The sequence below is a fragment of the Neobacillus sp. MER 74 genome, assembly GCF_023714155.1.
The window spans coordinates 1-46,359 of the sequence record NZ_JAMAUV010000030.1; the positions used below are offsets into that span (position 1 = coordinate 1).

A 46,359-nucleotide genomic window follows, 5' to 3' on the forward strand; every position below is an offset into this window, starting at 1 on the left:
AACAAAATAGTCTGGCAGCAATGGCGAGAAGGTCACACCCGTTCCCATACCGAACACGGAAGTTAAGCTTCTCAGCGCCGATGGTAGTTGGGACACGCGTCCCTGTGAGAGTAGGACGTTGCCAGGCGGTTTTAAAAAACCATGTATAATTATTTGATTTAGTAATATAATATTATGGTGCACTAATTTAATCGTCGCGGGGTGGAGCAGTCTGGTAGCTCGTCGGGCTCATAACCCGAAGGTCGCAGGTTCAAATCCTGTCCCCGCAATTAAGTTATTTTCAAGCATTGCTTGAAAGTACTCTGGTCCGGTAGTTCAGTTGGTTAGAATGCCTGCCTGTCACGCAGGAGGTCGCGGGTTCGAGTCCCGTCCGGACCGCCATTTATATTGTAAAATGAGTACGAAACAAAGTTTCGTCTTTTTTTATGCCTTTTTTTGCTCAATTGTAAAAAATCAGGTAAACTACATATGAAATAGGCACCTTAGGAGAAATCCTAAGGTTTTTTTGCAGATAAATAAGGTAAAATGAAGATATGTGCTACGATGTTAAAATAAAAAGGTGATCGAATGAAACAATATGAACGTATGACAACGGATTCTGAGGAGACTTCTCAGTTTGCCGAAAGATTGGCTGGACTCTTAAAACCGGGAGATGTCATTGCACTGGAAGGTGATTTAGGTGCAGGAAAAACAACTTTCACAAAGGGGTTGGCTAAAGGCTTAGAAATTAAGAAAACCGTTAATAGCCCGACATTTACCATTATTAAAGAATATAAAGGAAACCTGCCATTATATCATATGGATGTCTACCGGGTGGCAGATGCATTTGAAGACCTGGGGTTTGATGAGTACTTTGAAGGAGATGGAGTAACGGTAGTAGAATGGGCACATTTAATTGGGGAGCAGCTTCCCGAGGAAAGACTGACCATCTACTTGTATCGTGAAGAAGGGGATCAAAGAAGAATGGTTTTCGCCCCGAGAGGAAAAAGATATGAGCAATTATGTAAGGAGATTTTTTCATGACGATATTAGCGATTGATACTTCTAACTATGCCTTAGGAGTAGCGCTTATTGAAGAGAATCAAGTACTTGGAGAATATATAACCAATTTAAAAAAGAACCATTCTGTTCGGATTATGCCTGCTATTCAAACACTGATGAAGGATTGTGAGCGGGTGCCTGCAGATTTAACGAAGATTGTCGTAGCCAAGGGGCCAGGCTCTTATACAGGAGTTAGAATTGGGGTAACTATTGCTAAAACGTTAGCATGGACCCTAAACATTCCACTTGTCGGTATTTCCAGCCTTGAAATTCTAGCATCAGGTGTCAGCCGTTATTTTGATGGCTATGTTTCGCCTCTCTTTGATGCTAGAAGGGGACAAGTATATACGGGATTATACCAAAATCATGGCAGTGAATTCCTAACAGTTAAAGAGGATCGCTTGGTCATGTTAGCCGATTGGGCAGAGTCTCTAAAAGGAGCCGGTAAATCTATATTATTTATCGGAAATGATTTATTACTCCATCAAGCAACAATCGCTGACCATTTGGAATCACAGGCTGTTTTTGCAGCGATCACAGAACATAATCCTCGTCCATCAGAGCTTGCCCTTCTTGGCAAGGATAAACCTGGAGAGGACATACATTCTTTTGTCCCAAATTATATTCGTTTAGCTGAGGCTGAAGCGAAATGGTTAGAAGCGAAAGGAAAAATATGAAATGGATAGGAATAGAGAGTTATGGTAGATTCATTTGTTTTTCGTAATATGAGGGAAGAGGATATTGATCAGATCTTAGAAGTAGAGCATGCATCTTTTACGACCCCATGGAGTCGTGAAGCTTTCTATAATGAATTACACAATAATCGATTTGCTGTTTATATCGTTTTAGAAGAAAATAATAAAATTCTTGGATACTGCGGAGCGTGGATTGTCATTGACGAGGCCCATGTGACGAATGTAGCAATCTTGCCTGAATATAGGGGCCGGAAGCTGGGGGAAGCTATATTGCAAAAAATGATGTCAGTAGCCCGGGAGATGGGAGCAAAGACCATGACACTTGAAGTACGTGTGACCAATCATGTGGCACAGTCTCTTTATCGAAAGCTAGGCTTTCAAAATGGAGGAATCCGTAAAAATTATTATTCAGATAATCAGGAAGATGGTTTAGTGATGTGGGTAAATTTATGATAAAAGATCAATGGATTATGGGAATTGAAACAAGTTGTGATGAAACGGCTGTCGCAATCATTAAAAACGGCCGTGAGATTGTGGCAAATGTTGTGGCATCTCAAATTGAAAGTCATAAACGTTTTGGTGGTGTTGTGCCAGAGATTGCTTCCCGCCACCATGTTGAACAAATCACCATTGTTACCGAGGAAGCCTTAAAGCAAGCTAATATTTCGTTTGCTGAGATTGATGCGATTGCTGTCACAGAGGGCCCTGGGCTGGTCGGTGCCCTTTTAATTGGGGTAAATGCCGCGAAAGCATTAGCTTTTGCTGAGAACAAACCACTCGTTCCTGTTCACCATATTGCCGGCCATATTTATGCAAATCGGCTGGTAACCGAAATGAAATTCCCGCTCCTCGCTCTTGTCGTTTCTGGCGGGCATACAGAACTGGTGTATATGAAGGAACATGGCCATTTTGAAGTGATTGGGGAAACTAGAGATGATGCTGCAGGGGAAGCCTACGATAAGGTAGCCCGCACATTAAATATGCCGTACCCTGGAGGCCCTCATATTGACCGCCTGGCTCAGTCTGGAAATCCGACGATTAACTTACCTCGGGCATGGCTGGAGGAAGGCTCCTATGATTTTAGTTTTAGTGGTTTAAAATCCGCTGTTATTAATACGGTCCATAATGCGGAGCAACGAGGTGAGGTGATCGCCCCTGAAGACCTAGCTGCAAGTTTTCAAGAAAGCGTCATTGAAGTTTTAGTCACAAAAACAGAAAGAGCGGTCACAGAATACGGCGTAGAGCAAGTATTGGTAGCGGGCGGGGTTGCAGCGAATAAAGGACTTAGACAGGCGTTAGAGAAGGTTTTTTCCAAGAAACCTGGGATTGAATTAGTCATCCCGCCATTATCACTATGTACAGATAATGCAGCAATGATCGCTGCTGCTGGAAGTGTGATGTTTGAAAAGGGAATTCGAGCAAATTTGACGTTAAACGCCAATCCTGGATTAGATATTGAATTATATAATTAGAAACTCTTCTGGATAAGAAGAGTTTTTTTGTTGATAAGAATTTTTGAACTTCCATCAAAATAATCTTAAATGTGGATAAGTGGATTGTTTTCTGTGTATAATGTGGATAAGTGGGATAGTTATTGTGGATATTGTGGAAAACTAAAAATATCATTGGGAATACTCTGTTCACAATGTGAATAAGCTTGTGGAAAAGTGAATAATTTTTTTAAAAGGTGTTTATATCGAATGTTGTCGATATATGTCTTATTATAAAGAAGGCTGTGTTAAACTTGTCTGTTGATTTCTGTTCCAGGCACAAGCGGTTCGCGGGCGTGCCCGGGAGCCTCCTCGTCGCTTTGCTCCTGCGGGGTATCCCCTGCCCCGTACTCCCACAGGAGTCTTCGTGCCTGGAACGAAGAGCAACAGAGTGCCAAAATCAACATTAACCTTTAACACAGCCAAAAAGAAAAAACCAAGCACTGCTCGGTTTTTACTCTGCCAATTCCGCCCATGCTTCCATTAGTTGCTCGAGTTCAGCCTTGGCTTTTTCATTTTTTATGTTGATTTCTAATACTCTTTCATGATTTTGAAAGATATCTGGATCACATAACTGCTGTTCGAATTCCTGAATTTGCTCTTCCAGTTCTTCAATTCTTTGTTCCACTTCTTCTAATTTCCGTTTTCGCTGACGTTCTTGTTTCTTGCTTTCCTTATCCTGTTGATAAGTATTTTTCTCAAATGCTTCCATTTGTGCAGACCCTTTTTGAATATCCGCCAGCGCCAGGGCAGCAAGCTCCTCCTGCTCCAATTTCTTCTCTACATAATAATCATAATCCCCTAAATACTCTGTACTGCCATGGCGGCTCAGTTCCAAGACCTTTGTGGCAATTCGGTTAATAAAGTACCTGTCATGGGAGACAAAAAGAATTGTGCCAGGGTAATCGATTAATGCATTCTCAAGAACTTCCTTGCTATCTAAATCCAAATGGTTGGTGGGCTCATCTAAAATTAGAACATTGGCTTTTTCCAACATAAGCTTAGCTAAAGCAAGTCGAGCTTTCTCCCCGCCGCTTAAAGTGGAGACAATTTTTAAGACATCATCACCGGAAAATAAGAAATTACCAAGAACCGTTCGAATCTCTTTTTCGTTTTTTAACGGGTAATCATCCCAGAGTTCATTCAAAACACGCTTATTGGAAGTTAATTCAGCCTGTTCCTGATCGTAATATCCGATGGAAAGGTTTGTTCCATAGAGAATGGTTCCGTCTAGGGCAGGAAGCTTTTTAATAATTGTTTTTAATAAGGTTGATTTACCAATTCCATTTGGGCCAACTAAGGCAATGCTTTCTCCTTTATAGGCACGAAATGAAATGGCTTCTGAGACCTTTTCGCCCTGATAACCGACAGCAAGGGAATCGACCGTTAACACGTCATTGCCGCTTTGTTTTTCAATTTCAAACGAGAAGTTTGCCGATTTTTCATCTCCTAAGGGGCGGTCCATCAGTTCCATCTTCTCTAACTTTTTGCGGCGGCTTTGGGCTCGTTTGGTCGTTGATGCACGTGCCAAATTCCGGTTGATAAAATCCTGAAGATCTGCCACCTCTTGCTGTTGCTTTTCAAAAAGCTTTAAATCACGCTCATAATTGGCCGCTTTTTGATCTAGGTAGGCACTATAGTTGCCTGTGAATCGTTGAATTTGCTTGCGGGACACTTCATATACCTGCGTAACCACCTTATCTAAAAAATAGCGGTCATGGGAAACAATCAAAATGGCCCCGTGATAACTTTGTAAATATTGCTCCAGCCAGGACAGGGTATCAATATCAAGATGGTTGGTCGGCTCGTCCAATATTAAGATATCAGGCTTAGTTAATAGCAGTTTACCAAGGGCAAGACGCGTTTTCTGTCCGCCGCTTAAACTTGATATCATCAAGGATTTATCAGGGAAATTTAACCCATGGAGTACAGAACGGAGCTCTGCCTCGTATTGATATCCACCCTGCTCCTTAAATTTCACTTGAAGATGGTCGTACTCTTTTAGGATTCTCTCGTATCTTCCAGTATCATCAAATACATTAGGATCGGCCATTTGCTCTTCAAGGGCCCGAAGTGACTTTTCCATTAAACGCAGCGGTTCAAATACAGTCAACATCTCGTCCCATATCGACAAAGTGGACTCTAAACCAGTATTTTGGGCTAAATAGCCAATCATTACTTCTTTTGGTTTGATGATTTCACCGCCATCATGTGACAAGTGGCCAGCAATAATCTTCAATAATGTTGATTTTCCTGCCCCGTTGCGACCAACTAGAGCCACACGGTCTCGAGTTTGTAATTCTAATTTAATATTCGATAAAATTAGGTCAGCACCATAATATTTTTGTAGTTGATTAACCTGTAACAAAATCATTCTTTTTCACCTCTATTACATAGGTTTAGTGTACCTTATTCCCCGTATATCGGCAATAAACTGAGGCGCAGATTAGGTGGATGAAGGTGTTAAATCGGCAAAAACCTTGAATTTCGTTCAAAGTTTCACAGACAGATAAGGAAAAATAGTGTATGATTTGAAGGGAGGATTATTTATATGGCAGAATTAACGCATTTTAATGAAGAAGGCCGAGCAAAAATGGTCGATGTCAGTGATAAGCCAGAAACAGCACGGACGGCACTTGCTCATTCCAGTATTACAGTTAGGAAAGAAATTTACGATAGAATTACGAATCACGCGATAAAAAAAGGTGATGTCTTAGCAGTGGCACAGGTAGCTGCGGTCATGGCAGCAAAGAAGACGTGGGATTTGATTCCGATGTGTCATCCGATCCCCTTAACGGGGGTTAATATATCTTTTTCCTGGGAGCAGGACACAGAAGAGAATTATCGCTTAAATATATCGGCAGCCGTTAAAACCAAGGGGAATACAGGTGTAGAAATGGAAGCGTTAACAGCTGCGTCAGCATGCGCTTTAACGGTTTATGATATGTGTAAAGCTGTTGATAAAGGTATGGTGATTGGCCCTACATATCTTGTCGAAAAAACAGGCGGTAAAAATGGTGATTTTAAGAGAAACGAAAAAGTTAAATGATTTTTAACTAAATTATCCATGGGGTGTGGGAGATTATGAGTAATGAAACAATGAAAATACCACAGGCGACAGCCAAACGGCTGCCCCTTTATTACCGATTTCTTAAAAACCTGCATTCTTCCGGTAAGCAAAGGGTTTCATCAGCCGAACTAAGTGAAGCCGTAAAGGTCGACTCAGCCACGATTCGCCGCGATTTTTCTTATTTCGGAGCTTTAGGAAAAAAAGGTTATGGGTATAATGTCAATTATTTGATTTCCTTCTTTCGTAAAACCTTGGACCAGGATGAATTAACAAAGGTTGCTTTAATAGGGGTAGGGAATCTGGGCACAGCATTTTTAAACTATAATTTTTTAAAGAATAATAACACGAAAATAGAATGTGCCTTTGATGTGGATCCAGAAAAAATGGGAACGAAAATTCGCGAGGTCCCGGTTTATCAAATGGATGAATTGGAGAAGGTTTTATCTGAGGGAGGTATATCCGTTGCGATATTAACGGTTCCAGCCCCAGTTGCACAGATGATTACTGATCGACTTGTGAGTGCAAATATAAAGGGAATATTAAACTTTACGCCAGCACGCTTAAATGTTCCCCCGCAAATTAGAGTCCATCATATTGACTTAGCAGTGGAACTGCAATCGCTTGTTTATTTTTTAAAGCATTATCCGACGGTGGAATTAGAGGAAGAAGAATAGTAATTTAGTTAAGAGCTTTTCACAACATTTGTGGAGAGCTCTTTTGTATGCTTCATACCCTGCTTTTTTTAATTACATAATCTATCAAAATACTGAGGGCTGGACTAAGATGTAGGTAGTTTATTTGCAAGCGATTACTATCGGGATTATAGATCACACATTCCCTAGAGTGACATCTAGGGTTTTTGCAATTGGAGGGGATGAAGTTGGCGGTCGTGCTGACTATGTTTGTACTTGGGGTATTATTAGGATTTGTCGGAGCAGGAGGTTCTGGCTTTATTATTGCCATTTTAACAGTGGTTTTTGGAGTTCCCATCCATGTCGCTTTAGGGACATCTTTAGCTGCCATGGTGTTTACTACCTTGTCAGGTGCGTACAGTCATTTTCGACAAGGAAATATTTCGATTAAAACGGGTCTAATTGTCGGAGGCTTTGGGTCGATTGCTTCCTATTTTGGTTCAAAGCTAGCTGGTTTGATTCCCATCCATTCCTTGCATTGGTTAACCGCAGGGATGTTGTTTCTATCCGCTTTGATCTTGGTCGTACGATTGTTTATCGTTCAAAAAATTAAGGCAAACTATAAAAAAGACGAACCGAGCAACCTTCTTCTCATTAAGAAAGCAGCGCTAGTCGGTTTGGTTACCGGGTTGTTGTCTGGGACATTTGGGATTGGTGCTGCACCGTTCATTCAAATCGGACTGCTTTTAATCTTGGGACTTACGCTTAAACAATCTGTGGGTACAACCATGCTTGTTATTCTGCCCATCGCTTTAGCAGGGGGAGCTGGCTATTATTTTCAAGGATACTTGAACTTCCCATTGTTATTTGAAGTGGTGGCAGGAACCATGATTGGTTCTTATGTCGGGGCCAAGTTTACGGACTTTGCACCTCAGCCCGTGTTAAAAAGTGCGATGGTCCTGACCCCTATTTTAGCAGGAGCCATATTACTGATAAGTTAAAGAAAGCTTCCAATGCTGCAAAGTTCTGTCATAGCAAGCTTTGCAGCTTTTTTGCGTTTACTTACCTGAATGATTACATTGTCATCAAGGGATGATCAAGATGGTGCCTGACACCCGGCACAGCTGGAGGGAAATATGAGAAGGGGCAGATGGAGTTTAAAATCAGTAATTATTGTATTCGTTTGTGTAGTGGTTACTTTTTCGCTGTTGATAACGGATTTACTTATAAGTTCCAGAATTGCTTCAGAGACGGAAAAGAATCAGGCGGAGCAAGCAAGAAGTGTAGCTCGCATGGTTGCACATAGTCCGCTTGTGATTGAGGCGATGAGTGGGAAACGCGATGAAAAGGACATTCAAAGCTATGCAAATGAAATGAGGAAAGTTACAAATGTTTACTTTATTGTCGTGATGGATATGAATGCCATTCGAAAATCCCACCCCGACAGTAATAAAATAGGGTTGCCATTCAGGGGTGGAGATGAAGGACCTGTTTTAAAAGGAAGAGAGCATGCGTCAATATCAAAGGGATCGCTGGGACCTTCATTACGCTCTTTTACACCCATTAAGGACGAAAAAGGGAAACAAATCGGGGCAGTGGCCGTTGGGATTTCGCTGGATAATGTGGAAAAGGCCGTCAAAAAGAGCCGAACTGGGATCTATATTGGAACCCTGATCGGTCTATTAATCGGTGTTCTTGGGGCTGTTATTTTAGCTAGATATATCAAAAAAATCTTACTTGGGCTTGAGCCGTTTGCGATCGCAAAATTATTAGAAGAAAGAAGCGCTATGCTTCAATCCGTCAGAGAAGGAATTGTCGCGGTTGATCAAGAGTCAAAGATAACACTTGTCAACCGAGCTGCTTTAAAGATGTTTCACAAGGCAGGACTGCCGGATAATCCGATGGGGGTAAATATAGAAAGGTATTTGTCTACCACGCGCTTAAAAGATCTCTTACAAACGGGTAAAGCTGAATTGGATGAAGAACAGAATTTAAATGGAATGACCATTTTAACTAATCGAGTCCCTGTTATTGTTGGGAATAAGGTCGTAGGGGCCATTGCAACTTTTCGCGATAAAACAGAAATACAAGTACTCGCCGAAGAACTGACTGGAGTGAGAACTTACGCCGATGCACTTCGAGCCCAGGCACACGAATATATGAATAAGCTTCATGTTATTTTAGGGATGGTCCATACAGGGTATTATGAAAAAGTTGTTGAATACATCAATGAAACGGTTAATCATCGCAATAACGAAATTGGCTTTGTGACCAAAAAAATAAAGGACCCTGTATTAGCAGGCTTTTTAATTGGAAAGTTAAGTTATGCAAGGGAATCGGGGACAGAGTTATCAGTTTTGTGTGAACAACCAATTCCTCAACCCGAGGATTCTGATATAACACATGAACTGATTACGATTTTAGGTAATTTAATTGATAATGCGATTATGGCTGTGAGCGGTTGTCCACTCAAAAAAGTAACAGTTTCCCTTGATTATGCAGATGATATTTTAACAATTGAAGTAAAAGATACCGGAAAAGGGATGAGTGAAGAAATACAAAACCAAATTTTCAACAAAGGATTCTCCACAAAAGGCGAAAATAGAGGATTAGGATTGTATCTCGTTTCGCAGGCGGTTAAAAAGTTGGACGGGGATTTAATTCTATCATCAAAGCCTGAAAAAGGGACCGTTTTCGCCGTGTATATACCATATGATGGGGAGGGGGACAGAAATGATCCGAGTGATGATCGTTGATGACGATCCAATGGTGGCTGAATTCAATAAACGCTATCTTGAGCAGGTCCCTGGATTTAAATTGATGGCAATGGCTGCATCTGTAGATGAGGCGATTATGAAATTGGAAAAGCTAGAAATAGATCTTATCTTGCTTGATATATTTATGCCGGGGAAACTAGGTTTAGAGCTGTTAACCTACCTCCGCGAAAATGAGAAAGAGACCGATGTAATTATTATTTCAGCAGCGTCAGACATGGAGCGGATTAAAAAAGCCTTGAGGTACGGAGCTGTAGATTATTTAATTAAACCTTTTGAATTTGACCGATTTAGCAGAGCGTTAGTTGACTATAAGAACCAAACAGAGATTATTCAGACACAACATGTAATTAATCAAGACGTACTGGACCAGCAGATCCTGCACCGAGAGGAAAAGTCTCTTATCGAAGACCTCCCGAAAGGATTGACAAAAGACACCTTAAAACAAATTTGGGAAGCCATTCAGGAATTAAAAAATGCTCCGTTTTCAACAGAGGACGTTGTAAAGGTGGTCGGCATTTCTCGGGTATCGGTTCGTAAGTATTTAAACTTTTTAAAGGAAATCGGAATTCTTGATGTGAAGGTAATTTACGGTACCGTCGGCAGACCTGTATACCAGCATGAATATAATCAAATGAAAGAACATCTAATCAAAGCCTTTTTGTAAGCAGCCGAAAACTGCTTACTTTTTTTATTTACAAAAATCTTATTAAATTTACATAAACTATGAAAGCGTTTCAATCGGGAATATGATAGAGACATAAATTTAATAGGGGGATGGAATTTATGGAACCAGTTAGAAAATTGCAACCGCTTACGGTTGTTTCAGGGGAAAAGGAAGAAAAGAAAGGTTTTTTAGGTAAAATTGGCAGTATGAAGATAGGGGTTATTCCACTGCCGCTTTATATCGTTATCGCAGCTGTTGTCTACTTTTCAGCTGTCTATAAATTGCTTCCAGCTGACATGATTGGCGGCTTTGCCATCATTATTGTTATGGGGATTTTACTTGGTGACCTTGGTATGAAGATTCCGGTCTTGAAGGATATTGGCGGTCCGGCAATTCTAGCACTGTTGGTCCCATCTATATTAGTCTATTTTAGTGTGATTAACACAACTGGAATGAATGCGGTTACGCAATTAATGAAAACATCAAATTTCCTTTATCTATATATCTCTGTTTTAGTAGTCGGAAGTATTCTTGGGATGAATCGGAGAGTCTTAATTCAAGGTTTCACACGAATGTTTATCCCGCTTATTTTTGGAACCATTGCTTCTGTTATCGTAGGGGTTCTTGTTGGATTGCTTTTTGGTTATGACATGAAACACACCTTATTCTATATTGTGGTTCCCATTATTGGTGGAGGAATCGGAGAAGGGATTTTACCCCTTTCATTAGGCTACGCGGAGGTTCTCGGAAAATCCTCAGAAACATTTGTAGGGCAATTAATCCCAGCTGCGGTTATTGGAAATATTGTTGCGATCGTTTGTGCAGGTATTTTATCGCGGTTAGGTGAGAAAAAGAAGCATCTTACGGGTAATGGCGTAATAGTGAAAACAAAAGGCGGCGACGGAATCACAGAAGCCGCAACGATTGATAAGCCGGTTGATTTCCCACTTATGGGTGCAGGATTGTTAATAGCATGTAGTTTCTTTATCTTAGGTGGACTTGGAAATAAATTTCTTGGAATTCCTGGACCAGTGTTAATGATTATTGCAGCAGCAGTAGTAAAAAGTATTAAGGTAATGCCAGCTAAAATGGAACAAGGTGCGTATCACTTATATAAATTTGTATCATCAAGTTTAACATGGCCATTAATGGTTGGTTTAGGGATGCTTTATATTCCGCTTAAGGATGTAGTTAAGATCGTAACACCTGGATATGCGGTTGTTTGTGCTTCTGTTGTAGTCGCAATGATTACTACGGGTTACTTTGTAGGAAAATTGATGAAGATGTATCCTGTTGACTCAGCAATTGTTACAGGCTGTCATAGTGGTTTAGGAGGTACGGGGGATGTCGCGATTCTTTCGGCATCTAATCGGATGTCATTAATGCCATTTGCCCAAGTTTCCACAAGAATTGGCGGCGCATCCACCGTTATATTGGCAATTCTTTTACTGAAATTATTAAGTTAGTAATTCCTCAAAAGGGCTGTGACTATCTGTCACGGCTCGACTTTTTAAATAATAGATTTGATTTTCGTCACCCAGATTAACATCTTGACTTAGGTTAGAGCAAAAGGAGAAGGTTGGAATGAATGAAAGAATGATCAAAGAAGAGGCCGTGCTGCTTCACAAAAAACTTGCCGGGAAAATTAGTATCGTCAGTAAGGTAGAAGTTAACAATGCAGATGATTTAAGTTTAGCCTATACACCAGGTGTAGCGGAACCATGTAAGATTATTGCCAAAAATAGTGAGGCTTCTTTTGAGCATACAGGTCGTGGCAATTTAGTAGCTGTTGTCACAGATGGAACAGCGGTCTTAGGGTTAGGAGATATTGGTCCCGAAGCAGCAATGCCGGTAATGGAGGGGAAGGCAGTTTTATTTAAACAATTCGCAGGGATTGATGCTTATCCGCTCTGCTTGGGAACAAAAAATGTCGATGAAATAGTCAATATCATCAAAGCATTAGAGCCAACGTTCGGCGGAATCAATTTGGAGGATATTGCTGCTCCAAGATGTTTTGAAATTGAAGAACGCTTAAAAAAGGAATTAAACATTCCTGTGTTTCATGATGACCAGCATGGGACAGCGATTGTCGTACTGGCGGGCCTTTTAAATGCACTTAGAATTGTTAAGAAAAGTATCTATAGGGTAAAGGTAGTTATCAATGGCGCAGGTTCTGCTGGGATTGCGATTGCCAAGCTTTTATTAACTGCCGGCTTTAAGGATATTACGTTAGTAAGCTTGGAAGGCATTGTTTGCCCAGGTGAAATGTGGATGAACGATCGGCAGGCAGAAATAGCAGAGAAAACAAACCTGCGCAGGATACAGGGCACCTTACAAGATGCTATTAAAGATACGGATGTTTTTATCGGAGTCTCAGGGCCAAAGGCTTTAACTGGGGAAATGGTCGGAACAATGAATAAAGATTCAATCGTTTTTGCAATGGCAAACCCGGTACCAGAAATCTATCCTGAGGAGGCTATAGCAGCCGGTGCAGCAGTAGTTGGAACAGGCCGTTCTGATTATCCTAATCAGGTAAATAATGTACTCGCTTTTCCAGGGATCTTCCGCGGAGCTCTTGATGTAAGGGCGACCGATATCACAGAGGAGATGAAGCTTGCCGCCGCCTACGCCATTTCAAGACTTGTATCGGATGAAGAACTTTCACCGCAGTATATTATTCCAAACGCCTTGGATTCACGTGTAGGGGAAAGAGTTGCCGCCGCCGTTTCGAACGCAGCCATTGAAGAGGGAGTAGCTAGAAAAGGAACAAGTAGCAAAAAACTAGTAGAAATCATTTAGAAATCCAATTCAACCCATTGGCGGTGTTAGAAGAGAATAAGTTTCATAAGGTCTTTCACGGTAATCAACGTGAAGGGCTTTTTTTTGGTGAAAATAATTAGGACAGCCTAATATTTACATTTGCACTTTACAAGCGTAACAGTGTTATGTTACATTGTTTGTGGAAAGGGGTTTTTAGTATGAGTGAGGAGTTAATCTCAAAGAAAGACCTATTAGAATTAGCAGGAATATCCTATGGACAGCTATATAGATGGAAACGAAAGGACTTAATCCCGGAAGAATGGTTTGTGCGCAAGTCTACGTTTACAGGTCAAGAAACATTTTTTCCTAAGGAGAAGATCCTTGAAAGAATCGAAAAAATCCAAACAATGAAGGAAAACTTATCCTTAGATGAACTAGCAGATATGTTCTCACCTAATGTAGCAAACTTAAATTATAACAAGGATGAATTAATAAAACGTAACATTGTTTCGACAGCGGTTGTCGATTTTTACTTAGAACAGGAAAACGGTAGTTTGGAATTTAATTTTACAAGGATGCTGGAAGTGTTTGTTTTAGACAAATTGCTTCAATCGGGAGAAATAAACCTAGAGGAAGGGAAAATGGTCTTGCAGGTGTTAAAGGACCATACAGCATTAATGAAGCAAAAAAGCTGTGAGTTAGTGATTACCCGAAAGTTGGGAATGTCATCATGTCTATTACTCGTAAATGCAGAAGAATTTCACTTTGAACGTGGTACGAAGGTAGTCACTGTCCTTTCACTGATGAAGTGCATGGAAGAGATTAAAGCGAAATTATTATAAAGGAGACTGACGATGGATACGAAAAGCAGAGGAGACTTGGTGATTAATGGCTTCGGTGCGTCCAACGGGGGGCAGTTCCGCATAGTTACATTAAATGGCAGAGGGACGATTAACAGCGATTTAGAATGTCTGGAACTTGATTGCAATGGTTCAGGTATCCTGAATGGAAATGTCATTTCTGAGAAAGTAAAGGTGAACGGGAATGGGAGGTTCAAAGGGAATCTTGAGGCACAGAACCTATCGATTGATGGATCAGCACGAATCGACAAAAACCTATCGGTGGAAAAATTAAAAGTGAATGGTAAAAGCACCGTTGGCGGCAGGGTTAAATGTGAGGAAATCAAAATCCATGGCACCTTTACGGCCGGGGAGGACTGTGAAGCGGAAATTTTTAAAGCAGAATCGCAGTTTACGATTGGCGGGCTTCTAAATGCTGACCATATCGACATAAAGATGTTTGGAGAATGTAAAGCAAATGAAATTGGCGGGCAAACGATCACAGTAAAGCAGAAAGGATCATCCTTAGTCGGTCATTTACTTAAGACCTTTTATAAACCACAGCTGGAAGTGGAATTAATCGAAGGGGACAAAATTGAACTCGAAAATACTACTGCCAAAGTCGTCCGTGGAAACCAGGTATCGATTGGTCCCAATTGTCAGATTGGTCTCGTTGAATATACAGAGGAATTTTCGATGGATAAAAAGGCCGTGGTTACTGAAAACAGACGGGTTTAATAGGAGGGAAAAGAGTGATGATGGAAAAGAACGGAAATCTTATTATTAATGGATCGGGAAGCTACCCTGGCGGCCGTTACGATAAAATCAGTATCCGCGGCGAAGGGACCATTATGACTGATGTGGAATGTTCGGCTTTCAATGTATATGGCACAAGTGAAGCTGCTGAAAATGTCAAAACAGGCTCGGTAAAAGTTTTTGGCGAAGCAGAGGTCAAAAGGAATATGAAAGCCGAGGATACACTAGTGATGGGGACGATGCTGGTCGGCGGCAATGCTCACATGAAAAAAATCAAGATTTTAGGATTGCTGGAAGTCGGCGAAGGTCTTACGGGAGATGAGGCAAACATTAAAGGTAGTATTGCGGTGAATGGTGATGTGGAGTATGAGACGTTTGACTCGAGCGGCGGTTTTGAGATTAAAGGCTTACTAACGGCGGATACCATTAAGGTGGGTCTTCGTTTCGGGCAAAGCAGTGCCGAGGAAATCGGCGGAGGGAAAATCACGGTGAAAAAAAGGAGTAACACACTGCTGCCCTTTGGTAAGGAGATCGGGTCCCTTAGTGCGAAAGTTATTGAAGGGGATGACATTTATCTTGAAAATACAAAAGCCGATATTGTCCGCGGGAACAAAGTGAAAATTGGCCCTGGCTGCCAAATCGGAGTGGTGGAATACAGGGACGATTTCACACATGATTCAAAGGCAACGGTAAAAATGACGACAAAGATATAAGGGAGAAATGTGAATGGTGACGAAGGAAAGTAAGTTAGGACTAGTGGTTGCGGGGCTATTGCTAGGTATTTTGATGGCCTCGATGGATAATACGATTGTCGTTACAGCGATGGGAACAATTGTAGGCGATCTAGGCGGACTAGAAAGCTTTGTCTGGGTTGTTTCCGCCTATATGGTCGCTGAGATGGCGGGGATGCCGATTTTCGGTAAATTATCGGATATGTATGGGCGAAAAAGATTCTTTATTTTTGGATTGATCTTGTTTATGGCAGGTTCTGCATTGTGTGGAACAGCTGAAACGATCACGCAATTAAGCATTTATCGGGCGATCCAGGGAATTGGCGGCGGAGCGTTGGTACCGATTGCCTTTACGATTATGTTTGACCTGTTTCCTCCTGAAAAGCGTGGAAAAATGGGTGGACTGTTCGGAGCGGTTTTTGGCTTATCGAGTATTTTTGGGCCATTGCTTGGGGCGTATATCACAGACTATATCAGCTGGCATTGGATTTTTTATATTAACATGCCTCTAGGGATTCTTTCGCTGATTTTTATTACCATTGCCTATAAGGAATCCCCCATTCACAAAAAGCAAATTATTGATTGGTCGGGAGCCGTTACCTTGGTTGGAGCAGTTGTTTGTTTAATGTTTGCGCTTGAACTTGGGGGACAAAAATATGAATGGGATTCTACGGTGATCATGAGTTTGTTTGGTGGATTCGGGCTTCTGTTTTTGATCTTTTTATATGTGGAGACGAAAGCGAAGGATCCGATTATATCCTTTTCGATGTTTAGGAACCGCTTGTTTGCAGGCAGTACGATTGTTGGCTTATTTTATGGTGCGGCATTCATGGCTGCTACGGTGTACATCCCGATCTTTGTGCAAGGGGTGTATGGCGGAACAGCCACTAATTCAGGGTTAATTTTATTGCCAATGATGCTTGGTTCGGTCGTTACTGCACAAGCAGGCGGCTTCTTAACGACAAAGATGAGTTACAGAAACATTATGTTTATATCCGGAGTAATATTGATTGGCGGCTTATTGTTGTTGAGCACAATTTCACCGGATACAAAGAGAGCCGTGTTGACGCTGTACATGATAATTATTGGTTTGGGGGTCGGCTTCTCTTTTTCGGTGTTGAGTATGGCTGCGATTCATCCGTTTGGAATGGAACAAAGGGGCTCTGCCACCTCGACAAGTAACTTTATCCGTTCCTTAGGAATGACGATTGGGATCACCGTTTTTGGTACGATTCAACGAAGTGACCTTAAAGAAGGGTTGGAAAATGCTTTTGCGGGAATGGGGCAGATGCCTAAGGGGCAAAGTTTCGGGGATTCACGTGCCTTATTATCGGAGGAAGCAAGAAAATTAATTCCCGCACCAATTCTCGATAAAATCACGGAGGCGCTCTCAAGTTCGATCGTCCACACATTCACATGGGCACTCGTCCCAGCCGGCCTTGCTTTCCTATTTATCTTTATCCTTGGGAAAGAGCGGATGGTCATCAATAAGGAACAAGTGTCGAAATAATTGTTTGAAAAAGTAACTGATTCAAAATTAGGTGAAAAAAGCCTATTTGAGTCAGTTTTTTCGTAATAAACATACTATTTGGGGTTTGAGACTAAGTTATGAGCATTGGTCCTGGATAGTAGTAAAGTTTTTGCCTGTTCTTTTATGGGGTTTTCATGTTGTCATTGGTTCTATCGGCGAATTTACTTGTCTAATCAGCGAATATGAGGGTTTAATCGGCGAATTTGGACTTCCAATCAGCGAATTTCAGTTTCCAATCAGCGAATTGTAAAAAGGTGTTAGGCACCATGTGAAAAAAGAATTCACATGGTGCCTGACACCTTAGTTTTTTCTCTGCTTCTTTTTCTTTAACTGATCTTTGTATTTGATGTGAAAGATGACCATTTTTAGGCCTGAGCCAAAGTCAAAGGTGGCTAATAAAATGAGGATGTAGCTGAAAAACCCCCAGCCGTTACTTTGTACATCATCAATGGCGAAGTAAGTAAATAAGCCGCCAAGGAGAAAGTAAATCAATCCTGAAAACAAGGGTGAACGTCTCATAGAAATCCTCCGATAAAGTTTTGAACGGCCTCCGCTTGTCTTTGCAGTCGTTCAATATCGTCTTTAAATATAGATTGAACCAAGACAACCATGGTATTCATCGCAACATGGGCAAATATTGGCACGAAAATGGATTTAGTAATAACATAAAGAAATGCAAACGTAAAGCCCATGGCCGAATAAAGCAAAATGTGCTGAAATTCCATATGTGCTGCAGCAAAAATGACCGAACTAATGAGTGCAGAGATAAAAAAGTTATATCGATTGTGAAGCGATCCGAAAATGATTTTACGAAAAACAATTTCTTCTAAGATGGGGCCAATGATACTGGTAACAATGATCGCCAATGGAAAGGCCTCGATAATCTTTAGAATATCTTTTGTATTTTCAGAGCCCATTTCCACCCCTAATAGGTTCTCAATGAATGCCGCAACGTATTGGGAAAATAGGGCAAGGAAAATGCCGGCAATGGCCCATACCACCGAAATACCGAATGAACCACCATTCTTTCTATAGTTGCGATCGTTCATTTCCTTTCGAAGCATAAAAACAATAATTAATAAGGCAATCGTAAAACTTGCGAGGAGCCATGACGGAACCGCAAGGCTTTGGTTAATCCCCAAGTATTTAAAGCCATACAAAAAGAGTGGTACACCGATTAAACTTGAAAATTGCATTGCGATGTAAACAACTAAGATTATCCAATATTCTCGTTTCAAATATCTAGTCCCCTTTAGATTCCATTTTAATAATTTTGCCGATTAGGTTATTTATAATCCTTCATTTTCAAAGATGCCAAATCGCTCATACCTTAATCTATACTATTCTTAATTTTACTCTTAAAACCAGGATTGTTTCAATTTAGAAATACTTTTAAAAAATAGGTATAGAATATCGTGTTTTTCCCATACTTTATAAGGTTGTCTGAAGGAATCATTAAACGCTTCCGCTTTTCTATTTTTTTTGTAAAATTTTATGCTTCACACTTGCAAAAGATTTTGAGATTCATTATTATAATAATTGTGTTAGCACTCATTAAACGAGAGTGCTAATAAGTCAGAATTACATATATCTTTGAGGAGGTTGTTTGATTTGTTAAGACCATTAGGTGATCGTATTATCATTGAGCTTGTTGAATCAGAAGAAAAAACTGCAAGCGGGATCGTATTACCGGATTCAGCGAAAGAAAAGCCTCAAGAAGGAAAAGTTGTTGCCGTTGGTACTGGCCGCGTACTTGAAAGCGGAGAGCGTGTAGCACTTGAAGTTTCTGTAGGTGATCGTATCATCTTCTCAAAATACGGCGGTACAGAAGTTAAATATCAAGGTACTGAATACTTAATCCTGCGCGAATCTGATATTCTTGCAGTCGTTGGCGCTTAATTAGAAAAAGTGCAGCGTCCTTAAATTACTAGTACGAGGGCGCTCGAGCCTGACAAATAGATAAGTTTACCATAAACAGTTAAACAATATGAGGAGGTTTTTAAACAATGGCTAAAGAGATTATGTTTAGTGAAGATGCACGCCGCAAAATGCTAAGTGGTGTTGATGCCCTTGCAAATGCAGTAAAAGTTACTCTTGGACCTAAAGGACGCAACGTGGTTCTTGAGAAAAAATTTGGTTCACCATTAATCACAAATGACGGTGTAACGATTGCAAAAGAAATCGAATTAGAAGATGCATTCGAAAACATGGGTGCAAAACTTGTTGCTGAAGTAGCAAGCAAAACTAACGATGTTGCTGGTGACGGTACAACAACTGCAACTGTTCTAGCTCAAGCGATGATTCGTGAAGGCTTAAAGAACGTAACGGCTGGTGCGAACCCAATGGGTATCCGTAAAGGGATCGAAAAAGCTGTTGCAACTGCTGTACAAGAATTAAAAGCAATTTCTAAACCAATCGAAAACAAAGAGTCAATCGCACAAGTTGCTGCTATCTCTGCTGCTGACGAAGAAGTTGGCCAATTAATTGCTGAAGCAATGGAGCGCGTTGGCAACGATGGCGTTATCACAATTGAAGAATCTAAAGGTTTCACAACTGAATTAGATGTAGTAGAAGGTATGCAATTTGACCGTGGTTACACTTCTGCTTACATGGTAACTAATACAGACAAAATGGAAGCTGTTTTAGAAAATCCATATATTTTAATCACTGATAAGAAGATTTCTAGCATTCAAGAAATCCTTCCAGTTCTTGAGCAAGTTGTTCAACAAGGCAAGCCATTATTGTTAGTTGCTGAAGATGTTGAAGGTGAAGCACTTTCTACTTTAGTAGTGAACAAACTTCGCGGAACATTCAATGCGGTTGCTGTTAAAGCTCCTGGCTTTGGTGATCGTCGTAAAGCAATGCTTGAAGATATCGCTGCATTAACTGGCGGGGAAGTTATTACTGAAGAATTAGGCCGTGAACTTAAAACTACTCAAATCAGCTCTTTAGGCCGTGCAGCTAAAGTTGTTGTTACAAAAGAAAATACAACAATCGTTGAAGGCGCAGGAGATTCTGCTGAAATCGCAGCTCGTGTGAACCAAATCCGTGTTCAATTAGAAGAAACTACTTCTGAATTTGACCGTGAAAAATTACAAGAGCGTTTAGCTAAATTAGCTGGCGGTGTAGCAGTAATCAAAGTTGGTGCTGCAACTGAAACTGAATTAAAAGAGCGCAAACTTCGTATCGAAGATGCTTTAAACTCAACTCGTGCTGCAGTTGAAGAAGGTATCGTATCCGGTGGTGGTGTAGCCCTTCTTAACGTATACAGCAAAGTAGCTGAAATCCAAGCTGAAGGCGACGTAGCAACTGGTATCAACATCGTATTACGTGCGATGGAAGAGCCTGTCCGCACAATCGCTCACAACGCTGGCCTTGAAGGATCTGTTATCGTTGACCGCTTAAAGCGCGAAGAAATCGGCACTGGTTTCAACGCTGCAAACGGCGAATGGGTAAACATGATTCAAGCTGGTATCGTTGACCCAACTAAAGTAACTCGTTCTGCATTACAAAATGCTGCATCTGTAGCAGCTATGTTCTTAACAACTGAAGCAGTTGTTGCTGACAAACCAGAACCAGCTGGCCAAGGCATGGGTATGCCTGACATGGGCGGCATGGGCGGAATGGGCGGCATGATGTAATAAACGCCCTCAAACCCTTGATATATAAGGGCTTTATGTAAGATGAGAGTGGAATGTTAACAAATTATAGAGGCTTCTCATAAGTTGAGCCAACTTATGGGAAGCTTCTTTTTTATATATGAAAGTTTAGTTGGAGGAATAAGAAAGTTCCTTTTAGAGTAGTCGGCCCGTTTAAAGTGTTCATATTAAGCACATGCGTGATAAAATGAAAAAATAAATATGCGATGAAAAAGATGGCTAGTAAGGAGTTGCCGTGGCTTTTGATATTGTCAGAGGTGGACGCAATGTGAAAGGGGTAAAGTATGGAGGTAAATAAAAACAAGAATCAAAAGAATAAAATAATAGGAATAGCTTCATTAAAGGAAGCGCTATCCGCATTAAAAGTCGCAGATCTTCAAGACATCCGGAAAAAGCTGCAAATTAAAAATATAAGCTCGATGAAAAAGGCGGAGTTAATTCAATCTTTGGCAGAGGCAATCCCTGTTCTTTTCAGAAATATTATCAGTCAGTTCGATGAGCGACGATTATTTTTAATAAAAAATATCATTGCCAATAATGGAGTTATGAGCGCAAACAATCTAGAAATCGAGGAGATGGAGTATCTCCATAAAACTGGTTTTATGTTTACTAGTTTTCAAAATGGTAATCCAATCGTCATGATCCCTTTGGAATTATTGCCTTCTCTAGTGAAAATTATTCAAGACGAAACGATACTTACAGATGTTAAGCGGAATACGGAATGGATAAAGATTACCCGCGGATTACTCTATTATTTTGGAACGGTGCCGCATGACGAGTTAGTGCATTTAGTTGAGAACTACACGCCTATTCACCCAGATTACCTTGCCTTCAATCAGGTTATATTTCATGCGATGGAATACTATCAAGAAATATACATTAACAGGTATGGCTATTCTTACTGGGAAGTGCTAGACCCTTTAGTTATTTTAGAGGAGCAGGCATCTAGAAAGAATATTGATTACTATCCATTCTCGAAGAAACAGCTCCTTGAAGCAGGTGAAACGGACTATGTGGAGTGTCCAAAGGGTTATTCTCAACTTTTATCTCTATTTACGAAAGAGTATCGGATGTCAAAACAAGAGGCGAAGGAGTTTGTTGAGGACTGTATTATGCATGCAAAATTAGGCAATCAACCTAGTCAGCTTCTTCAATATTTACAGACTCAACTGACATTCGAAAGCTTAGAAGGAGTGCAAAGACTGATGGATGCCGTTGTTCTTCTTATGAATAATACGAGGGAATGGTATTTAAAGGGATATACATCGGAAGAGCTATTCGCGCAGGAAAAGAAGGCATTACCGCCTTTGCCCAATAAAAAAGGAGAGGTCATTAGTCTCCAAACCCGTCAAAAGGTGGGGAGAAACGATCTTTGCCCATGTGGGAGCGGGAGGAAATTTAAGAAATGTTGTGGGAGTTGAAAATCTGAACAGTGATAAAAAATGTTAAAAGTTTAGTGGGTGGACAAAAGGATAATGAGTTATATTGCAGAATATCTTTCACAATTTATTGTCTAAAAAGAAGGATTTGGTGTTGGTGGCAAAAAGGAATTCACAAGCTTGGGCAGAGGCCAAAAAACGATGCAAATTGAATGAGACTGATCTACAAATGGCTAAGGAGTTGGGGATGACAGCTAAGAGCTTAATTAAAAATATCCCCACGCCTAATCAGCTATGGAAAGCACCTGTAAAAGTATGGATTCGTGATCTATATGAGGAGAAGTTCAATAGGGTCATTACATTTAAGCCTGCCCTCAGTGAAGAATTAAAAAGAAAGCCCAAAAAACAACAAAAACTGATTGTTTCTGATCACTGGGTTGATGAGGAGGACTTACCATTTTGATGAAATCTAAGGCTGATCGATTATCTGATGAAGAAATAAAAGTCATATTGAGAGCAGCTGATGAAATTATTTGTAAAGGTGGAAGAACACTTCTTGCCAAAATCTTAAAGGGCTCACGGGAGAAGAAAGTATTACAGCTGGAGCTGGATAAGTGTCCTGTCTATGGTTATTATAAATCAGAAAATCTAGATGAAATTATGCAAAAAATTGACTGGATGATCGATTATGATTTTCTAGATATTGAGTATTATGGAAGACTACCAATGATTGTTTTTACAGAGCGGGGGTGGTACATAGAGTCCGATCAATGTGCGGATGAACTTTTAAATGAATGGAAGGAATGGGTCAAGCAGGGAAAGCAAAATCCCGATATGAGCTATCTAAAGGATCGGAATAGGAAAATGATTCTATTGCTGCTTGAGAAGATTAAAGAATTCGGAGATCAAGGACTTATCCCTTATCTAGAATTATGGGAGAAAGTTGATTATAAAAAGGTAAGAGATGAGATTCGAACAACTATAAATGTATTAAATAGAAAAGAGCCGTTTGATCATTCAGTTGTAAAGGAAAAAACAGAATCTATCAAAGAAGCATTAGAGGGTATTGAACCGCATGACCTACTTTTAAAATGCTGGGTATGTGGAGAACGATTTACCTTTACAACGGGAGAGCCGCAATTTTATAAGAAAAAAGGTCTTTCATACCCGAAAAGATGTAAAAAGTGTCATAACGAAAAGGATAACGAATTCTCCTATTAATTAAGAAAATCTACTTTAAGAGCAGACTAATAGATTAGGGGTTGTGGGGTATGACTAAACCAAAAGAAAAGGTAGAGGAAAAGAAGGCAGAATTACTGAAATTAACAATTGAGTTTAGTAAGCAATTTTTAAATGAAGAATATGAGGGAGTAATTGAAAAATTAATAAACAAAATGGCTAGAAAAAGAGACATTCCATTCCTGTCAGGCCGTATTGAAATATGGGCTGCGGCAGTAATCCATGCTTTGGGAACGATTAATTTTTTATTTGATAAATCTAGTCAACCATATGTGTCTGCTACAGAAATTTTTGAGTATTTTGGCACCAAGCAAAGTACGACTTCGCAAAAGTCGAAGAAAATTAGAGATATGTTTAATATGACCTATTTTGATAGTAATTTCTCGATAGAGTCAGTTGTTCAAGGTAGTCCTTTTAATAATCTTTCAATAGTAAATGGATTAATCGTTCCTCAAGATATGTTGAATGATCAGCAGATTGAAATCGAAGAATGGGAAATTCAAGCTGCCCAAATATTAGGAATAAGCGGTTTAGAGAGAGGTAATAAATATAAAGCAAGTTATATGGACAAATTACTCAATGTAAAAGAGACAAGTTTAATGAGTTTTTATGAATATCTATTACAACATATGATATTTCCTTTTACTGCGTTATATGAAGAGGAAGTTGGCTCTTTAGAAATCGCAGAATTTGAAGTCAGCTGTATTCATTTAGACCAAGAGATGAAAGTAGACGAAAATTATGGAATTCTTGTTGAAGGCAGGTTGGGTAGGAAAAAAGTAATACTGCCATTAGCTAGCATCAAATTGGATGAAGGACATAAGAATTTTAAATGGATAGATTTATATCAAGAATGGTTCTGGTCATACAGATAATGTTCAATAGTGGATCGTTCTTTGAATGCATTTTTTAATAGACTGAAAATAGGAATGATAAAAAAGTGGAAACTATGGAAAAATCTGATATTTTAAGTGGTAATACCTTTAGTTATTTTGATGTGTTTGAAGAGAAAAAAGGGCTTGTCTTAGGAACTGAAGTAAATGGTATAAAATATATTATGTATGATCAGTATTGTATGAATCCAAGTTGCAAATGTGATGATGTTATTCTTATCTTTACAGAAAGCGAAAATAATGATTCTGAGTTTGCTATAAGATTATCTTTGAAAAGGAAAAGGTATGAGATTCTTGATATCTATGGTATTTCTAAGAGACAAGTGGATGAGATTGTTAAGGGTTCATTAAAAGATAGTGCAGAAGCAATGGAGCTATTAAAAAAGCGATATAAGGAGATGAAGGAAGCGGGAAAGGCAGTTTTACAAGGCAGTCCGGAAATAAATAGCAATAAAATTGAATTGCCAGTGGAAAAGCCTAAAAGAAATGATCCTTGTCCTTGTGGGAGTAGGAAAAAATACAAAAAGTGCTGTGGTGTATAGTTATTTGTTATACTAAATTTAAATTAATATTCCTCCTTAGTCCAGCAGTGTTGGCTTTTGAAATATCCGAACCCATTAGTATTAAAAAATTAGATGATACAAAAGAAAATCTATTGTAGTGCAAACTTGTATGATTGTTCTAATAAAGAAATTTATAAAATAATGAATCGGAAGAGGGATGTTAATGAAATGGTCTGAAGTACGTCGGCATTTTCCAGAAAGGTGTGTCTTAGTAGAAGCATTAAAGTCTGAAGCAAAAGGAAAAGAAAGAATCATCGAAGAAATGTCGGTAATTGATGACTTTGAGAATGGGAATGCAGCATGGAAAGTGTATAAAAAGCTACACGGGGAAAATCAAAATCGTGAATTATATATCTTTCACACGAATAACGAAGAAATAAAGGTAATTGAGCAGCCATATATAGGAGTACGAAGAAGAGTATGAAATTTCAAATGGATGACCGCTTACCTCTAGTCTCTGTTGAAATTGAATATGCTGGACAGAAAAAGACATTTAGCAACGTACTCCTTGATACCGGCTGTTCTTCAACCATTTTAGATACAGACTTATGTGAAGAAATTGGTCTGATGCTCGATTTAGAAAATGAAATTACACGAAAGATGTACGGAATTGGCGGTACGGAAATCTGCATTGAACAAAAAGTAAGTGGTATGAATATTGATGAGTTTCGACTGAATAATTTCACTATACAACTCGGCGATGTTAGAGAAATGCATGGATTTGACGGAATCATCGGGAGTGATTTTTTTCTTGCACATAAATTAATCATCAACTTCGAAAATATGGAAGTGCGCAAAAACTAGGTTAAGGTAAACGCCACCTCCATATTAATACGCGATCACCTTCTGAGTATTTAATCAAAATGCTAACATTTTGCTAACGCAATCCCATAAAAAACGGTAAATCCCCGTTAAAGATGTTACAGCCAAGAACATCCAAAACGTTGATTTACCGCACTTTTTGCACTCAATGTTAACAATATTACACTCTAGCAGCTTACGGGCGGCATGATGTAATTAGGGGTTTTAAAACCTTGTTATATCAACGTCTAAAATGATAATATGCTTTTCTTGTCCTCGGATTTGTCCTCGTTTTAAAAAAACAGGGCAGCCTATGACTAAAAAGCTAACTATAGGAGAAGGTCTTTCATCAGTTTGCTAAACTGTTGGGAGGCCTTTTCTTCCATATTGGCGGTCATATTAGCCCAGTTTCAATTACTTTTCTTAATTGTGGGTAAGCTCTTCTATGACGTAGTCATAATCCCTTTATCAATAACTTCAGTTTTAATATCCCTTTTAAATCAAGCTGTTCCTGCTTATTTAATAGAACTTTAATCATGCAGTTGAGCTAGGACTTATTAAAATTAATCCCACGGAAATTACCAAAGTATTATTAATATAATATGAGGAATATTAAATTTTATAGGAGGTGAAGACAAATGTCACGTAGCGGTGGAAATCGTCAAAAATTAGTTCAAGGTGCTGAACAAGCGATTGATCAAATGAAGTATGAAATTGCTTCTGAATTTGGTGTACAATTAGGCGCAGACACAGTATCTCGTGCTAACGGTTCAGTTGGTGGTGAGATCACAAAACGTCTAGTTGCAACAGCTCAATCTCAATTAGCAGGTCAGTTTGGTGGTTCAGGAAATACTTCTCGTTAACAGTATTGATGTGTTAACATTTTTCTAAACCTTAAAATGTATGAATAAAATAATATGGCTACAGGCTACTTGCGATTCGCAAGTAGCCTTTCATAATAAGAACTGCCATAAAGCTTGAAATATACATATATTTGCCTTGGAGAAATTAAAAGCAATAATAAAAAGAAGAACTAAATGTTCTCCTTTTTATTATTGCTGTGCAAGATTCAACGCTGTATTTGTTGCTGACTTGGTCAGTCATACCGCCCATTCCAGTCATGTTTTGTACAATATGATTGATAGAATCACCTTGTTCATCTTGCAGAATTCGGTAAATTTATCAATTAGAGAATTCTCTACGATCAACCGAATGAGGTGGTTTCTCGAACCATTCATTAGCAATCATGATTTCCGCACAGTCTTCCGCGAGTTTGACATCATTTTTAATTGCAGAAGCATATCTGAGTCCTAGATCGCGCCGCATGGAACCGGATAAGGCAGTTCCATAATATGCCATGGCAGATTGAATAAGAAAGGCACAATGGAAAATCATTAATTTATCGGAAAAAGGTGCTGTCTCGGAATCGGTGATATGGGTATCCCAGGAAATCGACGAACTGATAAAGTCCTCATGCAGGATTGAACGAAAAATCGTAAGATGCTCTTCTGTCTGTTCCACCACCCGTTGGAAAAATGTCCGAATTTCTTTCGACTCCGCAGTTTGGCTAAAACCTAAGATTAAATCTTTTGCGAGTGTACTCTTCTGTAAATTAAAATAAAGACTGCTGATTTCAATAACGTTCAAGGGTCGATGGTCCCCTAACCACCCGGCAAGAAAACTTTGTTTTTTAGCAAATTCCACTTCTTCTGGCAAGGTGATGGTAGGAACCCGATCCAATAGTCCCTTAGATTTTAACATGTCTAAGGTCGTATCATATATCTCAGAAGCGCCTTTGAATGCTTCTAAATAAAATCTTCGTACGTCCAGCCTGTGAGATATGGTCATTCCGAGTGAATAAGCGGTTAATCCATGGGTAGTCATTCCGTGAAGATAAAACAGCCAAAATTCATCAGAAAATAAGCGAGGGGCATCAAGATGGACATCTTTCTCCGTAAATCCATGCGGAATCGGAAACTGTTCTTTTTGAAAAATCTCAGTGATCATTTGAAGGAGATGATTGGACAGTTGTTGTGCTTTATCAAAAATGGAATAGATGTCGGAATCCATAATGGTTTTTAATGCATAGGAATTAACGCACCGTGCCATCGAGTTGGTGAGATAGGGGGTCCAAAGATTCGATACATCCAGTTCTACTATTTTTTTATTCACTGCTATGCCTCCAAAATAATTTTTATAACCCTATCAAAGCCATGATAAAAACCAATTTATTTTACACTTTTTTATTAGCTTTTATAGGTATTAATTTACGGCTACTTTCTTTATTGACAGGACATATTGTACACAATTATGTGAAGTAATATACTTAAACAAACGGGTGCTTTAATTGAGGAAGTCCAATCAAAAAATAAGCCCTTCCCAACGGAAGAGCCTAACAACAATTACAGTTTTATTTTAAACCTTTCCGTCCATCTTCATATTTTTCTTCATGCATATGATCTACATAATCATCGGAAATCTCACCCAAATGAAGTATGTCTTCACCTTCATCAACTACTTCCAGTGATTCAAAATACTCTTTAGGGATATTAAAATCGATTAGAAGTTCCCCTGAAGTACTGTAGATACTACCAGACAAATTACCTGCTGGAGGTTCTTCCATTTTCAATAAATCCTTTAACGTCACAGCTTGGCCATTAACCTTAAAGTTCATTTTAACTTCATACAATGCAATGGTTTGCTCTAATATTCTAACCATTTCATCCAGGTCTTCATCGCTTAATTGGGAAGGATCTTCAACATTCGCAACTTTTTCCCAAAGTGTATCGTTTGTTGCTATTTGGTCCAATTGGTCTTTATTTTTTTCTTCTACTTCAGTTAAATAGGTGAAAAATCTCTCTGCTTCTTCTTCTGTTATGCCAAATTCCTTTAATCCACTTTCGATTTCAGCCATATATTTGTCATAGTTGGCGTAAAATTCAACTGTCGCATCCAAATCCTCAATAAATTTATATTCATTCAAGTTATCACCAAAATGATCCATTAACTCATTTAATTCTTTCTCAGTCAGACCATATTTAGTTAATAACTGCTGTAAATTTTTTGAGTTAATAGGGGTACCCATAATTTCTTTTAGCTCTTCCACTGTACTAAAATCATCTAAAGGGATTTCGTAGTAGTCTAGATAATCCATTAAATCCTGTTTTGTCCATCCGATTTCGGTTAAATATTGATTTAATTCATTTTCAGAAGGAGCAGCTTGAGCCGAAGGAACATTGAACAGGAATGGGATAGTAAGCATGCACATTAACATTGCTTTTATATAGACCATTGGTATCCTCCTTATAATTTGGTGCAATAATATTTTTCCCTTTTTGAAACTAATTAGAAATGCAAATAATTCCTAAATCTTTATAAATAAGCACTAATTCTAGTGACGTTCTTTCTTTATGATAAAAAAGTGAGAAATGAGTAATCCTATTCTCAGTGGAAACAAAAGGGGGGAAGGAATAGATGAGAGAAATTAATAAAAAAGGACTATTCTGGCATTGGGGAATAAAGATGTACAAATTTCGCTGGGCAATAGCAATTTTTTGGATATTGTTATTCATCCTTTCAGCATTTTTTGCCCAACGGCTGCCTGATAGGCTAAATGATAGTGGTTTAAATCCAAGGGGGAGTGAGTCGGACATCGGTGTATCATTAATGAAAAAGGAATTAAGATCCTCCCCGTCAACGATCACTATTGTTTATACTAGTCGTAAGTTGGACTTAACTAGTGAAAAAGCAATGAGGGACATAATAGAATCGTTAGATAAATTAAAAAAGCAGAAATATGTTGAAAAAATTCAAATAAACAAAACACCGCGTTTAATAGTAGATAAGGGAATTCAGTCTGTTGTGGTTGAACTAAAACTAAATAATGAAGAGGCCCTCAACAATTTTCCAGAGATGAAAAGGCTAATAAGGAAGCCCCAGGGAATGGATACATATGTTGATGGAGAAATAGCTACAATTCATGAAGTTCAGTTGGCGACAAAACATGATATGGCAAAATCAGAAAAGATTGGCCTTCCTATTGCCTTAATTGTTCTTTTATTTATATTTGGGACTTTATGGGCAGCTATTCTACCTCTGCTGGTTGGGTTGATGAGTGTATCTCTGACAATGGGTATTACGTATTATCTTACTGGTTATTATTCGCTTTCGAATTTTCTTCCTAATATAGTGATGATGCTGGGACTTGCGATTGGAGTTGATTATGCTCTTTTTCTTGTCAGCCGTTTTAGGGAGGAATTAAAGAGGCAACAGTCAGTAGGGGACGCTGTAGCAATGGCTACACAAACAGCAGGACAATCTGTTATCTTTTCAGGATTTGCTGTTTTGATTGGTATGTTTGGCATGTTATTTATAAAACTGCCTATAATTTATTCGTTATGTCTGGGTGGAGTGCTAGTGGTCTTTTCAGCAATGATCCTTTCATGCACACTTTTACCTTCTTTATTGGGTATTTTTGGACATCATATAAATTCTCTTCAAGTGTTTCCTGGTACTCAAAAGAAACTGGAAAATTCAATTATGTGGGAGCGAATCGCCAATTCTGTAATGAAAAAACCAGCGATATTAGCTATCTTGATAAGCACTTTACTAATATCACTTATGCTGCCAATTTTTCGGATGAAAGTAGGGGTTCCTACTACGGAAGTACTCCCCCCTGCTTATGAATCTAGGAAAGGGGCGGATTTATTGAAAGGAAATTATGACGTACGGAAATCAAGTCCACTTTACATTATTGTGAAGGCAAAGGAAAATGTCACAGAAGTAGCATCTATTAGGAAGATTAAAAAATTGGAGGAAAAAATTCGCCAAATTCATGGTGTGTTGGAGGTACAAAGTTATATAGACATACTTGGAAATCGAACACCAGAAGAAACCTCACATCTATTAGAGTTAAAAGGTACACATGACCGAATGCAAAACGAAAATTTATTAAGAGGAAATTTTGCCTTGCTGACAGTAGTGCCAAGGTCGAAGCCGGATTCAGCAGAATCTTCTGATCTTGTTAATCGGATAAGAAATAAATCAATGAGTCAATTAGAAACGTATGTTACTGGGCAAACAGCTTTGCGTGTAGACCTAATCGATCGAATAAATTCAGGATTACCCCTGATGATGTTGTTTATTATCATCGTGACTTATTCCATATTACTGTCGGCTTTCAAGTCTGTTCTAATTCCGCTTAAAGCCGTTATTATGAACGTCTTAAGCCTTGGAGCAAGCCTGGGCATTGTGGTAATTGTTTTTCAATATGGGTGGCTGGCTGATTTTCTAAATATTACCTCAACTGGATATGTTAGTGTCATTATGCCCGTTACAATCTTTTGTATTGTGTTTGGTATATCAATGGATTATGAAGTATTTTTAATTTCAAGGATTAAGGAAGAATATGATAAGTTAGGTGATAACGTAAAAAGTACCGCTATAGGGCTACAAAAAACTGGTCGTCTAATTAGTAGTGCTGCATTAATTCTACTAGTTGTCGTTGGATCGTTCATTTTTACAAACATTGAAATTACAAAGGCACTGGGTGTAGGTTTATTTTGTGCTATTTTCATTGACGCTACCCTTATTCGGATTATCCTGGTTCCTGCATTAATGAAGCTGCTAGGTCCTGCGAATTGGTGGGCGCCTAGATGGATTATAGGAAAGTAAGTTTCGGAGTGTAGTTTCTTGCCTTAACTGTTCGAGGGTTTGGGAACCACAATGATGGAGGCAATTCTATAAGTTCAAAGTTATCAAAGAATAATTGTTCTTGGATGTAAAAATACACAGTGGTACTATGTTAGTTGAAATTTATAATGAAACAAATTAGATAGCTATGCAAAAAGCCTTCCAGTTGTTGGTTTACTCAGGAAGGCTTAACAAAAATGTTACATGGCTTAATTTACACTCGTTTTATTATTCATTTACTTGACTAATTTAGCTCCTAAGTAAAGAAAGGTACTAGCTGTCCAGGCAAATGAACGGTCTCTCAATGGTTCTCCTGTAATGGCATTGAAGTTTTCTGGAAATCCGCTCTTGGATGTCAGTCGGCAGTATCGGTCTGCAATTTCCATAGCCAGCCCTCGTTTTCCACAACCCTCCAAAGCATCCACTACGAGAAGGGTAGTCGGGCCCCAAATAGCTCCGCGCCAGTATGCATCATTCTCATACAATGGACTATCAATCGCTTCAGTAGCGATACCCCATTGTGTTAAATAACGCTCACTGGAAAGCAGTTCGATAATGTTTTCCTTAATCTCTTCAGGAAGCCTATTCTCCAAAATGATTGAGATGAGAGGAAGGATACTGTAGCTTTCTATTATTTCTCCGTTTGCTGTAATTCTAGCAACTGGTAAGTTGTCTTTAATAAAATAGGCACAGAAGGCTCTCGTTAAATGATCGGCCTTTTCTTGCCATTTTGTCTGCTCAGAGCCCATGTCCAATTTGCCGGCAACTTCAGACAGCATATCCATTGCTTTTATGAGAAATGCCGTCAGATCAGGAGAATCAACAACAATGGGCGAATTAAATACCGTGCTGTTGTCCTGTCCTGAATCGTTACCGTGATGATATTCACAAATCCCATCCTCATTTGAGTCCTTGTAGGATAAATAGAAATTCACCTGTTTGCTTACATAGTGATAAACCAGTTCTAATTGTTCAGGGGAAAAATCCATTTTTTTCATCATTTTAGAGAAAAACAACCCCTGTACAGGCGGTTTCATAAAGTTCCAGCGTATGGTCGAATCAGAAACGGATCCCGGAATTTGCCCAAGCTCGTCTTGATGATCGAACAATACAGCCATTTGATCCCATGCCAAATCATTATCGACTCCCGCCAAAGCTACAGCATTAAAGCAGTGATCCCAGCTCCATGCTCCAGGAAAATGATGATTCGAAGCGTACATCGTATACCGTTTTAAGTATCCTTCGGGTCTTACGATCGATGACCATGTAATATAAGCCGCTGGTTTAAGAGCTGCTTGATAGGCTGCAGGAACTGCCAGCTGCTTATCGCAAAAGCTCTGGAAGTTCTCCCGGCTTTTTTCCAGCGATTGCTCGAAATCATATTCTTTCCAGTCTGGTTTCAACACATGGGTCGGGATGTCCTGGATAACGCATAGAAATTCATCCTTAATGGATGACACTTCAATAATAGATATGTTGTCAGCCTTGTTCATGCTCCCGGTTTCATCGATATGGATGTTCTGCTTAAGATCCACTGAACCCTTGGAGCAAAAAATAAGATATTTAGTTAAGTTTTTATAGCTGTTGACGATGCAAAATTTCCTATCATCCTTTCCAAGCAAGTAATTATATTCGAAATTATAGAGGGGTTGCGTGTCGAGCCGGAATCCTATCTTTTCTCCGGTTCCTTTTACCAGCAGCTTCGATTCTCCATCAAAACAGATAGAAATATCTCCTCCTTCAAATGTAAGAGTAATGAGGTTGTAATCAGCCGTGTAGCTATAGTCTACCGGTATTCCATTTTTTAATGGTATTAATTTAAGTGAATTCATGTGAGGTTTTGATTTACCGTGTAAGGAACGTAAAAAAAGGCCATTTTCGGTATCGTTTTCACTTTCTTGGTAAGAAAGCGATAGATAGGATCCGAAGTAGCTGAATGGTGTATGGGCTAGGTTCATGAGTGAAAACTCCCTTCTTTTAGCTTGTTTAAACAAGTTTTGCTACTCCTCATTATAAATATAAAATATCCCTAGTCAAGAAGATAAAATGCTAAATTATGGGGTGAAATTTCTCGGTTCGGATTTTTTAGTTGTAATTACACACCTTTAGTCTTTTGCATTAATTTTAATAAAATGTTGAATATGTAAGGGATTTCAGTAAAACACTCACATAATTGATATAACCCAAATGAAAGCGCAAAAATGATGGTTGACAAATCTTGTTTAAACAAGTTAAGATGTAGGCATTAAAACTTGTTCAAACAAGTTGTCGTAAATTCATTCTAATAGACCAACCCTTTCGTCTAAACGAATAGGAGTTCAATGGAGAGGTTGAAATCAAATGCAGGATTTGAAACAGAGTGTTGAGCAGATTATTGAAAGCGTCGGCGGGGCAGATAATGTCCAAAGTGGTACACACTGTGTCACAAGATTAAGATTGATTTTAAATGACCAAAGCTTAGTTGATGGTAAAAAGCTAGAAGAGATTGATATAGTAAAAGGAAGTTTTGAAGCAAGCGGTCAATTCCAGGTGATTATAGGCCCTGGGCTGGTAGAGAAGGTATATGGAGAATTTATCTCTCAAACTGGGATTTCGGAAAACTCCAAGGAAGAAATAAAAGAAATGGTTAATCAAAAGAATAATCCTATCCAAAAAGCCGTTCGGACTTTGGCAGATATCTTCATTCCAATCCTGCCGGCTATCGTCGCTGCTGGATTGTTAATGGGGTTAAATAATGTCTTGGCTAACCCGGGAATTTTCTTTAAGGATAAGTCCTTTTTAGATGTTTATAGCTCTTGGGATGGTGCAGCTGGCATCATAAATGTCATTGCAAATACAGCGTTCACTTTCCTGCCGGCTCTGATAGGCTGGTCTGCCGTAAAAAAATTTGGCGGCAACCCTGTTCTCGGGATTGTGTTAGGGCTAGTACTGGTTCATCCTTCTTTGATGTCTGCCTATGAATTTGCTGCCGATCCAAGTAAAGCAGAAAATTGGTCCCTTTTTGGAATACACATACCGAAAGTTGGATATCAGGGACAAGTTATACCAGTCATCTTTGCAGCATATATCCTATCTTTTTGTGAATTGAAATTGAAAAAAATCATACCTGAATCCATTCAGTTGATATTAGTTTCACCAATCGCTCTTTTGGTGACGGGATTTATTACTTTCGCAGTGATCGGTCCTATTACGATGGCTGGTGCCAACTTGATTACAGACAGCATTGTTTCCCTATTTCATACAGCACCAGTATTAGCGGGAGCTATCTATGGTTTAATTTCCCCGCCTTTAGTCATTACAGGAATGCATCATTTATTTTTGGGAGTCAATCTTCAAATGGCCGGATCACTTGGTTATGTAACACTTTGGCCGATTGGGGAAACGGTAACAATGGCTCAAGGTGCAGCTGCATTAACTATGTTTTTCCTTCTTAAGAATAACAAGAAGTTAAGAGGAGTCGCGCTCACTTCGACTGCATCCGCATGGATGGGAATCACTGAGCCGGCTATTTACGGGATTAACTTAAGATTCCGTTATCCGTTCGTTGCAGTCATGATTGGAAGTGCGGTAGGGAGTGCTTTCCTTGCCTATCAAAATGTTAAGGCAACTTCTGTCGGCGTGGGAGGCGTCTTGTCTTTCCTTTCTGTATTCCCTGAACATTGGGCTTCCTATTTTATCGGAGAGGGAATTGCGTTTGCGATGACCGTTGGTTTAACACTTATATTTTATCGCTTTAAAATCTTTCACTCGAAAGACAATTAACAGTGGAAGGAATAATTTGAACTGATAGGAGTTTATTATGAGTGATTTTAAGGCAAGTACAATTTATCAAATTTACCCAAAATCTTTCCATGACTCCAATGGAGATGGGATTGGAGATCTAAAAGGAATTACAGAAAAATTAGATTATCTTCAATCGCTAGGAATTGAATACCTTTGGATCACACCATTTTTTACATCGCCACAGAAAGATAATGGATATGATGTTGCGGATTACAGGAATATTGACACTCTCTTTGGAACGATGAAGGACTTTGAAGAATTGGTGGAAGAAGCGAAGCGCAGAGGAATAGGTATCATGCTGGATATGGTGTTCAATCATACCTCGACGGAACATGAGTGGTTCCAAAAAGCGCTGGCGGGAGACCAATATTATAAGGATTTTTACATTTTCAAGGATGGCAAACAAGGCACTCCACCAACCAATTGGGTATCCAAGTTTGGTGGAAGTGCATGGGAATATGTATCAGCTTTTAATCAATATTACTTGCATTTATTTGATAAGACCCAGGCAGATTTGAACTGGGAAAACAAAAATGTGAGAAAAGAGCTTGTCAATGTACTAAAATTCTGGATGGATAAAGGTGTTAAAGGGTTCCGTTTTGATGTGGTGAATCTCATATCGAAACCTGAAAAATATGCTGATGACCACGAAGGCGATGGACGAAGATTTTATACAGATGGCCCTAAAGTTCATGACTACTTGAAGGAACTATGCCATGAAAGTGGACTGAATGATGATGGGATGGTGACGGTTGGGGAGATGTCTTCAACTACCATCGATAACTGCATTCGTTATTCAAATCCGGAAGAAAAAGAACTGTCGATGTGCTTTAATTTTCATCATCTGAAGGTGGACTATAAAGATCAACAAAAGTGGATTCTGCGGAATTGTGATTTCATGGCGCTGAAAAAATTGCTAAACGATTGGCAACTTGGATTGCAAGAGGGCAACGGATGGAACGCATTATTCTGGTGCAATCATGATCAGCCAAGAATTGTGTCTCGTTTTGGTGATGACAAACAATATCATAAAGAATCAGCAAAAATGCTTGCAAGTATGATACATTTTTTGCGCGGAACACCTTATATTTACCAAGGGGAAGAAATCGGTATGACCAATGCGTATTTTGAACATATTGAGCAGTACCGGGATGTTGAAAGCATTAACTATTTCAAAATCCTGAAGAAGGAAGGTAAAAAGGAAGAGGATATTTACCGCATTCTTCAGGAGCGTTCAAGAGATAACTCAAGAACCCCTATGCAGTGGGATGATTCACCTTATGCAGGCTTCAGCGAAAATAAACCTTGGATCGAAGTTACTGGAAATTACAAGGAAATTAATGTAAAAAACAGTGCTGTTGAACCAGATTCCATTTTGGACTATTACAAGAAGTTGGTCAGACTAAGAAAGGAATACAAGGTTATCTCTGAAGGATCCTATATTCCAATCCTTCTTGACCATGAGTCAGTTTTTTCCTACAAGAGAACATATGATAGTCAAACCTTGATTGTTATCAATAATTTCTACGGAACAGAAACAGAGGTTGAACTGGAAGAGAACATGGAAGGATACCAATGTATCCTATCCAATTATGAAAGTAGGGACCCTAGTAATCGTTTGATTTTGAAACCATATGAATCCCTTACTCTTCTTAAAAACGAATAGGTCAATGTTGCACATGGGTTTTCCATGTGCAATTTTTTTAAATTTTTCTAGTAATAACCTTTATGATAAAATGAGATGGATAAAATTGAATAATTAGGTGCGTGAAGAATGACAAGAACAAAATACGATAAAATCTATAGAGATCTGAAGGATAAAATTGAAAATAAAGTTTATGCTTATCAGGATTTATTACCTTCAGAGTATACGTTGGTCGAACAATATGAATGCTCTCGGAACACAATCCGCAGGGCGATAGCAAACCTTGTTTCAGAGGGATATGTACAAAGTCTCCATGGCAAGGGTGTACGTGTTATTTATGATCCATATCAACAAGCTGAATATATACTTGGAGGGGTAGAGACCTTCAAGGAATCTTCTATCAGGAACAAGAAAGTGTATGGAACAAAGGTCGTTTGTTTTCAAGAATTGATAGTAGATAAAGAAATAAATAAAATGACATCCATTCCTGAAGGAACAGAAATCTATTATATCCAGCGACTAAGGCTGCTGGACGAAAAAGTATTAATCATTGATCATAACTATTTTAGGAGAGATGTTGTAAAGCATCTAACGGAAGAGATAGCCAAGGGCTCAATATATGAATATATAGAAAATGAACTCGGCGAAAACATCGTAACTACCAAACGATTTATGACAGTTGAAAAAGCCAATGTAAATGATGAGAAGTACATTGGGTTGAATGGTTATAATTGTGTAGCGGTAATCAACAACTATACATTTAATGCTAAGGGAATCATGTTTGAGTTCACTCAATCACGCCATAAACCGGATTCGTTTGTTTTCTTTGATCAAGCGCAAAGGATTAAAAAACACTAATTAATTGTTGTGAATTATCCATTTATTCCTAGAGTGGATTGTTTCATTTTGTATAAAATGATATAATGCTTTTCTTGTTCTCGTTTTATAAAAAACAGGGCAGCCTATTGACTAAAAAGCTAACTATAGGAGAAGGTCTTTCATCAGTTTACTAAACTGTTGGGAGGCCTTTTCTTCCATTTTAGAGGTTATATGAGCATAGATATTCATTGTCGTATTAATATCCGTGTGTCCAAGCTGCCTGTGCTTCTCGTTGTGTTTTAAAGTCACCTTTAGATATCTCCTTGCGTTTTTTAGTGAGTGGACGAATATTCTTTATGTATTTGAACCGTCTTGCTATAATAAATACTACAGTTGTAAAAGTAGGAGGGTTATCATGAAGGAGATTCCACAAATATCAGAAGCAGAATATGAAGTGATGAAGGTTATATGGAACTATGAGCCGATTTCGACTCCTGAGGTAGTGGAGAAATTATCGAATAAGAGTGATTGGAAGCCAAATACCATTCACACCATGCTGGCGCGCCTAGTTAAGAAAAAGGCTTTGCACGCAAGAAAAGATGGCCGCGTGTTTATTTATACTTCACTGGTTGAAAAGCACGAATATGTTGAGCAAAAAAGTAAATCCTTTCTGCAGCAGTTTTTCGGCGGCACGTTAAATTCCATGATATTAAATTTTATTGAAAATGATAAGTTATCGAATGACGATATTTCGGAATTAAAGAAAATATTATCCATGAGAGATATGAAAGGGGAAAAATAATGGATACCATGCTGCTGCGGATTTTAGTAAGTACAATCGTGGTATCCCTCCTTATTTTCATAATTCTGTTAATCAAAAAGCTATTAAACAATCATATGACAGTGAAAGCACATTATCATATTTGGTATTTTCTTTGCATTCCAATCCTTGCTGCCTTTTTACCTTGGAATTATTTTCGCCTTAGAGAAGGAACTCGCTATTTTAAAAGCTTACTTTTTTTCCATAGAGAAACGCCATCGAAGAGTGAAAGGATTAATGGAATGGATGCCTCTCAGGCGCCAAACAGCGATTTATTACATGATTTCACGGTATCGGTAAATAAGTCAACGCCCGATTTCGTCTACCATACATTTTTTACAGTTTGGATCATTGGAGTGGTTCTTTTTGTTGGGGCTGCTGTTTATTCAAACTATCAACTCTATCAAATTAAAAAGTCGGCTGCAGCTGTTCATAACCAAAAGCTAATTAAACTATTAGAAGCGTGTAAAGAGATGGTTGGGGTGAAAAGAAACATAAGGTTGCGGGAGACCTCTCTTATTTCCTCGCCGATCACGTTCGGGATTTTTCAGCCCTTTATTTTTTTACCAAGCAAAACACGAGAAGCATTCTCGTTAAATGAATTAAAATACGTGTTTTTGCACGAGCTGCACCATCATAAAAGCAAAGATTTGTTCGTGAATTACGTCATGTGGATGTTTCGTATTATTTATTGGTTTAACCCGTTCGTCTGGTATGCCTTAAAAAGGATTCGAATGGATCGGGAATTGGCCTGTGATGCATCCGTTTTAAATCTCTTGGATGAGAGTGGATATATCGAATATGGGCATACCATCATTCGTTTTGCAGATAAAAAATATGATCGTACCCTTGAACAGCTTGCTCCAGGTATAGGTGGGACAAAAAAACAAATCCAACAAAGAATCCAGTGCATTGCAAGCTTCTCTAGTGATTCTCTAGTATTGAAATGGAAAAGCAAGGTCATCTGTTCTGTTTTAGGAATTGTTGTGCTATTCCTTGCTCCGATTACCACCGTCATTGCCAGCCCAGATGATGTGTATCAGGTTAGCGGGAAGAATGCAGTCTATGAAGATCTAAGCTCCTATTTTAAGGGCTACAAGGGCAGCTTTGTTTTATATGATCCCTCTAAAAACCAATATCAAATTTATAATCGGGAGATGAGTGAACAGAGAAATTCTCCTGATAGCACCTATAAAATATATTCTGCCTTATTTGCATTGGAATCCAATGTGATTTCCACGAATAACAATAAACAGGTTTGGGATGGGAAGATTTATCCTTATCCAGAATGGAATCAAAATCAAAATTTAGCGACTGCCTTAAGCCGTTCCGTGAATTGGTATTTCCAGAATACCGATCGAGAGGTAGGGAGAAAGCCGCTGCAAGAGTATTTTCACAAGATAAAATACGGAAATGAGGATCTTTCAGGGAATTTGGATAGTTACTGGATGGAATCTTCCTTAAAAATATCACCTATTGAACAAGTCCAATTATTATACCAATTAGAAGAAAATCAATGGGGTTTTAAAGGGGAAAATATCAAAGCGGTAAAAAAGGCAATTTTAATAGATGTGCAAAAGAATGGGCGGTTGTATGGTAAAACGGGAACCGGTATGATTAATGGAAAGAATGTAAATGGCTGGTTTATTGGCTTTGTCGATAAAGGTGATGATCGTTTTTATTTTGCCGTTAATATTCAAAATAAGGATGGTCAAGCTCAAGGAAGTAAGGCAGCGGAGATTGCCAAGCAGATCCTGCATCATAAAAAGATATATTATAATTAACCCCAGAAAGGATTACCCTTCCTTTTTGGGACTTTCTGGTACCAAATACTACAGTCGTAATATTTATAGCTGCCTTGTACACAAACTTCCCAGTATGAAAGGGCTGATGTATTTTGAAGCAGAAACCTACCGGGAAACGTACCGGATGCCAAACGGGGCCAACTACAAAATGATATTGACATCTTTTTATTACACGTGTAGTATTACATACGTAATTAAATACTACATATGTAGTATTATGTGCGTTTTCTAATATTACGCATGTAATCAAATTGGAGAAAAGAGGTTAAGATCTTGAGGAAAACACATGATATTTACAGCATTAATAATTTTATATTGGCCCTGCTTGTGCTAGTGGCTGCCATTGTACCCCTCGCCGGTTGGTCAATGACCACCCATAACCTTTCTGATCAGCACGGAAAGGCAGTCAAGAAAACATCAGTACCCCATATACACCGTGAGTTTGCAGAACTCGAGAGCAAATTTGAAGCCCGGCTCGGGGTCTACGCTATTGATACAGGTACAAATCGTACCGTCTCCTATCGGCCTCAGGAGCGGTTCGCTTACGCATCTACATACAAAGTTTTAGCAGCAGGTGCATTGCTGCAGCATTACTCAATAGATCAACTAGACGAGTTAGTCACATACAACAGCGAGGACATCGTTTCATATTCACCTGTTACACAGCTTCACGTAGATACCGGGATGACTCTTCGGGAAGTGATTGAGGCAGCTGTTCGATATAGCGACAACACCGCAGGGAACCTTTTATTAAAGAAACTGGGAGGTCCTGAGGGATTTGAAACAGCACTGAGGCAGATTGGCGATAACATTACCCAAGTTGATCGCTGCGAGACGGATTTGAACTCAGCTGTTCCTGGAGATACACGTGACACAAGCACACCAAAAGCACTTGCTGCCAGCCTCAAGGCCTTCGCTGTCAGTGACTTGCTCCCTACTGAAAAACGTACAATCCTGACAGATTGGATGTGGGGAAATACCACTGGGGATGCATTGATCCGTGCTGGTGCACCAACAGGCTGGGAAGTCGGTGATAAGAGCGGGGCAGGTAGCTATGGAACGCGGAATGACATTGCTGTTGTTTGGCCGCCGAATAGAGCTCCCATTATCATTGCAGTTCTATCCAAGCGCGATACACAGAATGCCACCTATGACAATGCGCTTATCGCAGAAGCCGCCAAGGTAGCCCTTAACGCTCTGAAGTGAACAGATAAATAAATTTACTCATCACAATTCTCAATTGCATCAGTGAACAGGCATATCATTCAGTCAACATATACAATCATTAGAAAAATTTAGTATGTGCTGACTGATATTTTTTTCTATATAATAATAGGAATGGATAACATTTAGGCAACGGCTGTAAATAATTAGTCGTGTAGATATTTATCTAGAAAAAGCATATTTAAGAAAAACGTTTACAATTTATTGCTGTTTGTACTGAGGTTCTTCACTTTGAATTTCTTGAAGACGTGGTTCAAGACTATCAAGAACCTGTTGTGTTTGTTGTGCTGCCTGTTGATAAAGCTGCTTGGCATTTTGGTTATCGGTTGCTAGGGCGAAGCCTTCAAAGCTAGCTTGTGCACTTTTTAAACCTGCAAGTGCTTGTTGAACTTGTTTTCCAACTGTCATTGGTAAATCCTTCTTTCGTATGATTTTAAATTTCAAAAGTAGTATGTGGAAATCATTATTAACTTATGTAAAAAAATTAAGTATGAATGTAGCAAATTACATTTTAGTAGTTTTTGAATTTATTCTTTTAAAACAATCATATCAATTGATGGGTTAGTTGGAGCCACTTGGTGGCTTTTTTTCTTATGGAGCTAACCTAGCGGGAAATTTAATGGTAACTATGTTATGTTGGGGATGAATAATCAATACTCTAATGGAAAGGAGTTTAGGATTTTGAGCAAGACAAGAAATACTGAGATTATCTTGGAAAGAATTTCCGATGCTTTTTACTCGTTAGATAAAGATTTAAAATTTGAATACATAAATAATGTAACCGAAAGTCTCTTACAAATTAACCGTGAAAAGGCGATTGGACAATATATATATAATGTATTACCACACAGTGATATACAGAATTTTGTAAACCGATACAAAAGGGCTTTATTAAAACAAATTACGGTAGAATTTAAAGAGTATTTTAACAATAGATGGTATGAAATAAGGGCTTTCCCATCTGCTGAAGGTTTGTCCGTATTTTTTAGAGATATTACTGAGCAAAAACAAGAGTATCAAAAAATGAACTATCTAGCTAATTATGATGTTTTAACAGATGTACCCAACAGATATTTTTTCTATCAATACTTAAATGATAAGTTACAATCTCTCGATGTGTCTATTGCAGTCGTATTTATATCCATGAACAAAATAGAAAAAGTAAATGATACATTTGGTCATGAAACAGGCGACCAATTAATAAAACACACTGCAGAACGTCTAAAAAGGATTGTAGACACTTTCGGTTTTATTGCTCGTTATTCTGGAAATGAGTTTATTGTCACTTTCGAATACCGAAATGAAAAGGAGATATCTTCTATTATTGATCAAGTAATGGAATCGGTCTCTAGTCCATTTTTAATAAATGGTTTTGAACTAAAAACGTCATTAAGTATTGGCGTAAGTCAGTATCCAAAGGATGGACAAAGTGTAGAATTACTAATGAAAAATGCAGCATTCGCTATGAATAGAGCTAAAAAATCAAGAGGAATTAATTTCAAGTTTTACTCCTTTAATGAGGGAGAAGGAAGTATTGACCCATTAAAGCTGGAAGTGGAGCTTTATAAAGCTATAGATCGAGATCAGTTATTCCTCCACTATCAACCTAAAATAAATTTAAAAACAGGGAAAATAGTAGGTGTAGAAGCGTTAATCCGTTGGGAACATCCAGAGTGGGGATTAGTTTCACCTCGGACATTTATTCCAATAGCTGAAGAAACAGGATTAATTATACCAATAGGTGAATGGGCTTTGAATGCTGCTTGTAAACAAAACAAATTATGGCAAGAACAAGGATTTAATACAGTTGTTTCTGTTAATTTGTCAGCGATTCAATTTAATCAATCAAATTTAATTGATACAATCGAAACGATTCTTCAAAAAACAGGACTTGAACCACATTTTTTAGAAGTTGAACTTACGGAAAGCATCACTGCTGATATTGACAGTACAATTTTAATGTTACAGCAACTAAAAAAGATTGGTATTCAAATAAGTATTGATGATTTTGGAGCTGGATTCAGTTCTCTTAGCTATTTAAAATACTTCCCTGTAGACACCTTAAAGATTGACCAATCATTTGTTAGAAAACTTCACAACAATCCTAACGATGAAACAATTATTAAAACAATCATTTCAATGGCACATAATTTGAATTTGAAAGTAGTTGCAGAAGGAATTGAAACAAAGGAGCAACTTGTTTTTCTGCAGCACCATTTATGCGACGAAGGGCAAGGTTATTTCTTAAGTAAGCCGTTATTAGCTAATGAATTAGAACAAAAACGTTTTGGAATGGAACAAATTGTTGAAGACCAAGGGATCCCTGGGGATCTAAAAGAAAATTTGTGGATGAAAGAATTTTATGAAAAAGCTAAAAGAGAGTTACAAGATACTGTTCGATTACAACAAGGTATGATTTTCAAGTTTAAAAAAATTAATAATCGATTTATTCATACACTCTGCGATGGGGACTTACTCTACCGATTTGGAATGATTCCTTCTCAAGTTATTGGCAAAAGTTTAGAGGAGTTTCTGCCTCAACAAAGTGCTATCGAAAAAACTTCTTTCTACAATAGATCATGGGATGGAGAAGAATTTGTTACTTATGAGGACGAGTTAAATGGAATTTGTTATTTAGCCCATTTACGCCCATTAAAAAAGGGAGGAGAAGTAGTTGAAGTTATTGGGTCCTGTATTGATATTACTGCACGAAAAAAAGCAGAGCAAGCTTTAAAAGAGAGTGAGTGTAAATATCGCCTTATTGCTGATAATATGACCGACGTAATCATGTTATTGGACATCCATGGAAAAATATTATATTCATCACCATCCTTAGCAAATATAATCGGTGACCCTTTAAAATCATTTGTAGGTGAAAGTTCATTTGATTTAATACATCCCGAAGACAAACAAAGCGTAATAATGGAGTTTCAACAAGTAATAGACACGAAAACACCAGCTAGGATGGAAGCTCATTTTTTGACAGGCAGTGGAAATTCCATCTTATTTGAAGGTGTTGGTACTCCGGTACTTGGGAAAAATGGAGAACCAGAATACTTTATTGTGGTTGGAAGAGATATTACCGAAAAAAGGATCACAGAAGAACAGCTCTCAAAAGCTGAAAAACTATCTATTGTTGGTCAACTTGCAGCAGGAGTGGCCCATGAGGTTAGAAACCCTCTAACTTCAATAAAAGGGTTTATTAAGCTTCTTGAGCAAGGAAGCAATAACAAAGAATATTTTGAAATCATTTTTAAAGAATTTGATCAGATTGAGGGAATTCTAAAAGAACTTTTAACTCTTGCAAAACCAGAGGAGATTCAGTTGGAAAAGGTTAATATTCCAACTATTTTTAATGACGTTACTATATTACTTAATTCCGAAGCAAATTTAAGAAACGTAGAGATTTCTCAAGAATTTCAACCAAATCTTCCACAAGTTTTGTGCGATAGGAACCAAATTAAACAAGTTTTCGTTAATATTATAAAAAATAGCATTGAAGCAATTCCTAATGGAGGATATGTGAAAATTGAGGGTTCTGTAGAAGATGGAAATCTCTTAATGAAAATTATTGATAATGGAATTGGTATAAATAAAGAACGTATTAAACGATTAGGTGAACCGTACTACAGCAATAAAGAAAAAGGCACTGGTCTGGGTTTGATGTTATGTTATAAAATTGTTCGGCATCATAATGGGAGCATAATAGTAAAAAGTAAGGAAAGCCATGGTACCACGGTTGAAGTAAGGTTACCGATAAATACATCACAATAGAAAGATGCCTATTCGATTTATATTATGTTAAAGCCCCTGACAGTAAGTAAATTTCTTCACCATCCTAGCCAGAAGAATTTCCACCCTATTGAATAAAAAACATTTAAAAATCAACACTAAATTCAATAACTTCGGAAAGGCTGTGTTTTTCTTGAATCAAGAAACAAAAGTAGCTAATGAACTTCAAAAAATGATGACCTGGAACCTAGTTCCTGTATCAGTTCAAGAAGATATAAATAAGATTTGCGAAAGTTTAATGAATGGATCTGCAACATTACAAGATTTGGAAAATCGAGATCCCTTTGTGATAGAAATGATTCATAAGGCAATGAATCAAGCAGGAAAATAAGGCAGTGCAATCAAGGAAGAATATTTAAGTTTGCTTGAGCAGATTGAACAGATTGAACAGATTGTTGTGCAGCTTGTTAGACTAAAGATTTTAATCACAGATTCCCCCATTAAATAAACAGAAAAACGCTTCCCATAGGAAAGCGCCCATTTGCTGAAGATCAAAGACTATTGAAACTGTCTCACTTAGAGAATGCCTTTAATTTTGCATAAATGATTAATAAATAAAGTATGGGGGGTAATAGGGGTTTGGAGGATATGGATACCAGTAAACATATCTATAAGGTCCAACTAATGTACTGACCAATAAACCGCCTAATACTCCACCGAGTAATCCTGCTAGGAAGGGGTTCCCAAAATAGGGTCTCCAAAATAATGGCGGTCGAAAGAAAAAAGGAGGTCGCCAAAAAAATGGTCTTACAAAAAACGGTCTCCTAATAATTCGTTCCTCTTTATTTATTTTATCAGCTTGCTGTGGCATAACCTGTACTTCTGTATTCATAAAAACATCCTCATTTCTTTTTGCTATAAAGAGTATGCGTTTACCTATCCCGTCTCTTGTGCTTTTGTCATTGTTTAAGAACAAATTCCTAAATTGGGATAGATTTAGATCCGTAAGCAGCATGTCACCACTATATTGGAAAAGATTTTGGCTCGGGTAATGAATATTACCAGTAGAATAAAAATTGATGAAAATAATGTAAACATTGATACAGAAGAACCAATTGAAGATCCTAAAGACGCAGCAGATCCAGATAATATTGATGAATAGGTTAAACACCGTTTGTTCTCAAACGGTGTTCCAGACTGTCGACAAATCCGAAGGATTTCGGGTTTTAAATCGACAGTCTTTTTTGTTTGGCTCATTAAACTAGTCTGTTGATTTCCGTTCCAGGCGGCTTCGCTTTCCGCGGGCGGTTCGGGGAGCCT

At 38.5% G+C, this 46,359-nt stretch carries 45 protein-coding genes, 2 tRNA genes and 1 rRNA gene; 38 read left to right on the forward strand and 10 right to left on the reverse strand.

Features of this window, described 5'->3' with window-relative positions:
* Nucleotides 1-10: 10 nt before the first annotated feature.
* The 7 genes from rrf to tsaD all read left to right on the forward strand — a co-directional run bounded on the left by rrf (nt 11) and on the right by tsaD (nt 3,208).
* Nucleotides 11-127: ribosomal RNA gene (gene rrf / locus M3610_RS24970) — 5S ribosomal RNA — on the forward strand.
* A gap of 68 nt (nt 128-195) precedes the next feature.
* Nucleotides 196-269, forward strand: a tRNA-Met gene (locus M3610_RS24975).
* Between the two features lie 35 nt (nt 270-304).
* Nucleotides 305-381 (forward strand) — tRNA-Asp (locus tag M3610_RS24980).
* 186 nt (nt 382-567) lie between these two features.
* Nucleotides 568-1,023, forward strand: a complete 456-nt coding sequence (tsaE, locus tag M3610_RS24985) for a tRNA (adenosine(37)-N6)-threonylcarbamoyltransferase complex ATPase subunit type 1 TsaE (protein WP_251463283.1) — start codon at nt 568-570, stop codon at nt 1,021-1,023.
* Nucleotides 1,020-1,718, forward strand: a complete 699-nt coding sequence (gene tsaB / locus M3610_RS24990) for a tRNA (adenosine(37)-N6)-threonylcarbamoyltransferase complex dimerization subunit type 1 TsaB (RefSeq protein ID WP_098575115.1) — start codon at nt 1,020-1,022, stop codon at nt 1,716-1,718. The genes tsaE and tsaB overlap by 4 nt, the downstream gene beginning before the upstream one ends.
* A gap of 21 nt (nt 1,719-1,739) precedes the next feature.
* Nucleotides 1,740-2,189 carry a ribosomal protein S18-alanine N-acetyltransferase gene (rimI, locus tag M3610_RS24995; protein ID WP_098575114.1) on the forward strand — a complete coding sequence of 150 codons (450 nt, stop codon included), beginning with the start codon at nt 1,740-1,742 and terminating at the stop codon, nt 2,187-2,189.
* Nucleotides 2,186-3,208 (forward strand): tRNA (adenosine(37)-N6)-threonylcarbamoyltransferase complex transferase subunit TsaD, encoded by a 1,023-nt coding sequence (tsaD, locus tag M3610_RS25000; RefSeq protein WP_251463284.1) that lies wholly within the window; start codon nt 2,186-2,188, stop codon nt 3,206-3,208. Before rimI ends, tsaD begins: the two co-directional genes overlap by 4 nt.
* Nucleotides 3,209-3,457: 249 nt before the next feature.
* Here tsaD and M3610_RS25005 read toward each other — a convergent pair whose 3' ends face one another.
* Nucleotides 3,458-3,652, reverse strand: a complete 195-nt coding sequence (locus M3610_RS25005) for a hypothetical protein (RefSeq protein WP_251463285.1) — start codon at nt 3,650-3,652, stop codon at nt 3,458-3,460.
* A 28-nt stretch (nt 3,653-3,680) separates the two neighbouring features.
* A complete protein-coding gene (locus M3610_RS25010) occupies nt 3,681-5,600 on the reverse strand; it encodes an ABC transporter ATP-binding protein (RefSeq protein ID WP_098575112.1) in 1,920 nt (639 codons plus the stop codon).
* Between the two features lie 177 nt (nt 5,601-5,777).
* Between M3610_RS25010 and moaC the strand changes: the two genes are divergently transcribed.
* The 11 genes from moaC to M3610_RS25065 all read left to right on the forward strand — a co-directional run bounded on the left by moaC (nt 5,778) and on the right by M3610_RS25065 (nt 16,965).
* A complete protein-coding gene (gene moaC, locus M3610_RS25015; protein ID WP_098575111.1) occupies nt 5,778-6,275 on the forward strand; it encodes a cyclic pyranopterin monophosphate synthase MoaC in 498 nt (165 codons plus the stop codon).
* A 35-nt stretch (nt 6,276-6,310) separates the two neighbouring features.
* The gene (locus M3610_RS25020) at nt 6,311-6,970 is read left to right on the forward strand and encodes a redox-sensing transcriptional repressor Rex (RefSeq protein WP_251463286.1); all 660 of its coding nucleotides are present in this window, start codon (nt 6,311-6,313) and stop codon (nt 6,968-6,970) included.
* Nucleotides 6,971-7,176: 206 nt separating this feature from the next.
* Nucleotides 7,177-7,929, forward strand: a complete 753-nt coding sequence (locus M3610_RS25025) for a sulfite exporter TauE/SafE family protein (RefSeq protein WP_251463287.1) — start codon at nt 7,177-7,179, stop codon at nt 7,927-7,929.
* Between the two features lie 135 nt (nt 7,930-8,064).
* Nucleotides 8,065-9,684: a DcuS/MalK family sensor histidine kinase gene (gene dcuS / locus M3610_RS25030; protein WP_251463288.1), complete on the forward strand. Its 1,620-nt coding sequence runs from the start codon at nt 8,065-8,067 to the stop codon at nt 9,682-9,684.
* On the forward strand, nt 9,662-10,369 hold the full coding sequence (locus tag M3610_RS25035; RefSeq protein WP_098575108.1) for a response regulator: 708 nt from the start codon (nt 9,662-9,664) through the stop codon (nt 10,367-10,369). Before dcuS ends, M3610_RS25035 begins: the two co-directional genes overlap by 23 nt.
* Before the next feature lie 119 nt (nt 10,370-10,488).
* The gene (locus M3610_RS25040; RefSeq protein ID WP_251463289.1) at nt 10,489-11,835 is read left to right on the forward strand and encodes a 2-hydroxycarboxylate transporter family protein; all 1,347 of its coding nucleotides are present in this window, start codon (nt 10,489-10,491) and stop codon (nt 11,833-11,835) included.
* A 118-nt stretch (nt 11,836-11,953) separates the two neighbouring features.
* Nucleotides 11,954-13,168: an NAD(P)-dependent malic enzyme gene (locus M3610_RS25045; RefSeq protein ID WP_251463290.1), complete on the forward strand. Its 1,215-nt coding sequence runs from the start codon at nt 11,954-11,956 to the stop codon at nt 13,166-13,168.
* 179 nt (nt 13,169-13,347) lie between these two features.
* Nucleotides 13,348-13,971, forward strand: coding sequence for a YhbD family protein (locus M3610_RS25050; protein WP_251463291.1), 624 nt, complete (start codon nt 13,348-13,350; stop codon nt 13,969-13,971).
* A gap of 12 nt (nt 13,972-13,983) precedes the next feature.
* Nucleotides 13,984-14,706: a polymer-forming cytoskeletal protein gene (locus tag M3610_RS25055; protein ID WP_251463292.1), complete on the forward strand. Its 723-nt coding sequence runs from the start codon at nt 13,984-13,986 to the stop codon at nt 14,704-14,706.
* A 17-nt stretch (nt 14,707-14,723) separates the two neighbouring features.
* Nucleotides 14,724-15,437, forward strand: a complete 714-nt coding sequence (locus M3610_RS25060) for a cytoplasmic protein (protein ID WP_251463313.1) — start codon at nt 14,724-14,726, stop codon at nt 15,435-15,437.
* 13 nt (nt 15,438-15,450) lie between these two features.
* On the forward strand, nt 15,451-16,965 hold the full coding sequence (locus tag M3610_RS25065) for an MDR family MFS transporter (protein ID WP_251463293.1): 1,515 nt from the start codon (nt 15,451-15,453) through the stop codon (nt 16,963-16,965).
* Nucleotides 16,966-17,286: 321 nt separating this feature from the next.
* Here M3610_RS25065 and M3610_RS25070 read toward each other — a convergent pair whose 3' ends face one another.
* On the reverse strand, nt 17,287-17,505 hold the full coding sequence (locus M3610_RS25070) for a YdiK family protein (protein ID WP_251463294.1): 219 nt from the start codon (nt 17,503-17,505) through the stop codon (nt 17,287-17,289).
* Complete coding sequence (locus M3610_RS25075; RefSeq protein WP_251463295.1) at nt 17,502-18,224, reverse strand: CPBP family intramembrane glutamic endopeptidase; 723 nt, start codon at nt 18,222-18,224, stop codon at nt 17,502-17,504. The genes M3610_RS25070 and M3610_RS25075 overlap by 4 nt, the downstream gene beginning before the upstream one ends.
* 373 nt (nt 18,225-18,597) lie before the next feature.
* Between M3610_RS25075 and groES the strand changes: the two genes are divergently transcribed.
* The 10 genes from groES (at nt 18,598) to M3610_RS25125 (ending at nt 26,383) form a co-directional block, all read left to right on the forward strand.
* Complete coding sequence (gene groES, locus M3610_RS25080) at nt 18,598-18,885, forward strand: co-chaperone GroES (protein WP_026565252.1); 288 nt, start codon at nt 18,598-18,600, stop codon at nt 18,883-18,885.
* A 107-nt stretch (nt 18,886-18,992) separates the two neighbouring features.
* Nucleotides 18,993-20,627, forward strand: a complete 1,635-nt coding sequence (groL, locus tag M3610_RS25085; RefSeq protein ID WP_098575100.1) for a chaperonin GroEL — start codon at nt 18,993-18,995, stop codon at nt 20,625-20,627.
* A 302-nt stretch (nt 20,628-20,929) separates the two neighbouring features.
* A complete protein-coding gene (locus M3610_RS25090) occupies nt 20,930-22,066 on the forward strand; it encodes an SEC-C metal-binding domain-containing protein (protein WP_251463296.1) in 1,137 nt (378 codons plus the stop codon).
* A gap of 115 nt (nt 22,067-22,181) precedes the next feature.
* On the forward strand, nt 22,182-22,487 hold the full coding sequence (locus M3610_RS25095) for a hypothetical protein (protein WP_251463297.1): 306 nt from the start codon (nt 22,182-22,184) through the stop codon (nt 22,485-22,487).
* On the forward strand, nt 22,487-23,245 hold the full coding sequence (locus tag M3610_RS25100; RefSeq protein WP_251463314.1) for an RQC-minor-1 family DNA-binding protein: 759 nt from the start codon (nt 22,487-22,489) through the stop codon (nt 23,243-23,245). Before M3610_RS25095 ends, M3610_RS25100 begins: the two co-directional genes overlap by 1 nt.
* 50 nt (nt 23,246-23,295) lie before the next feature.
* On the forward strand, nt 23,296-24,138 hold the full coding sequence (locus M3610_RS25105; RefSeq protein ID WP_251463298.1) for a DUF6398 domain-containing protein: 843 nt from the start codon (nt 23,296-23,298) through the stop codon (nt 24,136-24,138).
* 74 nt (nt 24,139-24,212) lie between these two features.
* Entirely contained in the window at nt 24,213-24,698 is a 486-nt protein-coding gene (locus tag M3610_RS25110) for an SEC-C metal-binding domain-containing protein (protein WP_251463299.1), read from the forward strand.
* Nucleotides 24,699-24,882: 184 nt separating this feature from the next.
* On the forward strand, nt 24,883-25,143 hold the full coding sequence (locus M3610_RS25115; protein ID WP_251463300.1) for a hypothetical protein: 261 nt from the start codon (nt 24,883-24,885) through the stop codon (nt 25,141-25,143).
* Nucleotides 25,140-25,523 carry a retropepsin-like aspartic protease gene (locus M3610_RS25120; protein ID WP_251463301.1) on the forward strand — a complete coding sequence of 128 codons (384 nt, stop codon included), beginning with the start codon at nt 25,140-25,142 and terminating at the stop codon, nt 25,521-25,523. Before M3610_RS25115 ends, M3610_RS25120 begins: the two co-directional genes overlap by 4 nt.
* 635 nt (nt 25,524-26,158) lie before the next feature.
* Nucleotides 26,159-26,383 (forward strand): alpha/beta-type small acid-soluble spore protein, encoded by a 225-nt coding sequence (locus M3610_RS25125; RefSeq protein ID WP_098576341.1) that lies wholly within the window; start codon nt 26,159-26,161, stop codon nt 26,381-26,383.
* 319 nt (nt 26,384-26,702) lie between these two features.
* Here the strand turns inward: M3610_RS25125 and M3610_RS28380 are convergent, their stop codons facing one another.
* Both M3610_RS28380 and M3610_RS25135 read right to left on the reverse strand, forming a co-directional pair.
* Complete coding sequence (locus tag M3610_RS28380) at nt 26,703-27,692, reverse strand: DUF3231 family protein (protein ID WP_251463302.1); 990 nt, start codon at nt 27,690-27,692, stop codon at nt 26,703-26,705.
* Between the two features lie 238 nt (nt 27,693-27,930).
* Nucleotides 27,931-28,812 (reverse strand): processed acidic surface protein, encoded by an 882-nt coding sequence (locus tag M3610_RS25135; RefSeq protein ID WP_251463303.1) that lies wholly within the window; start codon nt 28,810-28,812, stop codon nt 27,931-27,933.
* 182 nt (nt 28,813-28,994) lie between these two features.
* Between M3610_RS25135 and M3610_RS25140 the strand changes: the two genes are divergently transcribed.
* Entirely contained in the window at nt 28,995-31,193 is a 2,199-nt protein-coding gene (locus M3610_RS25140) for an MMPL family transporter (RefSeq protein WP_251463304.1), read from the forward strand.
* Nucleotides 31,194-31,447: 254 nt separating this feature from the next.
* Here M3610_RS25140 and M3610_RS25145 read toward each other — a convergent pair whose 3' ends face one another.
* Nucleotides 31,448-33,205 (reverse strand): amylo-alpha-1,6-glucosidase, encoded by a 1,758-nt coding sequence (locus M3610_RS25145; protein WP_251463305.1) that lies wholly within the window; start codon nt 33,203-33,205, stop codon nt 31,448-31,450.
* A gap of 346 nt (nt 33,206-33,551) precedes the next feature.
* Here M3610_RS25145 and M3610_RS25150 point away from each other — a divergent pair, with 346 nt between their 5' ends.
* The 3 genes from M3610_RS25150 to M3610_RS25160 all read left to right on the forward strand — a co-directional run bounded on the left by M3610_RS25150 (nt 33,552) and on the right by M3610_RS25160 (nt 37,497).
* Nucleotides 33,552-34,973 carry a PTS transporter subunit EIIC gene (locus M3610_RS25150; RefSeq protein WP_251463306.1) on the forward strand — a complete coding sequence of 474 codons (1,422 nt, stop codon included), beginning with the start codon at nt 33,552-33,554 and terminating at the stop codon, nt 34,971-34,973.
* 37 nt (nt 34,974-35,010) lie between these two features.
* Nucleotides 35,011-36,660 carry an alpha,alpha-phosphotrehalase gene (gene treC / locus M3610_RS25155; protein ID WP_251463307.1) on the forward strand — a complete coding sequence of 550 codons (1,650 nt, stop codon included), beginning with the start codon at nt 35,011-35,013 and terminating at the stop codon, nt 36,658-36,660.
* Between the two features lie 108 nt (nt 36,661-36,768).
* On the forward strand, nt 36,769-37,497 hold the full coding sequence (locus M3610_RS25160) for a UTRA domain-containing protein (protein WP_098576333.1): 729 nt from the start codon (nt 36,769-36,771) through the stop codon (nt 37,495-37,497).
* Between the two features lie 123 nt (nt 37,498-37,620).
* Here the strand turns inward: M3610_RS25160 and M3610_RS25165 are convergent, their stop codons facing one another.
* Nucleotides 37,621-37,767 carry a hypothetical protein gene (locus M3610_RS25165; protein ID WP_180230235.1) on the reverse strand — a complete coding sequence of 49 codons (147 nt, stop codon included), beginning with the start codon at nt 37,765-37,767 and terminating at the stop codon, nt 37,621-37,623.
* Nucleotides 37,768-37,873: 106 nt separating this feature from the next.
* On the opposite strand from M3610_RS25165, the gene M3610_RS25170 reads away from it, so the two are divergent.
* The 3 genes from M3610_RS25170 to bla all read left to right on the forward strand — a co-directional run bounded on the left by M3610_RS25170 (nt 37,874) and on the right by bla (nt 41,289).
* A complete protein-coding gene (locus M3610_RS25170) occupies nt 37,874-38,260 on the forward strand; it encodes a BlaI/MecI/CopY family transcriptional regulator (RefSeq protein ID WP_251463308.1) in 387 nt (128 codons plus the stop codon).
* The gene (locus M3610_RS25175; protein ID WP_251463309.1) at nt 38,260-40,062 is read left to right on the forward strand and encodes a BlaR1 family beta-lactam sensor/signal transducer; all 1,803 of its coding nucleotides are present in this window, start codon (nt 38,260-38,262) and stop codon (nt 40,060-40,062) included. Before M3610_RS25170 ends, M3610_RS25175 begins: the two co-directional genes overlap by 1 nt.
* A 333-nt stretch (nt 40,063-40,395) precedes the next feature.
* Nucleotides 40,396-41,289, forward strand: coding sequence for a class A beta-lactamase (gene bla / locus M3610_RS25180; protein WP_396953672.1), 894 nt, complete (start codon nt 40,396-40,398; stop codon nt 41,287-41,289).
* Between the two features lie 219 nt (nt 41,290-41,508).
* Here bla and M3610_RS25185 read toward each other — a convergent pair whose 3' ends face one another.
* Nucleotides 41,509-41,715, reverse strand: a complete 207-nt coding sequence (locus M3610_RS25185; protein WP_098576330.1) for a DUF1657 domain-containing protein — start codon at nt 41,713-41,715, stop codon at nt 41,509-41,511.
* A gap of 273 nt (nt 41,716-41,988) precedes the next feature.
* On the opposite strand from M3610_RS25185, the gene M3610_RS25190 reads away from it, so the two are divergent.
* Nucleotides 41,989-45,081, forward strand: a complete 3,093-nt coding sequence (locus M3610_RS25190) for an EAL domain-containing protein (protein WP_251463311.1) — start codon at nt 41,989-41,991, stop codon at nt 45,079-45,081.
* Nucleotides 45,082-45,169: 88 nt separating this feature from the next.
* Nucleotides 45,170-45,430: a hypothetical protein gene (locus M3610_RS25195; RefSeq protein WP_098576328.1), complete on the forward strand. Its 261-nt coding sequence runs from the start codon at nt 45,170-45,172 to the stop codon at nt 45,428-45,430.
* Nucleotides 45,431-45,646: 216 nt separating this feature from the next.
* Here the strand turns inward: M3610_RS25195 and M3610_RS25200 are convergent, their stop codons facing one another.
* Nucleotides 45,647-45,931: a hypothetical protein gene (locus M3610_RS25200; RefSeq protein WP_251463312.1), complete on the reverse strand. Its 285-nt coding sequence runs from the start codon at nt 45,929-45,931 to the stop codon at nt 45,647-45,649.
* Nucleotides 45,932-46,078: 147 nt separating this feature from the next.
* Here M3610_RS25200 and M3610_RS28140 point away from each other — a divergent pair, with 147 nt between their 5' ends.
* Nucleotides 46,079-46,201: a hypothetical protein gene (locus M3610_RS28140; RefSeq protein ID WP_285851477.1), complete on the forward strand. Its 123-nt coding sequence runs from the start codon at nt 46,079-46,081 to the stop codon at nt 46,199-46,201.
* Nucleotides 46,202-46,359 lie beyond the last annotated feature (158 nt).

Bases quoted from the DNA above. Each gene is read 5' to 3' on its own strand.
- M3610_RS25185 (WP_098576330.1), bottom strand. From the start codon at position 41,715: ATGACAGTTGGAAAACAAGTTCAACAAGCACTTGCAGGTTTAAAAAGT.
- M3610_RS25070 (WP_251463294.1), bottom strand. From the start codon at position 17,505: ATGAGACGTTCACCCTTGTTTTCAGGATTGATTTACTTTCTCCTTGGC.
- M3610_RS25050 (WP_251463291.1), top strand. From the start codon at position 13,348: ATGAGTGAGGAGTTAATCTCAAAGAAAGACCTATTAGAATTAGCAGGA.
- tsaE (WP_251463283.1), top strand. From the start codon at position 568: ATGAAACAATATGAACGTATGACAACGGATTCTGAGGAGACTTCTCAG.
- treC (WP_251463307.1), top strand. From the start codon at position 35,011: ATGAGTGATTTTAAGGCAAGTACAATTTATCAAATTTACCCAAAATCT.
- M3610_RS25035 (WP_098575108.1), top strand. From the start codon at position 9,662: ATGATCCGAGTGATGATCGTTGATGACGATCCAATGGTGGCTGAATTC.
- dcuS (WP_251463288.1), top strand. From the start codon at position 8,065: ATGAGAAGGGGCAGATGGAGTTTAAAATCAGTAATTATTGTATTCGTT.
- M3610_RS25020 (WP_251463286.1), top strand. From the start codon at position 6,311: ATGAGTAATGAAACAATGAAAATACCACAGGCGACAGCCAAACGGCTG.
- M3610_RS25115 (WP_251463300.1), top strand. From the start codon at position 24,883: ATGAAATGGTCTGAAGTACGTCGGCATTTTCCAGAAAGGTGTGTCTTA.
- M3610_RS25060 (WP_251463313.1), top strand. From the start codon at position 14,724: ATGATGGAAAAGAACGGAAATCTTATTATTAATGGATCGGGAAGCTAC.
- M3610_RS25010 (WP_098575112.1), bottom strand. From the start codon at position 5,600: ATGATTTTGTTACAGGTTAATCAACTACAAAAATATTATGGTGCTGAC.
- M3610_RS25120 (WP_251463301.1), top strand. From the start codon at position 25,140: ATGAAATTTCAAATGGATGACCGCTTACCTCTAGTCTCTGTTGAAATT.
- M3610_RS25150 (WP_251463306.1), top strand. From the start codon at position 33,552: ATGCAGGATTTGAAACAGAGTGTTGAGCAGATTATTGAAAGCGTCGGC.
- M3610_RS25110 (WP_251463299.1), top strand. From the start codon at position 24,213: ATGGAAAAATCTGATATTTTAAGTGGTAATACCTTTAGTTATTTTGAT.
- M3610_RS25175 (WP_251463309.1), top strand. From the start codon at position 38,260: ATGGATACCATGCTGCTGCGGATTTTAGTAAGTACAATCGTGGTATCC.
- M3610_RS25055 (WP_251463292.1), top strand. From the start codon at position 13,984: ATGGATACGAAAAGCAGAGGAGACTTGGTGATTAATGGCTTCGGTGCG.
- groL (WP_098575100.1), top strand. From the start codon at position 18,993: ATGGCTAAAGAGATTATGTTTAGTGAAGATGCACGCCGCAAAATGCTA.
- M3610_RS25200 (WP_251463312.1), bottom strand. From the start codon at position 45,931: ATGAATACAGAAGTACAGGTTATGCCACAGCAAGCTGATAAAATAAAT.
- M3610_RS25160 (WP_098576333.1), top strand. From the start codon at position 36,769: ATGACAAGAACAAAATACGATAAAATCTATAGAGATCTGAAGGATAAA.
- M3610_RS25090 (WP_251463296.1), top strand. From the start codon at position 20,930: ATGGAGGTAAATAAAAACAAGAATCAAAAGAATAAAATAATAGGAATA.
- moaC (WP_098575111.1), top strand. From the start codon at position 5,778: ATGGCAGAATTAACGCATTTTAATGAAGAAGGCCGAGCAAAAATGGTC.
- M3610_RS25140 (WP_251463304.1), top strand. From the start codon at position 28,995: ATGAGAGAAATTAATAAAAAAGGACTATTCTGGCATTGGGGAATAAAG.
- M3610_RS25045 (WP_251463290.1), top strand. From the start codon at position 11,954: ATGAATGAAAGAATGATCAAAGAAGAGGCCGTGCTGCTTCACAAAAAA.
- rimI (WP_098575114.1), top strand. From the start codon at position 1,740: ATGGTAGATTCATTTGTTTTTCGTAATATGAGGGAAGAGGATATTGAT.
- M3610_RS25125 (WP_098576341.1), top strand. From the start codon at position 26,159: ATGTCACGTAGCGGTGGAAATCGTCAAAAATTAGTTCAAGGTGCTGAA.
- M3610_RS25135 (WP_251463303.1), bottom strand. From the start codon at position 28,812: ATGGTCTATATAAAAGCAATGTTAATGTGCATGCTTACTATCCCATTC.
- M3610_RS25040 (WP_251463289.1), top strand. From the start codon at position 10,489: ATGGAACCAGTTAGAAAATTGCAACCGCTTACGGTTGTTTCAGGGGAA.
- M3610_RS25170 (WP_251463308.1), top strand. From the start codon at position 37,874: ATGAAGGAGATTCCACAAATATCAGAAGCAGAATATGAAGTGATGAAG.
- tsaB (WP_098575115.1), top strand. From the start codon at position 1,020: ATGACGATATTAGCGATTGATACTTCTAACTATGCCTTAGGAGTAGCG.
- M3610_RS25100 (WP_251463314.1), top strand. From the start codon at position 22,487: ATGAAATCTAAGGCTGATCGATTATCTGATGAAGAAATAAAAGTCATA.
- M3610_RS25105 (WP_251463298.1), top strand. From the start codon at position 23,296: ATGACTAAACCAAAAGAAAAGGTAGAGGAAAAGAAGGCAGAATTACTG.
- tsaD (WP_251463284.1), top strand. From the start codon at position 2,186: ATGATAAAAGATCAATGGATTATGGGAATTGAAACAAGTTGTGATGAA.
- M3610_RS25065 (WP_251463293.1), top strand. From the start codon at position 15,451: ATGGTGACGAAGGAAAGTAAGTTAGGACTAGTGGTTGCGGGGCTATTG.